Below are 55,925 nucleotides of genomic sequence, written 5' to 3'. Positions count from 1 at the left end.
GCTGGCGCGAGATGGACGAGTACATGCGCGAGAACAAGCTCGAGGGCATCGTGCCGGTCGTCCCGCGCGAGACGCCCAAGCCGCCGCCCGCACCCGCCTCGGCCCCCGCGGCGGACGCTGCCGATGCCCATGGCGCCGAGGCCGACTCGGCCCATGCCGACAAGGCCGAAGCCGACGCCGAGGAGACGCCCCGCAAGGGCAAGAGCAAGGCCAAGGCCGCCGCGGCCGACGACGAGGCACCGCCCGTCAAGCGCCAGGCCACCACCCACTGAGCCCCGCGCCCCCGCCCGAACCGGGTGGAATGCGCTGCCCGCGAGGCTGCGCGGGCCCGCCACGGGTAGGCGCCGTCCGGTGCCGATGTGACAATCGCGGGATGCCCACGCCTGCCCCCTCCATCCGCCAGCGCTGGCAGCGTCTGCGTCGTGATCCGCAGTTCCTGCGCGGCATGCGCGAGATGCTGCCCATGCTGCCGGGCATCACCGCCTGGGGCCTGGTGACCGGCGTGGCCATGGTCAAGAGCGGGCTGAGCGTGCCGCTCGCCCTGCTGATGAGCCTGCTGGTCTATGCGGGCAGCTCCCAGCTCGCCTCCCTGCCGCTGATCGCCGCCCAGGCGCCGGCCTGGGTGATCTGGCTCACCGCCTTCGTCGTCAACCTGCGCTTCGTGATCTACAGCGTGCAGTGGCGCCTCTACTTCGGTGGCCTGCCGCGCCAGCGCCGCCTGCTGCTGGGTTATTTCGCCGCCGACATGAACCTGGCGATGTTCACCCGCGCCTGGCCCGAGCCCCGGCCGCAGCCGGGCCAGCAGGCCTACCTGCTGGGCGGGGTCGCGGTGCTGTGGCCGGGCTGGCAGGTGCCGTCGGTGCTGGGCATCGTGCTGGCCGACGCCGTGCCGCCGGCCTGGGGCCTGGGCTTCGCCGGCACGCTCGCGCTGCTGGCGCTGACCTGCTCGCTGCTGATCGGCCGCGCCACCTGGGTCAGCGCCGGCGTCGCGTCGCTGGCCGCCGTCGCGGCCGTGGCCATGCCCTACAAGCTCAACATCGTCGTGGCCGTGGCGGCCGCGGTGGCCGCCGGCCTGATGATGGAGCGCATCGGGGGCGCCGCCCCGGCGCGGGCCGGATCATGAGCGCGCTGGAAATCGTGCTCGTCATCGCCGGCCTGGCGCTGATCTCCCTGCTGACCCGCAGCTTCTTCCTGCTGCCCGACCGCGAACTGCCGCTGCCCGACTGGGTCGGCCGCGCGCTGCGCTACGCCCCGCTGGCCGCGCTGGTGGCCATCGTCGTGCCCGACGTGCTGCTGACCCAGGGCCGCCTGCTGCAGACCGTCGCCGATGCCCGCCTGCTCGGTGCCGTGGCCGCCGCCTCGTACTACTTCTGGCGGCGCGGCATCCTGGGCACCATCGTGGTCGGCATGCTGGTGTTCATGCCGCTGCGCATCGGCCTGGGCTGGTGAGCCCGCCGCCCGGCCCCTCCGATTTTTTTCACTGACCTCGAGCGACTCCCATGAAGATCCTCCGCCTCCAAGACCTCATCGCCTCCGGCCAGATCGCCGGTCAGCGCGTGTTCATCCGTGCCGACCTGAACGTGCCGCAGGACGACGCCGGCCACATCACCGAAGACACCCGCATCCGCGCCTCCATCCCCTGCATCGAGATGGCCCTGAAGGCCGGCGCCGCCGTGATGGTCACCAGCCACCTGGGCCGCCCGACCGAAGGCGAGTTCAAGCCCTCCGACTCGCTGGCCCCGGTCGCCGCCCGCATGGGCGAGCTGATGGGCCGCGAGATCCCCGTCGTCGCCGACTGGGTCGACGGCGTCGAGGTCGCACCCGGCCAGCTCGTCATGCTCGAGAACTGCCGCGTCAACAAGGGCGAGAAGAAGAACAACGCCGAACTGGCGCAGAAGATGGCCGCGCTGTGCGACGTGTTCGTGCACGACGCCTTCGGCACCGCCCACCGCGCCGAAGCCAGCACCTACGGCATCGCCCAGTACGCCAAGATCGCCTGCGCCGGCCCGCTGCTGGCCGCCGAGATCGACGCCATCTCCAAGGCCCTGGCCAACCCCAAGCGCCCGCTGGTCGCCATCGTCGCCGGCTCCAAGGTCAGCACCAAGCTGACCATCCTGAAGGCCCTGTCGGCCAACGTCGACGGCCTGATCGTCGGCGGCGGCATCGCCAACACCTTCCTGCTGGCCGCCGGCCTCTCGATCGGCAAGAGCCTGGCCGAGCCCGACCTGGTCGGTGAAGCCAAGGCCGTGATCGACGCCATGAAGGCCCGCGGCGCCGCCGTGCCCATCCCGGTCGACGTGGTCTGCGCCAAGACCTTCTCGCCCGACGCCGTGGCCACCGTCAAGGCTGCCACCGACGTCGCCGACGACGACCTGATCCTCGACATCGGCCCGCAGACCGCCGCCATCCTGGCCGCCCAGCTCAAGGCCGCCGGCACCATCGTCTGGAACGGCCCGGTCGGCGTGTTCGAGTTCGAGGCCTTCTCGCACGGCACCGAAACCGTCGCCCGCGCCATCGCCGAAAGCGAAGCCTTCAGCATCGCCGGCGGCGGCGACACGCTGGCGGCGATCGCCAAGTACGGCATCGAGGGTGACGTCGGCTACATCTCCACCGGCGGCGGCGCCTTCCTCGAGGTGCTGGAAGGCAAGACGCTGCCGGCCTTCGAGATCCTGAGCAAGCGCGCCGAGGGCTGAAGCCCCGAGCCCCTGGCCGCTCAGGCGGCCAGGCTGAGCGGCTGGCTGAGTTCGAACAGCCGTGCGCCGCTCAGCTCCAGCCCGTTGGGCCAGCAGACCGCGCCCGCCTCGACGAAGCAGCGTCGGAAGTAGCCGGCCTGGCGCAGCGGTTCCAGCAGCGGGCCGTGGCGGGTGCCCAGGTAAGCCGCCCCGTCGAAGCGTCCTCGCGCACCGTTCGAGAAGGACAGGACCAGTTCGAAGTCCTCTGCCTGTTCGAGGCTACGACGCCAACCCTGCCATCTCAAGCCATCGTTCTGCCACGCCGGGGAGAGCCGTCGTCAAACCGAAGCTTGAATTCGAGGAATAAGATGCCTGCAACGCGCTGGCGGACATTTTCGCGCTGGAGTTGTTGCACAACGGCCATGCCCTCTTCCCGAGTGTCAAGACAGTGCTTTACACGCAGGACGTGGGCATGGCCTCGTCATGGGTAGCAACGCAGCCTTGTACAAGGCAGGTCATCCAGGGGCTAAATGGTACGGCGCAAACGACAGTGACCTTCGGGCTTGACCACGGCTTGTTTCCGGCTTTGTCGGGAGATGAGGTCGCGGCGCTGAAAGCGAGGCTTGGCATCTGATGTTCGGCTAACTGGACAACGCCCCAGTCCCAGACCGCGCCCGCAGCGCCTCATACAACCGTGCCGGCCCCAGCAGGATGTCCTTGAGCCCATCGCGCACCCGCTCCGAGCCCAGCGCCTGCGTGCTCATCGTGGTGTGGGCGTCCAGCGCGTCCATGATGGCGTGCATCAGCGCATCCTTCAGGTCGGGCGAGTTGGCGAACTGCTCCTTGGTGTTGCTCGCGGCCTGCTGCATCAGCATCTGGTTCTCCAGCAGCTTGCCCCGGAGCACGCCGTTGACGTAGACGAGCTGGTCGCCGTCGGTCAGCTCGCCTTCGAACAGGCCGTTCACCTTCTGGATGATCTCGTCCAGGTAGGTCTTTTCCTTTTCCTGCACCGCGCCACTGCCCACCGCGTCGATGGGCGGCAGCGTGTAGCGGCCGTCGACGTCGAGCCCCATGGCTTGTCGGCCGTGGTTCTTCAGGGTGTGGTGGGTCAGCACCACCTTGCTGAGGTCCACCGTGTCGCGCTCCCGGCCGAATTCCAGCAGCGGGATCAGCCGCTTGAAGAACAGGAAACGCTTCTCGATGTCGGTGTTGCCGTAGTCGAAGATCTGGCTGAGGAAGCTGTACAGCCGCACGAAGGCGCCCATGTCGTTCTTGAACAGCACCAGGGCGTCCAGCGTGTCCTTCGCCTGCGCGGCGGTCTTGTCGTCACCCCGCTCCAGCGCGGCGATCCGCTCCAACTGCGCGGCCTTGTAGCGCCGCAGCAGGCGGTCGGCCACCGGGGCAATGGCCGCGTCGAGCTGCTTTTGCGTGCCCAGCGGGTCCAGGTCCACCTTGGCGACGCGGTTCACCTCGAAGTCGTCGTAGTGGCCGGCGGCGTCCAGCTTCGCCCGCAGGTCGTAGACCAGGTGCGGGTCGGTGGCGGCTTCCAGCTCGGCTGTCTGGTAGTAGGTCTTGAAAGCCTTGAGGATCTCGGCCGGCTCGTTGACGAAGTCGAGGATGTAGGTTGTGTCCTTGCCCGGATGCGACCGGTTCAGCCGTGACAGCGTCTGCACCGCCTGGATGCCGCCGAGCACCTTGTCGACATACATGCCGCACAGCAGCGGCTGGTCAAACCCGGTCTGGAACTTGTTGGCGACCAGCAGCAGGTGGAACTCAGGCGCGGCGAACGCATCCCGGATGTCGCGCCCCTTGAGGCCCGGGTTCAGCTCCTTGGACGCCTCGGTGACCGCGTCCGGGTAGCTGTCCGGGTCGTCCACCTCGCCCGAGAACGCGGTCAGCACGCCCAGCGGGTAGTGCTGGCGGCTGATGTAGGCGCGGATGGCCTTCTGCCAGCGCACCGCCTCCTTGCGCGAACCGACCACCACCATCGCCTTGGCCCGCCCCTGCAGCAGCGGCTGCACGTTCTCGCGGTAGTGCTCGACGACGACCTGCACCTTCTGGGCGATGTTGTACGGGTGCAGCCGGACCCACTGCATGATCCCTTTCATCGCCGCGCTGCGCTCGACCTGCGCCTCGTCGCAGGTCTTGCCGTCGTGGGCGAGCTTGAAGGCGAGCTGGTAGCTGGTGTAGTTCTTCAGCACGTCGAGGATGAAGCCTTCCTCGATCGCCTGGCGCATGGAGTAGACGTGGAACGGCTGCGGCAGGCCGTCGGCGCCCTTGCGGCCGAACAGCTCCAGCGTCTTGGCCTTGGGCGTGGCGGTGAAGGCGACATACGTCAGCCCGCTGTCCCCGGCGCGGGCGGCCATGTTGGCGGCGGCGATGTCGTTGGCGTCCACGGCGCCGCCGTCCTGCAGGTCCGCCCATTCCTCCGCCGACAGCAGCGTCTTGAGCTTCGCCGCGGCCTCGCCGGTCTGCGAGCTGTGCGCCTCGTCGGCGATCACGGCGAAGCGCTTGCCCTCGGTGGCCGCGAGTTCCTGCACGGCCTTCAAGGCGAATGGGAAGGTCTGGATGGTGCAGACGATGATCTTCTTGCCGTCCTTCAGCGCCTGCGAGAGCTGCGCGCTCTTGGCGCCGTGTTCGTTCGTGATGCTCGCCACCACGCCGGCGTTGCGCTCGAAGTCGAACAGGGCTTCCTGCAACTGCACGTCCAGCACGTTGCGGTCGCTCACCACCAGCACGCTGTCGAACAGCTTGCGGTGCTCGGCGTCGTGCAGGTCCGCGAGGAAGTGGGCGGTCCAGGCGATGGAGTTGGTCTTGCCGGAGCCGGCCGAGTGCTGGATCAGGTAGCGCTGCCCCGGCCCCTGCGTCAGCACGTCGGCCACGAGTCGGCGCGTGGCGTCGAGCTGGTGGTAGCGCGGGAAGACCACGCTCTTGAGCTGCTTCTTGTCGTCGCGCTTGCCGATCAGGTAGCGGTGCAGGATGTCGAGCCAGCTTTCCCGCGCCCAGACCTCTTCCCACAGGTAGGCGGTGGCGAAGCCCTCGGGGTTGGGCGCGTTGCCGGCGCCGCCGTCGTGGCCTCGGTTGAACGGCAGGAACACCGTGGCCGGGCCCGCCAGCCGTGTGGCCATCATCACCTCGGACTGGCTGACCGCGAAATGCACGAGCGCCCCGCCCGGGAAGCCGAGCAGCGGCTCCAGCAAACCGCCCTTCGGCTGCGGGTGGCGGTCGTAGCGGTACTGGTCCACCGCGTCGTGGACGGATTGCGTGAAGTCGGACTTCAGCTCCACCGTGGCCACCGCGAGGCCGTTGAGGAACAGCACCAGGTCCAGCTCGGCTTTCGGGTTGTTGGGCGAGTGCGTGACCTGCCGCACCACGCGCAGGCGGTTGGCCTCGTAGTGGGCGCGCGTCGTGGCGTTCAGCGCCAGCGCCGGCTTGAACTGGGCCAGCATCAGCGGCTCGCGCAGGCCTAGCATCTCCACGCCCCGGCGCAGCACGTCCAGCGTGCCGCGCTCGTTCAGGCTCTTGCGCACCCGCTCGGCCAGCACCCGGGGCAGCGCGGGGCCGTGCGTCTTGGTGAGGCGCGTCCAGGCGTCGGGCTGGGTGGCTTCGATCCAGGCGAGCAGGTCGGGCGGGAACAGGCCGTGGGTGCGGTCGAACTGTGCGGCGTCACCTGCGGCGTGGAGCCAGCCGTTGGTCGCCAGATGCGCGCAGATCTCGGACTCGAAGTGATGTTCTCGGTGCAGTGACATGTGTTCGTTCCCCCTGGTGCCACGCGGTGAAGGGTCCGCTGAATGCAAGCCGCCTTTCATCACGCGCCCAGCAATTAAAGCATGCTTTAATTTGCGCTTCAGCCATTCAAATCGGCTTTCATCATGAAGCGCATCACGGGGCGTCACGCCCGCACCACCACCCTCGGCGAAGAGGTCAAGGCCTTTGTGCCGCACCCCTTGCCTCCGGACTCCCCTGCACTGGCGATGGAAGCCGTACAAGCAGCCAACCATCTGGCCGAGCTGGCGCTGGCCCGGCTGGCCGGTGTGTCGGGGCTTGTGCCGTCGGTCGATTGGCTGCTGTACGGCGCGGTGCGCAAGGAGGCCCTGCTCACCTCGCAAATCGAAGGCACGCAGGCCACGCTGACCGACGTGTTCGACCAGGAAGCCGGCTTTGCCGTGCACAACGCCGACGATGTCGAGGAAGTCACCAACTACCTGCGCGCGTTTCGCCACGTGCAGTCCGAGATGCGCTCTCCCACCGGGCTTCCACTGAGTGTGCGCCTGCTGTGCAATGCACACCGCCTGCTGCTGGACGGCACACGGGGGGCAGGCAAGCAGCCGGGCGAACTGCGCCGGTCGCAGAACTGGATCGGTGGTACCCGCCCCGGCAACGCTGCGTTCGTTCCCCCTCCGGCCGAACAAGTGCCCGAGCTGTTGACCGCCCTGGAACACTTCATCCACCAGACCCCGGCCACTCTGCCACCGCTGGTGCGCGTGGCACTGGTACATGCACAGTTCGAGACCATCCACCCCTTCCTGGACGGCAACGGGCGCCTGGGCCGGCTGCTGATCGGTGCCCTGATGGAGCAATGGGGTCTGTTGTCCGAACCGCTGCTTTATCTCAGCGGCTATTTGAAGCAGCACCAATCCGAGTACTACCGGCGCTTGTCGAACATCCGCACCGAGGGCGACTGGGAGGGCTGGGTCGGTTTCTTCCTGGAAGGCGTGAGTCGAGCGGCCGAGGAAGCCGAGCGCAGCATCATCGCCGTGGCGAGTCTGGTCAACACCGACCGCCGCCGATTGCTAGCCCACCCGAAAGCAGGTCCAGCCAGCTACCGCCTGTTCGAGTTGCTGCCGCTGATGCCGCGCTTCACGGTCGAGCAGGCGCGGCAAAAACTCGACACCAGCTTTCCCACCGCCAACGCGGCCGTCCAGTTGCTGGAGCAGTTGACCATCGTGACCGAGCAAACAGGCCAGAAAAAAAACCGGATCTACAGCTACGGTACCTACATCGAGTTGTTGACGCGGTGAGGCCAGGCGTACAGCCAGTCGGTCGCAGATCTAGGGTCAGAACGCGAGTCTGGCGACCCGCGTCCGCATGGCCCGGTCCATCCGGACCATGGCGTCGATCATGCGGGCCTGGATCTGCGGCCACTGCTCGGCGGGCGAGTGATACCCGCCATCCGGCAGGACATAACGGATGCGGCAGCCCTCGCCTTCGGGCAGTTCCTGCCACTCCAGCGTCGCACCAAAATCGGCCTCGATGGCGGCCTGCTGGGCCTTCAGTCCATGGAAGGCGGCCTTGTTGAGCGCAGCCTTGCCGGTGCCCAGGGCGATCCAGAGTTCGACCTGCGCGTCGTCGCGGCGGACCACGTAATTCAGCACGAAACCCGCTCGGCCCACGGAACCCGACAGCCAGCCGTCGGAGGTCGCTGCCCGTCCGGCATGGGTCGCGCATTGGGGTTTCGCTGCCACCAGCAGGGCTTCCCAGAACTGCGCCCGCAGCACCTTGCGGTCGGAACGGTCCTGCCGCTCGGCCTGCTTCTTCACGTCGATGCGGGTCTGGAACTCGGCGGCTTCCGGCAGCGGGATGATCTGCTGCACGTCGAGCAGCACGGTCTCGGCGTTGAGGCGGTAGAGCTTGAGGCGCACGCAGCGGATGTCGAGGTTGCGCTCGTTGAGCCACATGACGGCGGTGGTCAGCTCGCGGCCGAAGTTGGCCGAGGCGAGCACGATGCGCACGTCCTGGGCGAACTGGCTTTCGTCGACTTCGGTCCAGTTGAGGAAGCCGAGGATGGCGGCGCGGGCGGCGTCGGTGTCGGGGGCGGGGCCGGCGGCGAGGCGGTTGAGGTATTTGGCGTGGGTGTCGACGAGTTGCTCGAAGCGCATGGTGGAGACCATGGCAGCGTAGCGCAGGGCCTGCAGCTCCATGTGGCCGCCGCCCTCGGTGCGCTTGAGTTCGACGACGACGAGGTTGGCGTCGGTGTCGAGGCAGAGCAGGTCGATGCGGCGTGCGCTGTCGGCCCAGTCGCCGAACTCTTCGGCGATGACCAGCAGCCGCTCGCCGAGCGCGTCGATCTGCTCGCGCAGCAGGCGTTGTAGATCCTGGCGCTCCAGGATGCCTTCGGCGCCGAAGGTGGTCTCGGCCACGGGTTGCAGGCGGTCGGTGGTGTAGTGGAACAGCGGCATCAGGCGGCCTCGGTGGTGTGCTGGCGCACGTCGATCTTGCCGGTGACGGCGGCGGAAATCAGCGCGCTGCGGCGCTCTTGCAGTAAGGCGATGGTGGTTTGGGCTTCGTCAGTGAGAGCGCCCAAGCGAATGGTTTCTTCTCTGAGAAATGAAGTTATCTGCAATTGTTCACCATATGGAGGTAGAGACAACTGCATTTCCAATATAGCTGACTGTCCAATGTTGACCATAGAGCTACTAGCACCTGTTGCAGACAATTCAATCCGCCCCCGCGCCGATGCAGTTCCAAGGTACATACCGAGAAATTGCGGGTCACAGTCTTGCTGCTTCAACTTGATCCGATAAAGCTTGTCACACAGAAGCAAGTTCGAATAATTCTGATCTGCGACAGCCGCGCTACCGACAAGTTCTCTGGTATTTGCACGAGAAATCAGTAAATCTCCGGCACAAATACCAAGCGATGGAATAGGCTCGATATCCATGGGCAAGACTTTATTTTCCTCACGACGAAATTTTCCACCGTTGACACAACCGACTTTCAAGACACCCCATTCAGTGTCCGACTCGACCGGGTAGCCTTCACACTGCGGGCTCCAGCCTTGCTCAAAACTCTCAACCAGATGTTTGATGCGCTTGGTTTCCCAATGCGCTGGCACCTCCCCCAGCCACTCCACCCCCGAATCCTTCATCGGCACCCGCGGATCCAGCCCCTTCGTCACGGCATGGGAGATGACCGCCTGACGCTTTTCCTTGAGGAGGTCTATCAGGGTGCGTTGTTCGGCGATGAGGGCGTCGAGCTTGGTGGTTTCGTGGTCGAGGAAAGTCGCAATGCAATCCTGTTCAATCTCGCTTGGCGGACAAGCCAAATGTGTCGCACAAACATCGCCCATGTAGATTCCAGCTTGGGCCGAACTCTTTGATCGACTCTGAAGCTGTTCTTGGAAAAACTTGGACTGAATGAGATAGAAAAAAAACGTTGGTCGGTACCCTCTCGATAGCCGAACGAAGCAAACACTTCGTTGAAATGCAATCGGGTGGTCGAAGGGATAAACACAGACTCTCCCAATAGTGCCGACGATGGTCAGCAAAATGTCACCCCGAACTGGGAATCCGTTATCGACGATGGCGTCATGGTCAGCCACCGAAATCAAACTTTCCGCCGAAGTTGTCTCGATAAGCCCGTTCGAAACGTTTTTTGCACTGAGCAAAGGGAGACCATCGCTTGTCCGAGCGAAAGTGCCATGCGTACCATCTTTGATGGCAAGAATTGCCCTAGAGAATCTCAAAGAATCCCAATGCGCCGGCACCTCGCCCAGCCACTCGACCCCGGAATCCTTGTAGTGCGCGTATGTGGGAAAGCTCATGGCTTGTTGCCCTCCTGCCAGACCGGCCGTATGCGCCAGTCCTGTGGAAATCCCATGGCAGACAGCCGGTCGGCAGGCAACTCGGTGTCCAGCAGACGCACGAGGCGCGCTGCCCACGTCGTGCCAGGGTTCATCGTGTTCAACATGGCAGCCAGCAGCGCCAGCGGGTTGTAGAGGTAGTTCGCCTGGTGGTGCGGACTCTCAGGCGGCACAAGGTTGCTCGCCTGCCGCTTGATGTGCGGCAGCTTCATCGGCAAGCGCCGGTTCCACAGCCGACTGTGGTGCGCACAGGCATTGCGAATCGGCGTCAGCACGTGCAACACACGCTCCATCACCTCCACCGTCGGCAGACCCAAGCTGTTGGCGATTGCCTGCTTGGCCACGTTGTCGCGCGTGTTCTTCACCCAGTGCGACAGCGCGCCCAGCGACATCGTCTCGACCACCGCCCAGATCGGCGGCAAGACAGGCGAGGTGTATGTGGCGCGGTAGTGGACAACGAAGGTCTCGGTGCTGTTCTCCATGTCCCGCGCAAGGTTGGCCAGATTCTTGGCGTGCCACCCCGGATCCTTGAAGCACGCGCTGTCCATGTGCGCGTGCGCACCGTGGCGCAAGGACATTGCATGGGCCCAGCGGGTGCGCACCGCCACTTCGAGTCGCTCGATGGCTTCGATCACCAGCAGCCGCAGCTTGCGGTCGAAGATGTAGAGCTGGAGCACCTGCTCGAATGTCGTCCCCGGGATGAACTGATGCTGCCGGCGCTCCCCTGGGGCGGGCAGCACCTCGAACGGCAGGCAGTACGCACTCAGGCGGTAGTAGCCAATGTTGTCGAGGTAGCGCCCGGCCCGAGGCACATCCGCTACCTGCAGGCCACGCGACCGCCAGAGGGCGACCTGATCAGCCAGCGAGAGGGGCGGCTTGTCAAAGTGCATGGGCCAGCCCCAAAAAGATAAACCCCCCGGTTTGAGCATCATGACAGCGGGCTGTCCGAGAGGCTTGGGGGGTGTTGTTGCCGCGGATTCTACTCCCGTCCACCATTTTTTCCCCGCCGTCTGCTGCGCTGTGGCAGCGTTTTTTTGTCGATCTGGATGTTGCCGCACATTGTCGTTCAGGGCATGTGCGTCGGCGATCAGCGCAAGCGAGATGCTGCATTGGTGTCAGCACTGCCGACACTTTTCGCGGCGACAACAGCCGCACTCATGCCGACAGCCCCTCGATCATCGCCTTGATCCGATCCGTCGACCGCTTCAGATCCGCATCGATCTCGGCCAGCGAACGCGGCGGCTCGAAGACATAGAAATGCCGGTTGAACGGGATCTCGTACCCCACCTTGGTCTTCTCGGGATCGATCCACGCATCCGGCGCATGCGGCAGCACCTCGCGCTCGAAGTAGGCGCGGACATCGTCGCTCAGCGGCACGTTCTCGGTGTCACGCAGGGCGCTGTCGGGCTGCGGCTTGCCCTTGAGCTTGCCCTTGGCCCCCAGCACCGGCTGACCCTGCGCATCCCGCAGCGGACGCTCGACCGTGATCGTGGTGTAGCCGAAGTCCTCGTTGCGGAAGATGCGCGCCACCGGCACCCGCTTCAGGCGCCCACCGTCCGGCGCCACGGGCGGGATGTCGGCGCCCGTGACCAGCTGCGCCTCGCCCAGCGCTTGCCCGGCCGCGTCCAGCACCGTGACGAGTTCCGCCTCGGCGAAGCCACCGAACAGGCGCGTCACCTGCTCGATGTGCGCCTCGCTCATCTCCTTGCGCTTGGAGCCCAGGCTCTTGCGCATCTTCTGCCAGAAGCTCCCCGCGTCGATGAGCTGCACCAACCCCCGGCGGTCCGCCGGCTTCTTGTTCGACAGGATCCAGACATAGGTGGCGATGCCCGTGTTGTAGAACATGTCGGTCGGCAGACCGACGATGGCCTCCACCAGATCGTTCTCCAGCACGTAGCGGCGGATCTCGCTCTCGCCGCTGCCCGCGCCGCCCGTGAACAGCGGCGAGCCGTTGAGCACGATCCCGAAGCGGCTGCCCCCGTCCTGCGCCGGGCGCATCTTGGCCAGCAGGTGCATCAGGAACAGGAGCGAACCATCCGACACCCGCGGCAGCCCCGGACCGAAGCGGCCGTCAAACCCCCGCTGCTCATGCTCCAGGCGCACCGCCCGCTCGACCTTCTTCCACTCCACCCCGAACGGCGGGTTGGACAGCATGTAGTCGAACTGGCGCCCGCCGTGGCCATCGTCGCTCAGCGTGTTGCCCGCGACGATGTTGCCGACGTCCTGACCCTTGATGAGCATGTCCGCCTTGCAGATGGCGTAGGACTCGTCGTTCAGCTCCTGGCCGAACATCGTCAGGCGGGCCTGCGGGTTGTGTTCCAGCAGGTACTCGCCCGCCACCGACAACATGCCGCCCGTCCCCGCCGTCGGGTCATAGACCGTGCGCACCACCGAGTTGCCGGGTGTCAGCACGTCATCGTCCTCGATGAACAGCAGGTTCACCATCAGCCGGATGACCTCACGCGGCGTGAAGTGCTCCCCGGCCGTCTCGTTGGAGATTTCCGCGAATTTGCGGATCAGCTCCTCGAACACCGCGCCCATGCTGGCGTTGTCCACCCGCTCGGGGTGCAGGTCGATGTTGGCGAACTTCTCGACCACCAGGTACAGCAGGTCGGCCTTGGCCAGCCGCTCCACCTGGGTGTGGAAGTCGAAGCGCTCGAAGATGTCCCGCGCCGCCGGCGAGAAGCCCTGGATGTAGGCGTAGAGGTTCTGCCGGACATGGTCCTGATCGCCCAGCAGCGTGACGAGGTCGAGCGACGAGGTGTTGAAGAAGCTCTGGCCGGCCTTGCGCAGCAGGAAGGGCTCCGGGTTCAGGCCGGCGGCGGTCCGGGCCGCGAACTCGGCCAGCACCGCCGGCTTGGTGGCCGCCAGCACGCAGTCGAGCCGGCGCAGCACGGTGAACGGCAGGATGACGCGGCCGTATTCGCTTTGCTTGAAGTCGCCACGCAACAGGTCGGCGACGGACCAGATGAAGGAAGACAGCGCTTGATGGTTCATTCGGTTCCAGGAGTGGCTTGGCAGTGTTCTGAGCATTTTGACCGCCGAGCACAATCTGTCAGCCCAGAAGCGTCGCCAAGACGGCCCGGCGTGGAAAGGGCCGCACCGACGGACACGATGTCGGGGTTGGGCAGACGCGCCAGCCTTCGTGCGAAGCCCCAGCACGCTTGCCCTTGACGGACAAGAGCTGCACCTGCCCATGCCCAGTGTGTGCCGCGCTTTCACCCAGGGCACAGGGGCACTTCCTGAAACCCACCCGGCCTTCTCGCCGAAGACCTACGGTCATTCCGGTCTGCTGGACATGCTGCGCACCGACGACCTGCTGGCGCTCCAGCAGGAGTCCGGCGGGCATTGGACCGTGCGGCTTCGGTCGAAGGTGGAGGGTGAGGTCGTCTGATGCCGAGCCCCGACTGAAGCCGGTGCCTCAGCGTACCGGTGGGCGGTGCTGCCCCGCTGACTGCCTGCGTCATGCCGCTTCTGCATGACGATTCCACGGGGGTCGCATGACCCGGGTTTTCCTCCGATTTGCCGGTTTCAGGTGGGCGTTGGCGCAGTTACCCTCGCGGACCTTGTCTTTTCCTGACGTCCACGGGACGCATTTCGGAGCCTTGCATGAGTGAACCCCTGTCATCCGCAGAACAGGCGTTGCGTGACGCCGCGCTGGAATACCACCGTGCGCCCGCGCGCGGCAAGATCGCGGTCACGCCGCTGAAGCCGCTGATGAACCAGCGTGATCTGTCGCTGGCGTACTCGCCCGGCGTGGCGTATCCGTGCTTGGCGATCGAGCAGGATCCGACGCTGGCGGCGGAGTACACCTCGCGTGGCAACCTGGTGGGGGTGGTGACGAACGGCACGGCGGTGCTGGGCCTGGGCAACATCGGCCCGCTGGCGTCCAAGCCGGTGATGGAAGGCAAGGGCTGCCTGTTCAAGAAGTTCGCCGGCATCGACGTGTTCGACATCGAGCTGGCCGAGAACGACCCGGACAAGCTGGTCGAGATCATCGCCGCGCTGGAGCCCACGCTCGGGGGCATCAACCTCGAGGACATCAAGGCGCCGGAGTGCTTCTACATCGAGAAGAAGCTGCGCGAGCGCATGAAGATCCCCGTCTTCCATGACGACCAGCACGGCACGGCGATCATCTCGGGTGCGGCGCTGCTCAACGGCCTGGAGCTGGTGGGCAAGCGCATCGGCGAGGTCAAGATGGTGGTGTCGGGCGCGGGCGCGGCGGCCATCGCCTGCCTGGACCTGATGGTCGGCCTGGGCGTGAAGATCGAGAACATCTTCGTCTGCGACTCCAAGGGCGTGATCCGCGAGGGCCGCGCCGACGTCGTCGCCGGCAAGCTCGACGAGTCCAAGCAGCGCTACTGCCAGCGCACCAGCGACGTGACGCTGGCCGACGCGATCCGTGGCGCCGACGTGTTCCTGGGCTGCTCGGCCGCGGGCGTGATGACCGGCGAGATGGTCGCGAGCATGGGCTCGCAGCCGATCATCCTGGCGCTGGCCAACCCGGAGCCGGAGATCCGCCCCGAGATCGCCAAGGCGGCGCGGCCGGACTGCATCATCGCCACCGGCCGGTCGGACTACCCGAACCAGGTCAACAACGTGCTGTGCTTCCCCTACATCTTCCGGGGCGCGCTGGACTGCGGCGCGACCCGCATCACCGAGGAGATGAAGCTGGCCTGCGTGCGCGAGATCGCCGCGCTGGCCAAGGAGGAGACCAGCGACGAGGTCGCGGCCGCCTACGCCGGCCAGGACCTGAAGTTCGGCCCCGACTACCTGATCCCCAAGCCGTTCGACGCGCGCCTGATCCTGCGCATCGCGCCGGCCGTGGCGCAGGCGGCGGTCGATTCGGGGGTCGCGGCCCGCCCGATCACCGATCTGGTGGCCTACCGCGATTCGCTGACCCGCTACGTCTACCAGACCGGCATGTTCATGCGCCCGGTGTTCGCTGCGGCCAAGCGCAGCCCGGCCCGGGTGGTCTACGCCGAGGGCGAGGACGAGCGGGTGCTGCGTGCGGTGCAGGCGGTGCTGGCCGATGGCCTGGCGCAGCCCATCCTGGTGGGTCGCCCGTCGGTGATCCAGATGCGCCTGGAGCGTGCCGGCCTGCGCCTGAAGGCCGGCGTCGACTTCGAGGTGGTGAACCCCGAGGACGATCCGCGCTTCCGCGCCTGCTGGGAGGAATACCACCGGCTGATGAAGCGCGACGGCGTCTCGGTCGAGGCGGCCAAGGCGGCGGTGCGCCGCTCGACGACGCTGATCGCGACCATGCTGCTCAAGCTCGGCCATGCCGACGCGATGCTGTGCGGCCTGCACGGTCGCTACGACACGCACTTCGAGTACGTCAAGCAGGTCATCGGCCAGAAGCCGGGGGCCAAGGTGTTCGCGACGATGAACGCGCTGATGCTCGACGAGCACAACCTGTTCATCACCGACACCTACATCAACGAGCAGCCCAGCGCCGAGGAGCTGGCCGAGATCGCGCTGATGGCGGCCGAGGAGGTGCGCCGCTTCGGCGTGCCGCCGAAGGTGGCCTTCCTGTCGCACTCGATGTACGGCACCTCGTCGCGGGCGTCGGCCCGGCGGGTGCGCGAGGCGCGTGACCTGTTCGTGGCGCGTGCGCCCGAGATCGAGTGCGACGGCGAGATGCACGGCGATGCGGCGCTGTCGGAGACGATCCGCCGCAACATCCTGCCCGACTCGACGCTGACGGGCTCGGCCAACGTGCTGGTGCTGCCCAACATCGACGCGGCCAACATCCTGTTCAACGTGCTGAAGGTGACGGCGGGCAAGGGCGTGACGGTCGGCCCGGTCCTGCTGGGGGCGGCCGCGCCGGTGCACATCCTGTCGCCGTCGGCGTCGATGCGCCGGGTGGTGAACATGACGGCGCTGGCGGTGGCTGACGCTGCTGCCGGTGCGGCTTCCCGCCGCCTGTAACCGGTCTGTTCCGGATCGGGGTCGATAATCCGGCGCACCCCGCATTGCAGGGGGCGCCGGAATGTCCAGCGGCGCCTTGTTGCGAGGGTCAGAACACCTCAATGGAGACCGCCAGATGCCCCGCCAGACCAAGATCGTTGCCACCCTCGGCCCTGCCTCGTCCGACCCGGCGGTGCTGGAACGCATGATCCGCGCCGGGGTCGACGTCGTGCGGCTGAACTTCAGCCACGGCAAGGCCCAGGACCACATCGACCGGGCCACGCTGGTGCGCCAGGTGGCTGCCCGCGTGGGCAAGCCGGTGGCCATCATGGCCGACCTGCAGGGCCCGAAGATCCGCGTGGGCAAGTTCGCCGAAGGCAAGGTCATGCTCGAGCAGGGCCAGGCCTTCGTGCTCGACGCGTCCCGCGTCGAGCCGGGTGACATCGAGGGCGTGGGCCTCGACTACAAGGAACTGCCGCGCGACGTGAAGCCGGGCGACAGCCTGCTGCTCAACGACGGCCTGATCGTGCTGACGGTCGAGGCCGTGCGGGGCGACGAGGTGCACACCCTCGTGCGCATCGGCGGCGAGCTGTCCAACAACAAGGGCATCAACAAGCAGGGCGGCGGCCTGACCGCCCCGGCGCTGACCGCCAAGGACATGGAGGACATCAAGACGGCGATGTCCTTCCAGTGCGAGTACCTGGCGGTGTCCTTCCCGAAGAACGCCACCGACATGGAGATGGCGCGCCAGCTGGCCAACGTGGCCGGCGAGCCGTGGCGCCACAAGCCGGGCATGATCGCCAAGATCGAGCGCACCGAGGCGATCCCGCAGCTCGAGGCCATCCTGCGTGCCTCGGACGGCATCATGGTCGCCCGCGGTGACCTGGCGGTCGAGGTCGGCAACGCCGCCGTGCCGGCGCTGCAGAAGAAGATGATCCGCATGGCCCGCGAGATGGACAAGGTCGCCATCACCGCCACGCAGATGATGGAGTCGATGATCCAGAACCCGGTGCCCACGCGCGCCGAGGTGTCGGACGTGGCCAACGCCGTGCTCGACGGCACCGACGCCGTGATGCTGTCGGCCGAGACCGCCGCGGGCAAGTACCCGGTCGAGACGGTCGAGCAGATGGCGGCCATCGCCTACGCGGCCGAGCGTGCCGACGAGGTCAAGCTCGACGCCGACTTCACCAACAAGACCTTCCGCCGCATCGACCAGTCGATCGCGATGGGCGCGCTGTTCACTGCCCACCACCTGGGCTGCAAGGCCATCGTCGCGCTGACCGAGTCGGGCTCGACCGCGCTGTGGATGAGCCGCCACCGCATCAACGTGCCGATCTTCGGCCTGACGACCCAGCCGCTGTCGGAGCGCAAGATGGTGCTCTATCGCAACGTGCGGCCGATCCTGATGCCGGCGTTCGACGAGCGTGACGCGGCGCTGGCCAAGGCCGAGGCCATCCTGGTGGACCGCGGCGTGCTGCGCCCGGGCGACACCTACGCCATCACCTGCGGCGAGCCGATGGGCCATCCGGGCGGCACCAACATGCTGAAGGTCTGCCTGGTCGCCTGAGGCCGGACGGGCGGGGGGGGTGTCCCGAACCGGCATCGGCAGAAAGCCACGGCGTGGGCGATCGGTGACGGAGTCCCCGGCTCGCAGGGTTCTTTCCCGCGGGTGGGGACCGTAGAATCTGCGGGTTACAGCACGGTTTCATGCTGGCGCGGCAGGACTTGTCCACGGTCGCCGGCGGATCCGGAGCCAGGATTTCTCTTCACTCTCCAAGGATCACCATGGCCCTCGTTTCCATGCGCCAGCTGCTGGACCACGCCGCCGAAAACGGCTACGGCATTCCGGCTTTCAACGTCAACAACCTGGAACAGGTGCAGGCCGTGATGGCCGCGGCGCATGAACTCGGCGCTCCGGTCATCCTGCAGGCCAGCGCGGGTGCACGCAAGTACGCCGGCGAGCATTTCATCAAGCACCTGATCCAGGCGGCCGTCGAGGCCTATCCGCACATCCCGCTGGTGATGCACCAGGATCACGGCCAGACCCCGGCGATCTGCCAGGGCGCCATCGACCTGGGCTTCGGCTCGGTGATGATGGACGGCTCGCTGCAGGCCGACGGCAAGACCCCGGCCTCGTTCGACTACAACGTCGACGTGACCCGCAAGGTGGTCGACATGGCCCACCAGGTCGGTGTCACCGTCGAGGGCGAGCTGGGCTGCCTGGGCAACCTGGAAACCGGTGAGGCCGGCGAGGAAGACGGCATCGGCGCCGAGGGCAAGCTCGACCACAGCCAGATGCTGACCGACCCGGAAGAGGCCGCCCAGTTCGTCAAGGCCACGCAGCTCGACGCGCTGGCGATCGCCATCGGCACCAGCCACGGCGCCTACAAGTTCAGCCGCCCGCCCACCGGTGACATCCTGGCCATCTCGCGCGTCAAGGAAATCCACGCGCGCATCCCCAACACCCACCTGGTGATGCACGGCTCGTCGTCGGTGCCGCAGGACCTGCTGGCCATCATCAACCAGTACGGCGGCAAGATGAAGGAGACCTACGGCGTGCCGGTCGCCGAGATCCAGGAAGCCATCAAGCACGGCGTGCGCAAGATCAACATCGACACCGACATCCGCCTGGCGATGACCGGCGCGGTGCGCAAGTTCATGTTCGAGAACCCCGAGAAGTTCGACGCGCGCGAGTGGCTCAAGCCGGCCCGCGAGGCCGCCACGGCCCTGTGCAAGCAGCGCTACATGGAGTTCGGCTGCGAAGGCCAGGCGGGCAAGATCAAGCCGATCGCGATGAGCCAGATCGCCACGATGTACGCCAGCGGCGCGCTGGCCCAGATGGTGGTCTGAGCCCCGTCCGATCCTTTCGCCGCGGCCGGGCCGCGGCGCACGACGGCCCGCGCAAGCGGGCCGTTCTTGTTGGTGCGCGCCTACAATCCCGTCACCAACCGAACTGCATCACGACCGTGTCCACAGCCCTGCTCGAATCCTCCCTGCACAGCCTTCCTCTGCTCGCCCGCGGCAAAGTCAGAGACAACTACGCCGTCGGCGAGGATCGCATCCTCATGATCGCCAGCGACCGCCTGTCGGCCTTCGACGTGATCATGGGCGAGCCCATTCCCGGCAAGGGCGAGCTGCTGACCCAGGTGGCGCTGTTCTGGTTCGACAAGCTCGGCCACATCGTGCCCAACCACCTGACGGGCGACGAGCCCGCCAGCGTCGTCGCGCCCGACGAGGTCGACCAGGTGCGGGGCCGCTCGATGCTGGTCAAGCGCCTGAAGCCGGTCCCGATCGAGGCCGTGGTGCGTGGTTACCTGGCGGGCAGCGGCTGGAAGGAATACCAGGAGAGCCAGTCGGTCTGCGGCGTGGCGCTGCCGTCCGGGCTGCGCAACGCGGCCAAGCTGCCCGAGCCCATCTTCACGCCGGCCACCAAGGCCGAGATGGGCGACCACGACGAGAACATCAGCTTCGACCGCATGGTCGACCAGATCGGTGCGCCGCTGGCCGCCAAGATCCGCGACGTGTCGATCCACCTGTACCAGGCCGCGGCCAACTTCGCGCTGACCAAGGGCATCATCATCGCCGACACCAAGTTCGAGTTCGGCCTGGACGAGCACGGCGTGCTGACGCTGATGGACGAGGTGCTGACGCCGGACTCCTCGCGCTACTGGCCGGTGGAAAGCTACGAGGCCGCGCTGCAGGCCGGCCAGAATCCGCCCAGTTTCGACAAGCAGTTCGTGCGCGACTGGCTCGAGGCCGTGCGCATCGACGGCCAGCCCTGGAACAAGGAAGCGCCGTCGCCGGCGCTGCCGGCCGAGGTGATCGACGCGACGGCCGCCAAGTACCGCGAAGCCCTGGTCCGCCTGACCGCGATCTGATCCTCGCCCTGCCGCGGGCCCGTGCATGCACCGACAGCTGCTCAATCTGGAGGCTGCCATCGCGCAGGCCCGCATCCCGCGCGAGCTGCCGTTCCTGCGCGCCGAGCGGGCGTCGGTGCTGGCCCGGCTCGGCCAGGTCGACGAGGCCCGGGCCGAGGTGGCCGGCCTGCGTGCGCTGCCGGAGACGCCGTCCAATGCGGTACTCAACGCCTGGCTGTGGCTGACCGAAGGCCTGGTCGACTACTACGAGTGCCTCAACGCCCGGGCGCGTGACCGCCTGAGGCGTGCCCACGCGCTGGCCTGTTCGGTCAAGGCGCCGCACATCCAGGCGCTGTCGGCGGCCTGGATGGCGCACTGTGATTTCCGCGCGCAGGACTACCCGTCGATGGTCGAGCATGCCGATCTGGCCCTGAGCCAGGCCGCACCCGATCACCACAGCGCGAGGGCGCGGGCCTGCCTGGTGCTCGCCTGCGCGACCCATTTCGCCGGCCGCGAGGACCTGGCCCAGCCGTGGTACAGCCGGGCGCGCGTGCATGCGGCCGCGGAGGGGGACGGGGCGACGCTCAGTGCCGTGATCTACAACATCTCGCTGCTGCGGCTGATCGAGGTGCGACTGGCCGACCTGTTCGGCACCCGTGACGAGAGCGCGGTGCGGCGGGTGCAGCTCGGCATGGAGTCGTCGATCTGCCTCGACCAGAGCCTGCGCATCCGGGCGCTCAGCCACCACACGCCGATGCAGCGTGCGCAGGTGCTGACGATCTCCGGCGACTTCGCCACGGCGCTGGCGCTGTACGACGAGCACATGGCCGGTGCGCTGCGCGAGGGCCTGACCGGCACCGAGTGCCTCTACCAGGCCGACCGCGCCTGGTGCCTGCTGCAGCTCGGCCGCAGCGACGAGGCGCTGGCGGCGGCCCGCTCCGCCGACTCGACCCTGATGGCCGTGACCGAGCCGGAAGAGCGCGTGATCACCCATGCGGTGCTGCACAAGGTGCTGTCCCGCCTGGGGCTCGACGCGCTGGCCGCACAGCACCAGCAGCAGGCCGACAGCGGTTACCGGACCTTCCGCGAGGCCAGCCACCGGCTGCAGACGCTGGTGGTGCAGGCCCGGCTGGAGCGCCACCTGCTGCGCGCCTGAGCCGGCGTCAGAACAGCGACATGCTGAGCTTGCGGCGGTACTGGTCGATGACCGGATCGCCCTGCGGGACCGTCGCCTTGCCGGCCAGCTGCACGGCGCCCTTGGCCTCGGCCGCCTGGGCCTTGGGGGCGGGCTTGCTCATCAGCTCGAGGATGGCGACGTAGAGCTTGCGCGGGTTCTCCTCGCCCCAGGCCTTGTCGCGCATGATGATCTCGAGCAGCTCGTCCATCGCCTCGGTGCGGGCGTCGCGTGCCAGCAGCAGCAGGGCGCGCTCGAAGCGGGCGGCGAAGTCGCGCCGGTTGGCGGCGATCGCCGCGTCGAGCTCCGCCAGCGAGCGGGCCTGGCCGGCCTTCTCGCAGGCCAGCAGCCACCAGCCGAGCGCGGCCAGGCGGGTGTCGATGTAGGGCTTGCCGGCCACCGGGGCATACGCCTCGCGGGCGGCGTCGATGCGGCCCAGCTCCAGCAGCAGCTTGACCAGGTCGTGGCGCGCCATCTCGTGGTCGGGCGTCAGGGCGAGCGCCTCGGCCAGCTTGGCCACCGCCGCGTCGTCGTCTCCCTCCTCGACCAGCGCCTCGGCTTCCAGCGTGTCGGCCTCTGCTTCCGCCTCGGCGGCGCTCGGCACATGCTTGTCGAGGAACTCGCGCAGCTTGTCCTCCGGCAGCGCGCCGACGAATCCGTCGACCGGCTGGCCCTGCAGGAACATCACGCAGAAGGGGATCGAGCGCACGCCGAACATCTGGCTGAGCTGGGTCGCGATCTCGGGCACGGCGTCGCTGTCGAGCTTGGCCAGCAGGAAGCGTCCGTCGTAGTCGGTCTCGAGCTTCTCGAGCATCGGACCGAGCGTGCGGCAGGGGCCGCACCACGGCGCCCAGATGTCGAGCAGCACCGGGCGCTGCATCGAGGCCTGGATCAGTTCGGCTTCAAAATTCTCTAGTGTGATATCGATCATCGCGGCACCTTTGTGCGGCTGAGGTGAAGGCGACTGCCCCCAAATGCAAGCCCGGTGCGTCAGGCGCCTAAAATCGCGTCCTTTTCCGCCCGGAGTACGCCGTGAACAGCGCCTCGCCCGTGGTTGGCATCGTCATGGGGTCCAACAGTGACTGGGACACCATGAAGCATGCCGCCGAGATTCTCGCCGAGTTCGGCGTGCCCTATGAAGCCCAGGTGGTGTCCGCGCATCGCATGCCCGACGACATGTTCCGCTACGCCGAGGCGGCGCGCGGCCGGGGCCTGCAGGCCATCATCGCCGGTGCCGGCGGGGCGGCTCACCTGCCCGGCATGCTGGCGGCCAAGACCACCGTGCCGGTGCTGGGCGTGCCCGTGGCCAGCAAGCACCTGCAGGGGGTCGACTCGCTGCACTCCATCGTGCAGATGCCCAAGGGCATCCCGGTGGCGACCTTCGCGATCGGCGTGGCCGGTGCGGCCAATGCGGCGCTGTTCGCGGTGGCCCAGCTGGCCAACCACGACAGCGACCTGGCCGCGCGCCTGCAGGCCTTCCGCGAGCGCCAGACCGAGGTCGCCCGCGCCATGAAGCTGGAGGGCTGATGGACATGGCCGCCTCGATCCGCCTGCTGCCGGGCACCCCGTCCGCCCACGATCCCGCCCGGGCCACCACGCTGGGCGTGATGGGGGGCGGGCAGCTGGGCCGCATGTTCGTGCACGCCGCCCAGCAGCTGGGCTACCGCACGGTCGTGCTGGAGGCCGAGGCGGACAGCCCCGCCGCCCAGGCCGCGCACCACCAGGTGCGCACCGCCTACCTCGATCCGGCCGGCCTGGCCGAGCTGGTGCGTGAATGCGACGCGGTGACCACCGAGTTCGAGAACGTGCCGGCCGACGCGCTGCGCGAGCTGGCCGACCACCGTCCGGTGGCGCCTGCCGCCGCCGCCGTGGCGGTCTGCCAGGACCGCGTGGCCGAGAAGGCCCACTTCGCCGCCAGCGGCGTGCCGTGCGCGCCGTATGCGGTGATCGACTCCGAGACCGCGCTGGCCGCGGTCTCGGACACGCTGCTGCCGGGCATCCTGAAGACCGCCCGCCTGGGCTACGACGGCAAGGGCCAGGTCCGCGTGGCCGACCGTGCCGCGCTGGAAGCGGCCTGGACGGACCTGCAGGGCGTGACCTGCGTGCTCGAGCAGCGCCTGTCGCTGGCCGACGAGCTCAGCGTCATCGTCGCGCGCGGTGCGGCCGGCGAGGTCGTGCACCTGCCGGTGCAGCACAACCTGCACCGCGACGGCATCCTGGCGGTGACCCAGGTGCCCGCGCCGGGCCTGGACGCCGCGCAGGTCGAGCAGGCGGTGGCTTCGGCCGAGCGCATCGCCGCCTCGCTCGACTACGTCGGCGTGCTCTGCGTCGAGTTCTTCCTGCTGACCGACGGCTCGCTGGTGGCCAACGAGATGGCGCCGCGCCCGCACAACTCCGGCCACTACAGCATCGATGCCTGCGACGTGTCGCAGTTCGACCTGCAGGTGCGCTGCATGACCGGGCTGCCGCTGGTGGCCCCGCGCCTGCACTCGCCGGCGGTGATGCTCAACCTGCTCGGTGACTTGTGGTTCGATGCCGAGGGCCGCGAGCGCTCGCCCGACTGGGCCGCCGTACTGGCCCTGCCGGGGGTGCACCTGCACCTCTACGGCAAGGCCCAGGCCCGCCGGGGTCGCAAGATGGGCCACCTGACGCTGACCGGGGCGACCCCCGAGGCGGCCCGCGATGCCGCCTTGAAGGCCGGCGCGCTGCTGGGCCTGGAAGCCTTCTGATGCGTGCCCCCGGAGCTCGGTCATGGCTCGGGTGACGCCCGCCTCCAGCCCCGCGGATCAGGCCGCGGCCCTGCCGGCCGCGGTCGACGCGCTGGTGCGTGGCGAGCTGCTGGCCTTTCCGACCGAGACGGTCTACGGCCTGGGTGCCCGCGCCGATGACGCCGCGGCGGTGGCCCGCATCTTCGCCGCCAAGGGCCGGCCCAGCGACCACCCGCTGATCGTGCACGTGGCCGATGCGGCCGGGGCCGAGGCGTTCGCGGCCGAGTTGCCCCCGTCGGCACGCCGGCTGATGGCCGCCTTCTGGCCCGGCCCGCTGACCGTCATCGTGCCGCGCCGCGAGGGCATCGGTGCCGAGGCGGCCGGCGGCCAGGACAGCGTCGGCCTGCGCTGCCCCTCGCACCCGCTGGCGCTGGCGCTGCTGCGGGCGGCCGCGGCGGCCGGCGTGCCGGGCGTGGCCGCGCCCAGCGCCAACCGCTTCGGGCGCGTCAGCCCGACCCGGGCCGCGCATGTGGCCGACGAGTTCACCGCGCTGCCCGGGCTGATCGTGCTCGACGGTGGCGACTGCGCCGTCGGCATCGAGTCGGCCATCATCGACTGCACCCGCGAGCCGGCGGTGCTGCTGCGCCCCGGCGCGCTCAGCGCGGCACACATCGAGGCCGTGCTGCAGGCCCCGCTGGGCCAGCGTGACGGCCACAGCCCGCGGGCGTCGGGCACGCTGGCCGCCCACTACGCGCCCAGCGCCACCGTGCGCTTGATGGACACCGACACGCTGCGGGCGGCGTTGCAGTCGTCCGCGGCCGCGACACGTCCGGGAGACCCCGTGGCGGTATATTGCCGCTCGGTCCTGCCGGCCGGGGCGCCGGGTATGCTGCACCGCGTGATGCCGAGCGATCCGGATGCCGTGGCGCATGAGCTGTTCGGCGTGCTGCGGGACCTCGATGCGGCCCGGGTCGGACAGATCTGGGTGGAGCAGCCGCCCGCCGATCCGGTCTGGGACGGCGTGCGTGACCGCCTGCAGCGAGCCGCCGCCGCTGCGCCTGATGCTTGATGCCCGATGGCACGTTGCCATCCCTTTGGAGTCTTGATGAGTGCTTTTGAGTCTGTGCAGCCGTCCGCGGATCGGCGTTGGGTCCGCTGGGGCGGTCGGATCGGGTCGATGCTGCTGGGCGCGACCCTGGTGGCCTGCGGCGGTGCGCAGCGGGTCGAGGAATACGCGCCCACCAAGGTGGTCAGCTTCGGCGACGAGCTCAGCGTGATCGTCGCCGGCTCGACCTCCAGCACCGGCCGCAAGTACAGCGTCAACGCCCTGGCCACCGACGGCAGCCTCGACTGCACCAGCAACGCCATCTGGAACCAGGTGCTGGCCGACAACTACAGCCTGCCGTTCGACGTCTGCACCTCGGCGACCAATCCGCCCAGCCGCATCCAGGCGACGGTCGGCGCGACCGTGGACGACGTCGTGGCCCAGGTCACCACCTACCGTGCGGCCAACACCTTCGCCCCGGCCACGCTGGTGACGGTGCTGGCGGGCATGCACGACGTGCTGGCCGCGTTCGAGGCCCGCCGGGCCGGCACGCTGACCCAGGAGGCGGCGCTGGCCCAGGTGGCCGCCGCCGGCACGAAGCTGGGCGCGCTGGTCAACTCGATCACCGACAGCGGCGCCGGCGCGCGGGTGGTCTATTCCACCGTGCCCAGCCTGATCTACTCGCCTTACGTGCGCGGCCTGGCGTCGGCCGACGACTCGGCGGTGCTGACCGCCCTGACCGAACGCTTCAACACCGAGTTCCGCGCCAACGTGACGAACGAGGGCCGCTACGCCGGCCTGGTGCAGGCCCACTCGATCCTCAGCGCGATCATCACCACGCCGAGCACCTACAGCGTCACCAACGTGGCCGATGCCGCCTGCAGCACCGCGCTGCCCGACTGCACCACCTCCACGCTGATCACCGACGCGACGGCCTCGACCTATCTGTGGGCCGATGCCAAGCGGCCGGGCCTGCCCTTCCACAGCCAGCTCGGGCTGGCGGCGGTCAATCGCGCCCGCAACAACCCGTTCTGATCCGGGCCGGGCTCAGGCCCGGTCACCCGGGCACATCGGGCCGCTGCGGGCCAGGGCCGGCAGGGCCGTGCGGCCGAACCACAGCTTCATGCCCAGGATGCTGGCCGCCAGCGTCAGCGTCAGCAGGTTGGCGATGATGACCGGCCAGGCGCCCAGCAGGCAGCCGTAGATCAGCCACAGCGCCACGCCGACGGTGAAGGCGCTGTACATCGACAGCGAGATGCCGCTGACGTCGCGGGTGCGCAGCGTCAGCCAGGCCTGCGGCACGAAGGACATCGTCGTGAGCACGGCGGCCACCGTGCCGATGGTGTCGACGGCGCGGCCGTCCGCGAGGTCCTGGAGGGTGTCCACGTTCATGGGGTATCCGTTCTGAGGGAGGCTGACCACCGCAGCACGCCGTCGAGCACCGCGCGGGTGTCGGTGCTGCTGCTGCCGTGGTCGTTGAGGATGGCCACCAGCATCGTGCGGGTGCCGTCGGGCTGGTCGATGTAGCCGGCGATGCCGGACACGTTCTGGAGCGAACCGGTCTTCAGGTGCGCCTGGGCCGTGGCGCCGGTCAGTCGCCGTGCGGTGGTCTCCACCCCGGCGATCGGCAGCGAGCCGATCAGCTCGGGCATCCACGGCCGCTGCCAGGCCCACTGCAGCAGCCGGCCCAGGCAGCTGGCGCTCAGCCGCTCCTGGCGCGACAGGCCCGATCCGTTGTCCACCACGACCTCGTCGGCCGCGCAGCCGGCCTGGCGGACCGCCACGTCGCGCGCGACCTCGCGGCCGGCCTCGACCGTGGCCGGCCGCTGCGGTGCCAGCGCCAGCATCACGTGCCGGGCGATCGTGTTGTTGCTGTGCTTGTTCATGTCGCGCAGCACCTCGGCCAGCGGTGGCGAGGGCAGGGCGCTGTACAGGGCGGGGTCCTTGCCGGCGCGGGCCTCGACCTCGGCGGGCAGGTTGCCGTCGCGCACCCGGCCCTGCAGCTGGCCGCCGAGCAGCTGCCACATCGACCCGATCGCACGGGCGGCATAGGTCGCCGGGTCGGCATGGGCCACCGGCCAGGCCTTCTCGCCACATTCGGCCGGGAAACGGCCGGCGAAGCTCAGCCGGTCGGCGCGGCCGAGGTCGGCGGCCAGCGTGCCGCGCCAGTCGCCGCAGGGGCCCGAGGCCAGCGGCACGGTCGCCGGCAGCTCGACCCCGCTCAGGCCCGGCACCATGCTGACGCGCGCGACCCCCAGCGCCGGCACCGGCGTGAAGGTCAGCATCAGGCTGTTCTGGTTGATCAGCAGCGCATCGGGCTGCACGTTGTAGGGCTTGCCGGGCTCGCCGTCGAAGTCGCCCGGGTGGCGGGCCTCGACCCGGAAGGCGCTGCGGTCGAGCACGATGTCCCCGCGGATCTGCTGCACGCCCATCTGCTGGCGCAGTTGCTGCAGCACCAGCATCAGCCGTTCGGGCGTCAGGCGGGGGTCGCCGCCGCCGACGACGTAGACCGAGCCGTCGAGCACGCCGGCCATCGGCAGCCGCTCCAGCACCAGCGTGGTCGTCCATTGCCAGGTCGGCCCGAGCCGCTCCAGCGCGGCGGCCGAGGTCAGCAGCTTCATCAGCGAGGCCGACAGCACGGGCGTGTCGGCGCGCCAGGCCAGCAGCGGTTCGGTGCGGTTCGTGCGGCCGACCCACAGGCTCAGCGCCCGGGGGTCAATGCGCTGGGCGGCCAGCACCCGGGTGATGGCGGCGGGCAGCGTGGTCTCGACCGGGGCGGTCGGCACGGCCTGGGCGCTCGTCCCTGCAGGCAGCAGGGTCAGAGCGCCCCACCACAGCAGGCCGACCGAGCGCATCAGGGATTTCATGGGGCTCCATCATACGGAGCTGTCTTGAAGGTTGCCGGGCCGCTGGTGAGCATTCCTGCATTCCCGGGGGGCTCCCGCTACACTGCGGGCCCCGGAATGCCTGTGGCGCGCCGAACTTTCCTCTTGCTGTCCATGCCCCGACTCCTGGCCCTCGACGCTTCCACGTCCACCATCCACCTGGCGCTGGTGCAGGGCGATCAGGTCCTCACCCAGGCTGTGGCCGGTGGGGCGCAGTCCTCGGCCCTGCTGCTGCCGGCGGTGCAGGCGCTGCTGGCCCAGGCCGGCCTGACGGTGCGCGGGCTCGACGCGATCGGCTTCGGCCGTGGTCCCGGTGCGTTCACCGGCCTGCGCACGGCCTGCTCCATCACCCAGGGACTGGCGCTGGGCGCCGGCCTGCCGGTGATCCCGCTGGACACGCTGGCCCTGGTGGCCGAGTCCGCCGTGGCGCAGGGCGCCCCGCACGCGCTGTGGGCCGCGCTCGATGCCCGGATGGGCGAGATCTACGCCGCCCGCTGCGTCCGCCAGCCCGATGGCCGCTGGCTGCAGCCGGTGCCGGTGGCGCTGTGGTCGCCGGCGGCGCTGTGCGAGGCCATGCGCCATGATCCGGCCCCGCTGGCCGGCAATGCCGGCCTGGTGCACCCCGAACTGCTGCTGCCCGGAGCGCCGCCGGCCTGGACCGGCGCGCAGCCCGACGGTGCGGCCCTGGCCATCGCGGTGCGCCAGGCCTTTGCCGCGGGCGCGGCGGTCGACCCGGCGCTGGCGCTGCCGCTGTACGTGCGCGACAAGGTCGCCCAGACCACCGCCGAGCGGCTGGCCCTGCGCCAGGCCACGATCGAGGGCGCACCATGAACCGCGCGCCGCTGGCGGCCCTGGCCGCGGTGGAGCCGACGCCGTCGCTGCTGCCGATGGAGGTGCGCTCGCTTGACCAGGTCATGACGCTCGAGCTGCAGGCCTACCCCTTCCCGTGGAGCCGCGGCAACTTCGTCGATGCACTGGCTTCGGGCTACCTGGCCCAGTGCCTGTGGGCGCCGGAGGGGCAGCTGCTGGGCTATCACGTCTCGATGGCCGGTGTCGACGAGTGGCACCTGCTGAACCTGAGCGTGGCGCCCGCCCTGCAGGGCCGCGGCCACGGCCTGATGCTGCTGCGGGCCCTCGAGCAGGAGGCGATCCGCACCCGTGCCGAGGCCCTGTGGCTCGAGGTGCGGCCGAGCAACGAGCGGGCGCTGCGCCTGTACCGGCGCTTCGGTTTCGAGGAGGTCGGGCGCCGCAAGGCCTATTACCCCGACCATGGCGGGGGACGCGAGGACGCGCTGGTGCTGCGCTGTCCCGTGCCGGCCCCGGGAGCGGTCGCACCATGAGCTGGACCCGGCGTCAGCACGCGCTGCTGCGCGAGATCGGCGTGCCGCTGTGGCCCGGTGCGGGTGGCGTGCCGGCCGAGACCGTCGTGGCCGCTGTGCCGATGGCTCCGGTGGCAGCGCCGGTGTCGCCGCCCGCGCCAGTCACGGCCCGCGTCGAGTCAGCTCCACCGGCCATGGCCGCTGCTGCGGTCGAGCCGGTGTCGGCGCCTGAACCGGCTCCGGCCGGGCGTGCCGTTCCCCTGCTGCCGGCGCGCCGGGCGGCGGCCCCGGCAGGGCTGACGCCCCATCCGCAGGCGGCCGAGATCGCCTCGATGTCCTGGGATGCCCTGCGCGAGGCCGTGTCCGGCTGCCGGGCCTGCCCGCTGTGCGAGAGCCGCCGCCAGACCGTCTTCGGTGCCGGTCATCCGCAAGCGCACTGGATGCTGGTGGGCGAAGCCCCGGGCGAGCAGGAAGACCTGCGGGGCGAGCCTTTTGTCGGCAAGGCCGGGCAGCTGCTCGACAACATGCTGCGTGCGGTCGGACTCGGCCGTGGCGAGGCGTCACCCGAGCAGCAGGTCTGCATCGCCAACGTGCTGAAGTGCCGCCCGCCCGGCAACCGCAACCCGGGCCCCGAGGAGGTGCTGCGCTGCGAGCCCTTCCTGATGCGCCAGGTCGAGCTGGTCCGCCCGAAGCTGATCCTGGCGATGGGCCGCTTCGCGGTGCAGTCGCTGCTGGGCAGCACCGAGCCGATCGGCCGCCTGCGGGGTCGGATGCACGAATACCACGGCGTGCCGCTGGTGGTCACCTACCACCCGGCCTACCTGCTGCGCAATCCGCTCGACAAGGCCCGCTCCTGGGAAGACCTCTGCCTGGCGGGCGAGGTCTACCGGCAGGCCATGGCGGCCGGCTGACGGCCTGCGGCCGCGCCGCGTTCAGCGGTCGTGGCCGATGTAGCGGCGGCGCCAGAAGACGCTGACCAGGCCGACCACCACCGAGGCCATCAGCACGATCGAGATCCAGAAGCCGTGCGAGTCCTTCAGCAGCGGCATGGACTCGAAGTTCATGCCGAAGATGCCGGTGATCAGGTTCAGCGGCAGGAAGATGGCGGTCAGCACCGTCAGCGTGCGCATGATCTCGTTGGTGCGCTGGCCCATGTCGGAAAAGTGCATCTGCACGGCGCTCTCGACCGAGGACTCCAGCCGCCGCACATGGGTCAGCACCCGCTCGATGTGCTCGAGCACGTCACGCGAGCGCACCCGCAGCAGCTCCTGCTCGGTCTTGGCCGCTGGATCGGCGGCGGCCGGCCATTCGGCCAGCGCGTCCATCCATTCCTGGATCGCGCTGCGCTGGTCTTCGCAGATGTCCTCGAGCTGGTGCAGCGTATTGCGCGACTCCAGCAGCGCCCGCCAGTTGATCGGCTGCGGTCGCTTGCCGAACAGCTCCTGCTGCAGCGTGCCCAGCTGCCGGGTCAGCAGCCGGCGCAGGTCCAGGTAGCTGTCGACCATGTGGTTGACGATGCGCAGCATCAGGTCGGCCGGGTTCGGCGGCAGCCGGGAGACGCCGCTGGCGCTGGCGACCTGCATCTGGCGCAGGCGTTCGACGAAGAAGTCGCGGATCTGGCAGTCGGCCGGGTGCACGGTCAGCAGGCAGCGATCGAACACCGCAAAACCGACCGGACTGGTGTCGATGGTGCGCAGCGCTTCCAGCGCCGAGCGGGCGGTGCCGCGGTCCTCGTCGAGGAAGAGGGCGGAGCTGCCGGCACCGGCGGCCAGCCGCCGGAACACCAGCAGGTCGTAGACCGAGGTGTAGTCGAAGTGCGAGGGCAGCTGGTGGTTCAGCAGGTCCGAGACGTGCAGGTCGATCAGCATCGAGCCGGTCCAGGCCTGCAGCTGGTTCTGCAGGTCCGCCTGGTTGACCTCGAACTCGCGCCGGCCGCTGGTGATCCACAGGTGGCCGGTCTCGGGCAGCTGCGCGGGCAGGCCCGGCAACTCGGTGAAGCTGTCGCTGATCAGGAAGACGCGCATGCGATGCCAGGGACGGCCCGGCCGGCTGGCCGGGCGGGGGTCAGCGACTCGCGCGCAGGACGCGGGCGGCGTCCAGGGCGAAGTAGGTCAGCACACCGTCGGCACCGGCCCGCTTGAAGGCCAGCAGCGACTCCATCATCACCGCATCGTGGTCCAGCCAGCCGTTGAGGGCTGCGGCTTTCAGCATCGCGTACTCGCCGCTGACCTGGTAGGCGAAAGTCGGCACGCGGAACTCGTCCTTGACGCGGCGCACCACGTCCAGGTACGGCATGCCAGGCTTGACCATGACCATGTCGGCCCCTTCGGCGAGGTCCAGCGCGACCTCGCGCAGCGCTTCGTCGGTGTTGGCCGGGTCCATCTGGTAGGCCTTCTTGTCGCTCTTGCCCAGGTTGCCGGCCGAGCCGACCGCGTCGCGGAACGGGCCGTAGAAGGCGCTGGCGTACTTGGCGCTGTAGGCCATGATGCGGGTGTGGATCAGACCGTGCGCCTCGAGCTCGTCGCGGATCGCGCCGATGCGCCCGTCCATCATGTCGCTCGGCGCGACGATGTCGGCGCCGGCTTCGGCCTGCACCCGGGCCTGCTGCCTCAGCACGGCCGTGGTCTCGTCGTTGAGCACGTAACCGCTGTCGTCGATCAGTCCGTCCTGGCCGTGCGACGTGTAGGGGTCGAGTGCCACGTCGGTCATGATGGCGAGCTCCGGGAAGCGCCGCTTCAGCTCACGCACCACACTCGGCAGGAAACCGTCGGGGTTGCAGGCCTCGCGGCCATCGGGGGTCTTGCCGGCGCCGTCCAGCACCGGGAACAGCGCCATCACCGGGATGCCCAGGTCCACGCACTGCTCGGCCACCGGCAGCAGCTGGTCGAGGCTGCGGCGCTCGACGCCGGGCATCGAGGCGACCGGTTGGACCAGCCCCTGACCCTCGAGCACGAAGACGGGGTAGATCAGGTCGCTGGGATGCAGGCGGTGTTCGGCCACCAGCGCCCGGGTCTGGGCATCTCTGCGCAGGCGGCGCGGGCGGGCAGCCGGGAAACGGGCGGAAGCTGTCATGACGGGGAGTGAGGAGGGCGCATCCGTGCGGCGCGCTGGGCACCCTGGCCGGAGGACACCGGGGATTGCATGCAAAGAGCTCATTGCATACGCGTTTCACAACGTTTTCACGTTGGGGAGACCACGAACGCGGCAGTGGTGTCGGCTGCTGCTAAACTTGTCGGTGAATGATACGTCTTTTGACGTGCGTTCCCTGCTTTTCCTCCCTGAGCAGGTGCCTTACCGTGTTGACAGCGTTAAGGCTTTGCAGCCCCAGCCGCCCTGGCTGGGGCTCTTTTTTTGCCCCAGCGCGGGCCACACCCCTCATGCCTTGCCCGGTCGGACGGCGCCCAGGCGCGGGCCTGCCGCCGCGCGGCCATCGACCGATGGTGGCGTCTCGCCGTGGACCACCTCGACCCGGTCCAGCGCATTCGGCCGGGTCGCGTTCAGGTCGTCGAACCACGAGGTCCGTGGCGGATCCCTCTGGTCGTGGCGCTCCGGCCGCTCCAGCGGCCGGGTGTCGGGTCCGGGTTCCTGGAGCGAGGCGGCCGGTTCGGGGGCGAACGAGCGGCGCACGCTGCTCACATCCGGCAGCATGGCCTCGTTCCAGATGTGCAGCGGCACGCCCGCCCGGTTCAGCACCCGCTCGATGCGCTTGCCCCGCTTGCGGGCGCGTTCGGTCTCAGGGCGATCCCCGGTGCGCACCTCGATCACGGCCAGCACGTTGCTGGCGCTGTCGCAGATCATCAGGTCGATGCAGATGTGGCCGACCCGCCGCATCCACTCGGCATAGGAGTGCCGGGTCGGCACCTTGACGAAGTGCGAGATCGGCACCTGCGCGAGCACCAGCCGGTCGGGCAGGGCGCGGTTGACGATGTGCAGCGCCCGCAGATGACCGGGCGTGAGCACCCGGGTGGACTCCGGCGGCCAGCCGCCCACCGTGTCCACGGCGTCCAGCGCCCGGGGACGACCGGGGGCATGGCCCGAGGTGAAAAAAGTCCTGGCGATCCACACCAGAAGCGCGCCGGCCACCCCCAGTGCCAGGAGCAGGCCGCTGTCCGTGAGATCGAGAAATGAGAAATCCATCACGCCAAATTAATGGCGCTTGTGTTAAACGTCAAGCCCGCTGATGGTTGAAATCCTGTAACACCAAAGTGGAACCGATGGGTCCACGCCGTCCGCGGGGGTCAGAGGCCCATGCCGGGCAGGCCCTTGCGACCGCCGCCGAAGCGTTTCATCATCTTCATCAGGCCGCCGCCCTTCATCTTCTTCATCATGCCCTGCATCTGCTCGAACTGGTTGAGCATGCGGTTGACCTCCTGGACATGGACCCCGGCCCCGGCGGCGATGCGGCGCTTGCGGCTGGCCTTGATCAGCTCGGGCTTGCGGCGCTCCAGCGGCGTCATCGAATGGATGATGCCTTCCATGCGGCGCACGTCCTTCTCGGCCTTGCCCATGTCGGCCTGGCCGGCCTTGGCGGCGAATTCGGCCGGCAGCTTGTCGATCAGGCCCGACAGCCCGCCCATCTTCTTCATCTGGCTGATCTGGGCCAGGAAGTCGTTCAGGTCGAAGCCTTCGCCGCTCTTGACCTTGTCGGCCAGTTTCTGCGCGGCCTGGAGGTCGACCCCCTTCTGCACCTCCTCGACCAGCGCGAGGATGTCGCCCATGCCCAGCACCCGGCCGGCGTGGCGGTCGGCGTCGAAGACCTCCAGCCCGTCGATCTTCTCGGACACGCCGGCGAACTTGATCGGCGCGCCGGTGATCTGCCGCACCGACAGCGCCGCACCGCCGCGCGAATCGCCGTCGAGCTTGGTCAGCACGATGCCGGTCAGCGGCAGCGCTTCCTTGAAGGCCTTGGCGGTGTTGATGGCGTCCTGGCCCTGCATCGCGTCGACGACGAACAGCGTCTCGATCGGGTCGAGCGTGGCGTGCAGGTCGCTGATCTCGGCCATCAGTGCCTCGTCGATCGCCAGGCGGCCGGCGGTGTCGACCAGCAGCACGTCGAAGAAGTGCTTCTTCGCGTAGTCGAGCGCGGCCAGCGCGATGTCGCGCGGCTTCTGGTCACCGGTCGACGGGAACCACTCGGCGCCGGCCTGCTTCGTCACGGTCCTGAGCTGCTCGATGGCGGCGGGGCGGTAGACGTCGGCCGAGACGGTCAGCACCTTCTTCTTGCGCTTCTCGATCAGGTGCTTGGCCAGCTTGGCGGTGGTCGTGGTCTTGCCGGCGCCCTGCAGGCCGGCCATCAGGATGATGGCCGGGGGCTGGGTCGCCAGGTTGATGTCGGCCACGCCTTCGCCCATGGTGGCGGCGAGCTCCTTCTGCACGATGCCCACCAGCGCCTGGCCGGGCGACAGCGAGCCGACCACCTCGGTGCCCAGTGCCCGCTCCTTGACCCGGGCGATGAAGTCGCGCACGACGGGCAGCGCCACGTCGGCCTCCAGCAGGGCCATGCGCACTTCGCGCAGCATGTCCTGGACGTTCGCTTCGGTGATGCGGGCCTGGCCACGCATGGTCTTGACCAGGCGTGACAGGCGTTCGGAGAGGGCAGATGCCATGGGTGGCCCCGTGTAGGTTGGATCGCGAAGCGGAAGCGCCGCCCGACGGCGGGCGCCCGAAAGTACACTGTTCGACGTGATTTTATCGACCGCCCTGCCTGTGGGCCTGACACCCTCTTCCGTCCTGCCTGCGCTGATGGCGCTGGCGGCCTATCTGCTGGCTTCCTGGCGTGGCGAGACCCGCTGGCTGAGGCGGGCCCTGGTGACCGGCTGGGGCGCGCATGCCCTGGCCCTGACGGCCCAGGTGCTGGGCTGGGGCCTGCCCGGCGACGGCGCCCGTTTCGGCTTCGCGCCGGCGCTGTCGATCGCCGTCTGGCTGGTGCTGGGGGGCTACGTGATCGAGAGCCGTTTCATGCCGCTGCCCCGGGTGCGGCGCGGGCTGGCGCTGCTGGGCAGCGTGACGGTGCTGCTGGCGCTGGTGTTCCCGGGCGAGCCGGGCGTGCATCCGGCCTCGCCGTGGGCGCCGCTGCACTGGGTGCTGGGCCTGGCCTCCTACGGGCTGTTCGGTGCGGCGGTGCTGCACGCCACCTGGCTCGACCGGGCCGAACGCGCCATGCGCAAGGCCGGCCGCCAGCCGGGCCAGATGCCGGTGCTGCCGCTGCTGACCCTGGAGAAGCTGACCTACCGCTTCGTGCTGGCCGGGTTCGCGGTGCTGTCGCTGGCCCTGCTGCTGGGGGTGTGGTTCACGCCCGTCTGGCACTGGGACCACAAGACGGTGTTCTCGGTGCTGGGCTGGGCGGTCTTCGCCGGCTTGCTGGCCGGGCGCCGGGCGTTCGGCTGGCGGGGGCGGCGGGCCACGCGCTGGCTCTACATCGGCACCGGCCTGCTGCTGCTGGCCTATGTCGGTTCGCGCTTCGTGTTCGAGGTGCTGCTTCATCGCGCTCCGGCGCTGGCGGGTCTGTGATGATCAAGGTGCTCTGGGCCTTCGGCGTGGTGGTGGGGGTGCTCTGGCTGCTGCGCAGCTGGCGCCGGCGCACGGCCGATCCCCGCCCGGTGTCGCCCCCGGCCGAGCCCCGGCCGGCTGATCCGTCGGCCCGCCTGCCGCAGCAGCGCATGGTCAGCTGCGTGCACTGCGGGGTGCACCTGCCCGAGGACGAGGCCGTGCTCGACGGTGATCGGGCCTACTGCAGCACCGCTCACCTCGACGCGGCCCGCCCGCGCCGCTCCTGAGGCGGCCGCCATCCCCGTCGTGATCCCCGCACCGGCCCCGCCGAATCCGGCCGAGGTGCCCGAATCGGGTGGCCCGGCCGACACCCTGCCGGTGCTGCCGTCGCTGGCCCGCACGTTCCGCGCCTTCGCGATCGCCCGCGCGCTGCTCGGCGTGCTGCTGCTGGGGGTGCAGTCGCTGCTCACCCTGTACGCCGCCGCGCCGCCGCCGCTGAGCGTGCTGCTGGTGTGTGCGGTCTACGCGCTGCTCGCGCTGCCGGTGCCGCTGTGGCGTTCTCCGGCGTCGTTCGTCGAGGGGCCGGTGTCCGGGCGACCGCCGCTGCCGCCGGGTCCGATCGGCCGGCGCGGGGCGCTGCGCCCCGCGGCCTGGGGGGCCACGCTGGGGGTGGATCTGCTGGCCTTCACCTGGCTGCTGGCGCTGTCGGGCCAGCAGGCCAATGCGATGGCGCTGTTCATCCTGCCGGTGCTGATGGCGGCGGTGCTGATGCGCCGTCGCCTCGCGCTGGCGGTGGCCTCCGGCGTGGTGCTGGTGCTGTTGGGCCACGCCTGGTGGCTGTCGCTGACCGGTGCGGACGCGGCGCTGCAGCTGACGCAGGCCGGCCTGGTCGGCGCCGGGGTGCTGGCGGTGGCCGTGCTCACCGGCGGGCTGGCCGAGCGCCTGGCTCGGCAGGAGCGCACCACGCAGGCCTCGCTGGAGCTGGCACGCCAGCAGGCGCTGCTGAACCGGCTGATGATCGAGGAGATGCAGGACGGCGTGATGGTGGTCGACCGCAGCGGCACGGTGCGGGCCGCCAACCCGGCGGCGCTGGCGCTCATCGGCCTGCCGCCGCTGGCCGGCTTCGCGACCTTCGGCCTGCAGAGCCAGGCGCAGTGGCTGCCCCTCTACCAGGTGCTGCAGGCCGCCTACGCGACGGGGGTCTGCCACGAGGGTGGCGAGCAGCTGGCGCTGGAGCTGAGCAGCCAGGGCCACGTGCAGAGGCGCCACCTGCGCCTGCGCCTGCGCTTCACCCGCTGGCAGGGCGTGGACGCCAGCGATGAGCTGTGCCTGATGTTCGTCGAGGACGTGCGCACCTGGCGTGCCCGGGCCCGCCAGGAGCAGCTGGCCGCGATGGGGCGGGTGTCGGCGGGCATCGCCCACGAGATCCGCAACCCGCTGGCGGCCATCGCGCAGGCCAATGCGCTGCTCGAGGAAGAGCTGCAGGCGCCGCTGCAGCAGCGCCTGGCCCGCATGGTGGCCGACAACGTCGAGCGGCTGCAGCGCATCGTCGACGACGTGCTGGAGGTGGCGCCCGGGGTGTCCCGGGAGGCTCCGCTGATCGATCTGCGCCAGGCCATCGCGCAGATCGGCGCCGACTGGGCCGGCACCAACGGCTGTGCCACGGGCGAGTCCGGGCCGCTCCATCTGGACCTCGGGCAGGAAACGCTGTGCTCACGCTTCGACCCCGATCACCTGCGCCGGGTGCTGGTCAACCTGCTGGACAACGCCTGGCGCCACTGCAGCGGGCAGTCGCATGCGGTGTGGGTCCGGCTGGCGCCGCGGGGCCGTGCGGCGGTGCTGCTGTCGGTGGCCAGCGACGGCCAGCCGATCGCGCCCGACGTGGAGCCCTACCTCTTCGAGCCCTTCTTCTCGACCCGCAGCCGGGGCAGCGGCCTGGGCTTGTACATTTGCCGGGAGTTGTGCGAGCGTTACGGCGCCGGCATCGAATTCCAGCCGCGTGGTCCCGGTGCCCGGCACCGCAATGTGTTCGTGATCACGCTGTCTCGTGTGTCCTCTCCTGCCTGACGGGCCTGCGCCTGTCGATCCATGAGCACCCCCTCGAATTTCCGTCTGCTGGTCGTCGATGACGAACCGGACCTGCGCACGCTCTACGAGCTGACCCTGCTGCGCGAGGGCTACGAGGTCGAGTCCGCCGGCACCGTCGAGGACGCCTGGGCGCAGCTGGCCGAGTCCGGCTTCCATGCCGTGATCACCGACATGCGCCTGCCCGACGGCACCGGGCTGGAGCTGCTGCGCCGGCTCGAGCAGGCCGGCCGGCCGGAACGCACCATCGTCATCACCGCCTACGGCTCGGCCGAGAACGCGGTGCAGGCGCTCAAGTCCGGCGCCTACGACTACCTCACCAAGCCGGTCGACCTGAAGCGTTTCCGCGCCGTGGTGGCGGCCGCGCTGGGCCGGGGCGAGGCCTCGCCGTCGGCTGTGGCTGCGCCTGCCGCGAACCGCGCGCCACGGTCGGCCGCGCCGTCGTCGGAGGTCGCGGGCAATGCGCTGGCCAGCATGGTCGGGGCCTCGCATCCGGTGGCCGCCGTGCGGCTGCTGGTCGACAAGGTCGCCCGCAGCATGGCCCCGGTGCTGGTGCAGGGTGAGTCGGGCACCGGCAAGGAGCTGGTCGCCCGGTCGATCCACCAGTGCAGCGCCCGTGCGGCCCAGCCCTTCATCGCGGTCAACTGCGGCGCCATCCCCGAGCAGCTGCTGGAGGCCGAGTTCTTCGGCTACCGCAAGGGCGCCTTCACCGGCGCCAACGAGGATCGGGACGGTTTTTTTCAGGCCGCGCGGGGCGGCACGCTCTTCCTCGACGAGATCGGTGACCTGCCGCTGCTGATGCAGTCCAAGCTGCTGCGGGTCATCCAGGAGCGGGCGGTGCGCCCGGTCGGTGCGGTCAGCGAGGTGCCGCTGGACGTGCGCATCGTCAGCGCGACCCACAAGGACCTGTCGCTGGAGGTGCAGGCCGGGCGTTTCCGCCAGGACCTGTTCTACCGCCTGAACGTCATCCAGATCCGGGTGCCGGCGCTGCGCGAGCGCATGGACGACCTGCCGCTGCTGTGCGCCCGGGTGCTCGAGCGCATCTGCATCGAAGGCGGCCTGCGGGCCGGCGAGGTGCAGCTGTCCGCCGCCGCGCTGGAGCGGCTCGGGCGCCACCCCTTCCCGGGCAATGTGCGCGAGCTGGAGAACCTGCTGTACCGCGCGGTCGCGCTGGCCAGCTCGCCGGTGATCGAGGTCGAGGACCTGGGCCTCGACGAGGGTGATCCGTCCGCGGCGATCCCGCTGGCCCTCGATTCGATGGGCGCCGTACCGGTCGGGCTGCCGCCGCCGGTCGAGGCGCCCGGACCGGTGCCGGCGGTCGATGCGGTGCCGGCCGACCTGATGGCTTACCTCGACGGCATCGAGCGCGAGGTGCTGGTGCGTGCGCTGGAACTGCAGCGCAACAACCGCACCGCGGCCGGACTCAGCCTCGGGCTGACGCTGAGGCAGATGCGCTACCGCATGGCCCGGCTGGGCATCCACGTGGCGGGCGAGGGCCCTTCGGCCGACGAGGCCGGCACGGGCCTGGGCGCATGAAGTGCGCCCGTCGCCGGCGGGTGCCGCGCACGCCGTGGCAGCAGGACTGGTGGCGTCCGGCCGTCGCCGTGCCAAGCCCGAACCATGGCCCCCGGCCGGCCGGGGCCGTGCCCACGCTGGTCGTGCTGCATTCGATCAGCCTGCCGCCCGGCCGCTACGGCGGCGAGGCGGTGGAGCGCCTGTTCACCAACCGGCTCGACCCGCGTGCCCACCCGTCGTTCGCGGCGCTCGAGGGACTGGAGGTGTCGGCGCATTTCGTGATCCGCCGCGGCGGCACGGTGCAGCAGTACGTCGGGGTCGAGCGCCGCGCCTGGCACGCCGGCCGTTCGTCCTGGCGCGGGCGCGACAACTGCAACGACTACAGCGTCGGCCTCGAGCTCGAGGGGCTCGAGGGCCGGTGTTTCAGCGCATCCCAGTACCGGGTGCTGGCGCGGCTGCTGCCGCAGCTCGCGCAGCGCTGGACCACGCTGCGCGAGGTGGTCGGCCACGAGCACGTGGCCCCCGGGCGCAAGCGTGATCCCGGCCCCGGCTTCGACTGGCGCCGACTGGCCCGGCGCCTCCGTGGCAGCGGCCTGAAGGTCTGGCCCGAGCCCTGATCCACAACGCTGTGGGCAACTTGTGGGTAAAGTCCTCAACGCCCAATTTGTTCTGTGGACACTACCGCTAGCGCTTGTTGGTTCGGCTGACACTAGATATAGTGCCTCCCGTGCCATCCTTCCCATCGCTCACCGACTTCGGTCGCCGGTTCGCGCAGCACCTGGCTGCCCCCGGCGGCAGGCCGCCGCTGCCGGCGGACCCGGTCGGCCCTGAAGCGCCGCAACCCTGGCCTCGCGGCGTCGGATAACGACGCCAGGCCCCCGGATGTACCCGAGCCTCGGCACCGTGCGGACCACGGTGCGGGGGGTACCCTTTTCCTTTTCCTGATCAGACAGAGGGCTTCCATGCAAGCAGTCACCTCCGCTCCCGTTGCCGCCGCGTCCATCCCCTCGGACGCCAGCATCTCCAGCCCGGCTTCGGCCTCGGTCTACAACGGCTACCAGATCATCCGCCGCAACGGCGCGGTGGTGGCGTTCGAGCCGCACAAGATCGCCGTGGCGCTGATGAAGGCCTTCCTGGCCGTGCACGGCACCCAGGGTGCGGCCTCGGCCTCGGTGCGCGAGACGGTGGACGGCGTGACCGAAGCGGTGGTGCGGGCCCTGCTGCGCTCACGTCCGAGCGGTGGCAGCTTCCACATCGAGGACGTGCAGGATCAGGCCGAACTGGGCCTGATGCGTGGTGGCCACCATGACGTGGCGCGTGCCTACGTGCTCTACCGCGAGCGCCGCACCCAGGAGCGGGCCAGCCAGGGCCGTGCGCCCGCCGTCGCCGAGCCGGCGCTGACCGTGATCGACCGCGGCCAGCGCGTGCCGCTGGACCAGGCTCGCCTGGCCGCGCTGATCGAGGCGGCCTGTGCCGACCTGGGCAGCGACGTGCAGGCCGCCCCGGTGCTGGCCGAGACCCGCCGCAACCTGTACGACGGCGTGGCCATCGACGAGGTCTACAAGGCCGCCATCCTGGCCGCGCGCACGCTGATCGAGAAGGATCCGAGCTACACCCGCGTCACCGCACGCCTGTTGATGCACACCATCCGCCGCGAGGTGCTCGGCGAGGAGGTGAACCAGGGCGAGATGGCGACCCGCTACGCCGAGTACTTCCCGCAGTTCATCCGCAAGGGCGTGGACGCCGAGCTGCTCGACGACAAGCTGATGCAGTACGACCTGGCCCGCCTCGGTGCGGCGCTGAAGGCCGAGCGGGACCTGAACTTCGACTACCTGGGTCTGCAGACGCTGTACGACCGCTATTTCCTGCATGTGCGCAAGGCCCGCATCGAGATGCCGCAGGCCTTCTTCATGCGGGTGGCCATGGGCCTGGCGCTCAACGAGATCGACCGCGAGGCCCGTGCGATCGAGTTCTACGACGTGCTGTCGAGCTTCGACTTCATGTCGAGCACGCCCACGCTGTTCAACGCCGGCACGCGCCGCTCGCAGCTGTCGAGCTGCTACCTGACCACCGTGCCCGACGACCTCGACGGCATCTACGAGGCCATCAAGGACAACGCGCTGCTGAGCAAGTTCGCCGGCGGCCTGGGCAACGACTGGACGCCGGTGCGCGCGCTGGGCAGCCACATCAAGGGCACCAACGGCGAGAGCCAGGGCGTCGTGCCCTTCCTGAAGGTGGTCAACGACACGGCCGTGGCGGTCAACCAGGGCGGCAAGCGCAAGGGGGCGGTCTGCGCCTACCTGGAGAGCTGGCACCTGGACATCGAGGAGTTCCTGGAGCTGCGCAAGAACACCGGCGACGACCGCCGCCGCACCCACGACATGAACACCGCGAACTGGATTCCGGACCTGTTCATGCGCCGCGTGATGGAAGGCGGCGAGTGGACGCTGTTCTCGCCGTCGAACTGCCCGGACCTGCACGACCTGTTCGGCCAGGCCTTCGAGCGGGCCTACACCGCCTACGAGGCCAAGGCCGATCGTGGCGAGATCACGCACTTCAAGCGCATCCGTGCCGTCGACCTGTGGCGCAAGATGCTGTCGATGCTGTTCGAGACCGGCCACCCCTGGATCACCTTCAAGGACGCCTGCAACGTGCGCTCGCCGCAGCAGCACGTGGGCGTGGTGCACTCGTCGAACCTGTGCACCGAGATCACGCTGAACACCAACAGCAGCGAGATCGCCGTCTGCAACCTGGGCTCGGTCAACCTGGCCCAGCACCTGACCGACGGCCCGGACGGCAGCAAGGTGCTCGACACCACGAAGCTCAAGCGCACCGTGTCGACCGCGATGCGCATGCTCGACAACGTCATCGACATCAACTACTACGCCGTCAAGAAGGCGCGTGACTCCAACATGCGTCACCGCCCGGTCGGCCTGGGCCTGATGGGCTTCCAGGACGCGCTCTACCAGCTGCGCGTGCCCTACGCCTCGCCGGCCGCGGTGGAGTTCGCCGACCGTTCGATGGAAGCGATCTGCTACCACGCCTACTGGGCCTCGACCGACCTGGCCGCCGAGCGGGGCCGCTACCACTCCTACCGCGGCTCGCTGTGGGATCAGGGCATCCTGCCGCTGGACTCGCTGCGCCTGCTGGCCGAGCACCGTGGCGGCCATGTCGAGGTCGACACGACCGCGACGCTGGACTGGGACGCGCTGCGCGCGCGCATCGCCGAACACGGCATGCGCAACAGCAACTGCGTGGCCATCGCACCGACGGCGACCATCTCCAACATCATCGGCGTGGACGCCTCGATCGAGCCCTGCTTCGGCAACCTGTCGGTCAAGTCCAACCTGTCGGGCGAGTTCACCGTCATCAACGAATACCTCGTGCGTGACCTGAAGGCGCTGGGCCTGTGGGACGACATCATGGTCATGGACCTCAAGCACTTCGATGGTTCGCTGCGCCGCATCGACCGCGTGCCCGACGAGCTCAAGCGCCTCTACGCCACCGCCTTCGAGGTCGAGCCGGTGTGGCTGGTCGAGGCCGCCGCACGTCGCCAGAAGTGGATCGACCAGGCCCAGAGCCTGAACATCTACATGGCCGGCGCCTCGGGCAAGAAGCTCGACGAGACCTACAAGCTGGCGTGGCTGCGTGGCCTGAAGACCACCTACTACCTGCGCACGATGGGCGCGACCCACGCCGAGAAGTCCACCGTCAAGGCTGGCGCGCTCAACGCGGTGTCCTCGGGTGCGTCCGCCTACGTGGCGGCTGCCCCGGTGGCCGAAGCGGCCGAGCCGGCCACCGACGTGAAGTTCTGCTCCATCGACGACCCGACCTGCGAAGCCTGCCAGTGAAGGCCGGCCGCGGGAACATGTGTTCCAGCATGGGCACGGGCTGCCCCCTGATGGAACATGTGTGATCAAAGGGGTGCGGCAACGTGCCGTACCCCCTTGTTTCGCGTTGAAAAAGAGCAACGAACAACGATAATGATCGATGAACGGTCACAGACCGCGAGAAAAAAATGCTGAGCTTCGAAGACGACCTTCCCCTGCAAGCCGAACCTGCAGTCTCCCCTGTTGCCAAGCCGTCCTCGGCTGCAGCCACGCCAGCTTCGGGATCGGCTCCTCAGCGCCGGGTCAATGCCGCCGACAAGCGCATCATCAACGGCCAGACCGACGTCAACCAGCTGGTGCCGTTCAAGTACAAGTGGGCCTGGGAAAAGTACCTCGCCACCTGCTCGAACCACTGGATGCCGCAGGAGATCAACATGAGCCGCGACATCGCGCTCTGGAAGGATCCCAACGGCCTGACCGACGACGAGCGCCGCATCATCAAGCGCAACCTCGGCTTCTTCACGACCGCCGACTCGCTGGCCGCCAACAACATCGTGCTGGGCACCTACCGCCACATCACGGCGCCCGAATGCCGCCAGTTCCTGCTGCGCCAAGCGTTTGAAGAAGCGATCCACACCCACGCCTACCAGTACATCGTCGAGTCGCTGGGCCTGGACGAGAGCGAGATCTTCAACGCCTACAACGAGGTGAAGTCGATCCGTGACAAGGACGAGTTCCTGATCCCCTTCATCGAGGCGATCATGGACCCGCACTTCCACACCGGCACGCCTGCCAACGACCAGACGCTGCTGAAGTCGCTGATCGTCTTCGCCTGCCTGATGGAAGGCCTGTTCTTCTACGTCGGCTTCACGCAGATCCTGGCGCTGGGCCGCCAGAACAAGATGACCGGTGCCGCCGAGCAGTACCAGTACATCCTGCGTGACGAGTCGATGCACTGCAACTTCGGCATCGACCTGATCAACGCCATCAAGCTCGAGAACCCGCACCTGTGGACGGCCGAGTTCAAGGCCGAGATCAAGGGCCTGTTCGAACGAGCGGTCGAGCTCGAATACCGTTACGCCGAGGACACCATGCCGCGTGGCGTGCTGGGCCTGAATGCCGCGATGTTCAAGGGCTACCTGCGCTACATCGCCAACCGGCGTGCCACGCAGATCGGACTCGACGAGCTGTTCCCGAACGAGGAAAACCCGTTCCCGTGGATGAGCGAGATGATCGACCTGAAGAAGGAGCGCAATTTCTTCGAGACCCGTGTCATCGAATACCAGACCGGTGGGGCGCTGTCCTGGGACTGAGGTCCTGATGGCTGCGGTGTCTCCTGTCGGTTCGATGAGCGGGGTTGTCCCCTGTGCAATGTGGGCTGCAGCGGCGAAAGTCGTTGCAGCCTTTCCCGTGTTCACGGTGCCCGAGCGTTACTCCAGGACAGTCTCGCGGACCGTGATGCATCCCGACCGACGGTGGGCCGGGATGTGTAGTCAACTTGATCAAGGAGAACCGTGATGGCAACTGCAAAGAAGGCTGCGGCCAAGAAGGCCCCCGCCAAGAAGGCGGCAGCACCCAAGTCCGCTGTGAAGGCCGCCGAGAAGGTGGAAGTCGTTGCGGCCAAGAAGGCCCCGGCGAAGAAGGCCGCCACGCCCAAGCCGGCCGTGAAGGCCGCTGAAAAGGCCGCTGCGCCGGTCGTGCCGGCCAAGAAGGTCGTGGCCAAGAAGGCCGCGCCGAAGCCGGTGGTGAAGGCGGTCGCCAAGGAAGAGCCGGTGGCGGTCAAGGCTGCAGCCAAGAAGGCGCCGGCCAAGAAGGCCGTGGCCAAGACCGTCGCCGCGGCGCCGAAGCCGGCCGTGAAGGCGGCTGAAAAGGCCGTCGTGCCGGCCAAGAAGGCCCCCGCGAAGAAGGCTGCCGCACCCAAGCCGGCCGCGAAGGCCGTGGTCAAGGCCGAGCCCGTCGCCGCACCCGCAGCACCCAAGGCCGCAGCACCCAAGGCCGCAGCGAAGAAGGCCCCGGCCAAGAAGGCCGCCACGCCCAAGCCCGCCGCCAAGGGCGCGGTGAAGACGGCGCCGGCCAAGAAGGCGGCAGCGAAGAAGACCGCGGCATCGAGCACCACGGCCAAGACCACGCTGAGCCCGCAGGCCGCCTGGCCCTTCCCGACCGGCGAGAAGCCCTGAGTCCCGGGCTTGCGGGCCCGCGTCACTTTGCAGGTTCAAGGCCCGGCCATGCCGGGCCTTTTCATTGGGGGCTCACAGGTCCTCGATCAGTGCCGGCGGCAGCTGGTGGTTCTGCGGGCCGTGGCAGGCGATCTTGATCGCGCCCAGGCGGTTGCCCAGGCTCACGCAGCGATCCAGTGCCCAGCCGCGTTCCAGGCCGAACAGCAGGCCGGCGCGGAAGGCGTCGCCGCAGCCGGTCGGATCGAGCACGGCCGAGGCCGGCACGCCGTCGATGCGGCGCACCTCGCCCTGGATCCACAGGTCGCAGCCTTCGGCGCCGAGCGTGACGATCACCGCCTTCAGGTGCGAACGCGACAGCGTGGCCAGGTCGGTGCCCATGCGCTCGCACAGCATGCGGGCCTCGTAGTCGTTCACCGTGACCCAGGTGGCCTGGTCGACGAAGGCACGCAGCTCCTCCCCGTCGAACATCGGCAGGCCCTGGCCCGGATCGAAGACGAAAGGCACGCCGGCCTGCTGCAACTGCGCGGCGTGGCGCAGCATCGCGTCGCGGCCGTCGGGGGCGATGATGGCCACGGCCAGGTCCTTGCCGTCCTGCGGCACGTCGATCTGTCCGGCGTGCGACATCGCGCCCGGGTGGAATGCGGTGATCTGGTTGTTGTCCTGGTCGGTGATGATGTGCGCCTGGGCGGTGTAGCTGTCCTCGACCTGCAGCACGTGGCGCACGTCGATGCCCTGCTGCCGCATGCGGGCCAGGTACTTGTCGCCGTCCTCGCCCAGCGCGGCCATCACGCGCGGCTCGCCGCCCAGCGCCTTCAGGGTGTAGGCGATGTTGCCGGCGCAGCCGCCGAACTCGCGGCGCAGCGTGGGCACCAGGAACGAGACGTTCAGGATGTGGATCTGCTCGGGCAGGATCTGCTGGGCAAAACGGCCGTTGAAGTTGGCGATGGTGTCAAAGGCGAGCGAGCCACAGATCAGTGCGGGCATGGTGTTTCCGTTCGAGGGGGGCGCAGGCAACGGGGGTCGATGCTGCTGTCGGCCGTGATTGTGCTTGCGCGCGCGCGCCCGGTGGCGCCGAAGCGGGCCCTGCCGGGCCGGGGCGGGCAAAAAAGAAGGGGAGCGGGACGCTGAGCCGGGTGCTCGCTCTCAAAACCCGGGGCGCCCGCTCCCCTGGGACCTCACCGGATCCCGAAGACCTCTCCTGGAGGAGTCGCCAGAGAAGTTCCTTGCCGCTCCCCGGACCGGTCGATCCGGGGCGTGGGTGAGTGCGGACGCGACCGTCGCGTCCGGGGTCGGCCCGTCGGGTGTCGCCCGGGCCGGCTTGTTCATCGTGGCTGCGTGACCTTCGGCGCGTCGCTCTCGCTGTCCGACGCGGCCATCGCGCTCATCGCCAGCACGACGGCCAGTGCTGCGACCCATTCCGCCAAACCGATCTTCATCGTGTGTCTCCCGTCCAGGTGCCGGGCGGGTGGACCGTCGGATCGATCGGTCCTGCAGCCGGCATGCACCTGTTGCATCATGCAGCGCCCGGACCGGGTCGCCGGGCGCTCAGGTGTGACGGTTGGCAACGGCTGTGTCAGCGCGATGCGATGGCCGCGTGCAGGAAGGCGTCGTTGCCGCTCTGGTCGGCGGCGGCGAAGCTGCCCAGTGCCACCACCACCGCCACCGCGGCCAGCCAATCGCTCCAGCGAGTCTTCATGTCAGGTTCTCCCTCAGGTCATTTGTCGATGGCCTGATGGTGCCGGCGCCGCGGTCGGGTGTTCCGCGGAACAGGACCGTGGCGGTACCCCTGTTCAGATCGGGGCGATCCGACCGTGAATCACGCCACGTTCCTGCGCCAGCCCCGCGGGATCGAGGCCAGCAGCTGGCGGGTGTAGTCTTCACGCGGCTCGCCCAGCAACTGCTGCGTGGCGGCCTGTTCGACGACCCGGCCCTGCTGCATCACCAGCACCTCGTCGGCCATGAAACGCACCACCGCGAGGTCGTGGCTGATGAAGACGTAGGCCAGGCCGAGCTCGTCCTGCAGGTCCTTGAGCAGGTTGAGCACCTGCGCCTGCACCGACACGTCCAGCGCCGAGACCGCCTCGTCGAGCACCAGCACCCGCGGCGACAGCGTCAGCGCCCGGGCGATGGCGATGCGCTGGCGCTGGCCGCCCGAAAACTCGTGCGGATGGCGCGACAGCGCCTGCGCGTCCAGGCCGACCCGTTCGAGCAGGCGCAGCGCGATCTCGCCGCGCGCCGCGTCGTCGGCGCCGATGCGGTGGATGCGCAGCGGCTCCAGCAGCGTCTCGCCGATGGTGTGGCGCGGGTTCAGCGAGGCGTAGGGGTTCTGGAACACGATCTGGATCTGCCGGCGCAGCGCCTGGCGTGCGGCACCGCGCAGCCCGACGACGGGCTGGCCATCGAGCAGCACGTCGCCGGCGGTGGGGGCGTGCAGCCCCAGCAGCATCAGGCCCAGCGTGGTCTTGCCGGAGCCGGATTCACCGACGACACCCAGCGTGTGGCCACGCTGCAGCGTGAAGCCCACCGACTGCACCGCCTGGAACTCGCGCCGCAGCCACAGTCCTTCCCGGAAGGAGAAGGACTTGGCCAGTCCGCGGGCCTCCAGCACCACCGGTGCCTGAGGGTCCTTGGCCGGCGCCAGGCGCAGCGGCGGCGGGTGCTTCGACGCGTCCGCGGCCATCTGGTCGTCGACCACCGGCAGGCGTGCCGGCTGCAGCCGGGTCAGCAGCGGCCGGCACGACAGCAGGGCCCGGGTGTACGGGTCCTGCGGCAGCGTGAACAGGCGCCGCACCGAGCCCTGTTCCCGCACCAGCCCCTGGCGCATCACGACGACCTGGTCGGCGATCTCGCCCACCACGCCCAGGTCGTGGCTGATGAAGATCATGCCCATGCGGTGGCGGGCCTGCAGGCGCTGCAGCAGCTCCAGGATCTGGCGCTGGATGGTCACGTCCAGCGCGGTGGTCGGCTCGTCGGCGATCAGCAGCTTGGGCTTGCAGGCCAGCGCCATCGCGATCATCACGCGCTGCTGCTGGCCGCCCGACAGCTCGTGGGCGTAGGCCGCCAGCCGCCGCCGCGGCTCGGGCATGCCGACCTCCTCGAGCAGCTCCTCGGCCCGGGCCCGGGCGGCCTGGCGGCCCATGCCCAGGTGGCCGGTCAGCGGCTCGCACAGCTGCTCGCCCACCGTCAGCACCGGGTTGAGCGAGCTCATCGGGTCCTGGAAGACGCAGGCGATCTCGCGTCCGCGCAGCGCCCGCATCTCCTGCGGACCCGCGCGCAGCAGGTCGCGGCCCTGGAAGAGGATGTGGCCGCGGCGCCGGGCGTTGTCGGGCAGCAGGTTCAGGATGGACATGGCCGTCACGCTCTTGCCCGAGCCCGACTCGCCCACCAGCGCGACGGTGCTGTTCTCGGCCACGTTGAAGCTCACGCCGCGGTGGCCACGTCCGACGGCCTCGTGGTACCGGGTCTCGCCGTCGATGCGGCCGGTGCGGAAGTCGACCTGCAGGTCCTGGATGCTCAGCAGCATGGCTCAGTGCTCCAGTCCGCGCAGCTTGGGGTCGAGCGCATCACGCAGCGCATCGGTCATCAGCGAGAAGGCGGTGACGAAGACGGCCATCATCGTGGTGGCCGTCGCGAGCTGCCACCAGTGGCCCATGATCAGCTCGCTCTGCGCCTCGGCCAGCATCGTGCCCCAGCTGACCTGGTCGACGCTGACGCCCAGGCCCAGGTAGGACAGGATGACCTCGTACTTGATGAAGCCCACCACGTGGATGGACAGCTGCACCAGCACGACGTGGCTGACGTTGGGCAGGATGTGGCCGAACATGCGCGAGCGCCGGCTCGCCCCGATGGCCTCGGCCGCCCGCACGTAGTCGCGCGAGGCGTGTTTCATGAACTCGGCGCGCACCAGGCGGTAGATGCCGGTCCAGCCCGTCAGGCCCAGGATCAGCACCACGCCGCCCACGCCACGCCCGGTCACCGCGGCAAAGGCGAAGATCAGCAGGATGCCGGGGATGGACGTGAAGACGTTGTAGAGCCACTCGAGCGCATCGCCGACCCGTCCGCCCAGGAAACCCGCACAGGCGCCCAGCACCGTGCCGATCAGCGCGGCCAGCGTGGCGGCCAGCAGGCCGACGGTGATCGAGATCTGCGTGCCCTGGATGGCCTTGGCGAGCACGTCGCGGCCGAGCCGGTCGGCGCCCATCGGCAGGTGGGTGGCCAGCGTGGCCCGGCTGTCGCTGCCGCGCGCTGCCAGCGCCTGCCATTCGGCGTAGCGCGGCGCCAGCGGGTCGACGTCGCTCAGGTCGACCAGCGGGCCGGCCGGGGGGCCGGCGACCGCGGCGGCCGGCCCGGCCGCGCCGCCGATCCAGGTCGGAGGGGCCCAGGACACGGCCTTCTCGGCCTGCCAGTCGCGGCCCAGCAGACCGGCCACGACCGCGAGCAGCAGCAGCACGTAGGCCAGCACGACGACCAGCGCGCCCATGCCCACGCGGTCCTGCCGCAGGCGCATCCAGGCGGTCGACCACACGCCGCGCGATCGGCGGGTCCAGTGGTGGCGCGTGTCCGGTGTCGCGCTCATTTCAGCACCACCCGGGGATCGACCCATTGGTAGAGCAGGTCAGTCAGCAGGTTGATGCCCATCGTCAGCACGGCCAGGTAGATCGTGACGGCCTGGATCACCGGGTAGTCGCTGCGGTTGACCGCCAGCATCACCTCGCGGCCCAGGCCGGGAATGGAGAAGAACACCTCGATCAGGAAGGAGCCGACGAAGACGCCGGGCAGCTGCACGCCGATGTTGGTGAGGATGGGGATGAGCGCGTTGCGCAGCACGTGGCGCAGCAGGATGCGCCGCTCGGTCAGCCCCTTGGCGCGGGCGGTGCGCACGTAGTCGTGGCCGATCTCGTCGAGGAAGAAGCTGCGGTAGAGCCGCGTCTGCGGCGACACGCCCACCAGCACTGCCAGCAGCACCGGCAGCGGGGCGTAGGTCGTCAGGTTGGTCCAGGTGCTCGAGGACCAGCCCTGCACCGGAAACCAGCCGAGCTGGAAGGCGAACAGCCACTGGCCGACGATGACGTAGACGAGGAAGCTGATCGACAGCGCCACCGTGGTCAGCACCATGATCGTGCGGTCGGTCAGGGAGCCGCGCACCGCCGCCACGGCCAGCGCCAGCGGAATGGCCAGCAGCGCATCGAGCACCAGGATGGGCAGCATCACCGTCAGCGTGGCCGGCAGGCGGCTGGCGAACAGGTCGGCGATCGATTCATGCGTCGCCCAGGACTGGCCCCAGTCGAAGGTGACGATGCGCATCACGAACAGGCCCAGCTGCTCCCACACCGGCCGGTTCAGGCCGAGCTGTTCGCGGATCTGCTCGATCTGCCGGTCCGACGCATCCAGGCCGCCCAGGATCTCGGCCGGATCACCGCCGAAGGACTTGAACAGGAAAAAGACCAGCAGCACGACCCCCGACAGGGTCGGGATCATCTGCCAGAGTCGACGGATCAGGTAGGCGGCCATGGAAGCTTGCGTGTCCCGACCGGCAGCCGATGCCAGTCCCGGGAAGTCGGCCACAGTCTAGTGGCCACGGCCGCCGCGGCGGCCCTCGCATCGGTGCCGATCGACGTGACAGCCCTCTGGAGCCGGGTGAGCGTCGGCCGGCCGCGACACCCGGGACGCTTCAGCGCGGATCGGCGGCCGGATCCGTGGCCGGTCCGACCCACAGCTGGCGCCAGCCTTCGGGGCCCAGGCGCTGCAGCGTCTCGATGTTGCGCTCGTAGATCTCGTCCGGATCGGCCAGGCTGTCGATGGCCGCCTCGATGCTGCTTTCGCGCAGCAGGTGCAGCGTCGGGTAGGGCGAGCGGTTGGTGCAGTTGGCGACATCGTCCGGATCGCTGTCGGCGAACTGGTAGTCGGGGTGGAAGCTGGCGACCTGCAGCACCCCCTCCAGGCCGAGCGCCTCGATCGTGCCGTCGGCGATGTCGAGGAAATCGTTGAAGTCGAGGAAGTCGCCCATCACCCGCGGGTGGATCAGCAGCGTGGTCTCGACCACGGCCGGATCGGTGTCGGCCAGGCGCTGCAGCTCGTCCTGCAGCTGGGCCTGCAGGCCTTCGGCGTCGGTGGCGTCGCTGACGACCCAGCGGATCTGGCGCTTGACCTGCACGGCCTTGGCGAAGGGGCACAGGTTCAGGCCGATCACGGCCTGGAGCAGCCATTGTTCGGTGGCGGCGATCACGTCGGCCGCGGCGGGGGTCGAGGAGGGGGCGTTCATGGGCTCGAGTATCCACGCCCGGCGAGCCTGAACCCAAACTGAAACAACTTGTATTTCTTGTGACGCCTGCCGAGGCGCCGAGGGCACCGTGGCATCGACATGTAACCGACCGGTCATATGTCACGGATCGGTCGATGGGAGCGGCTAACCTGATTCCAGACAGGAGATCCGCGGTGGCGGAGGAGAACAGAGATGCCCAGGCAAGATCCCGAATTCCGGCTCGATGCAGATGACCTTGATGGTGATCGCGGCCGACGTTCGCTCAGCTGGCAGCAGGCGCTGCGCAGCCCGAGTGCCTGGGTGCGTGCGCTGCTGGTCTGCCTGACGCTGCCGGCCGTCGTGCTGGCCAGCGTGGCCGTGATGGCCCTGTGGCTGCTCAGCCTGCCGCTGGCCCTGCTCACGGGCGCACGGGTGATGTCCCGTCCGCCCGTGCCGCATCACCTGATGGGCCGCCGCCTCCGGCGTGCCGAGCGCGACACGCTGGAGCGGCCGCGACGCCTCACTGCTTGACGGCTTCGACCTGGATCAGCAGCTTGACGGCATCGGGGATGCCGTAGGTCAGGCCGTAGTTGATGCCCCACTGGCTGCGCTGGATCGTGGTCTCGAAGTCGCCGCCGCACACTTCACGCTTGAGCATCGGGTTCTCGTAGCAGTTGAAGCTGTTGGCCTTCAGCGTGACGGCGTTGGTCTTGCCCAGCATCGTCAGCGAACCCGTGACCTCGCTCACCTTGTCGCCGTCGAACACGAACTTGTCGGCCACGAACTTGGCGGTCGGGAAGGTGGCGGCGTTGAAGAAGTCCGCGCTCTTGAGGTGGGTGTCGAACTGTGCGAGGCCGGTGCTGATCGAGCCCGTTTCCAGCGTCAGGTCCACCTTGCCGGTCTTGGCGGCGCGGTCGAACTCGACGCTGCCGCTCTTCTTGTCGAAACGACCGCGGTTGGTCGAGGTGCCGAAGTGCTTGGCCTCGAAGGTCACGTAGGTGTGCGTCGGGTCGATCGCGTAGGTCGCGGCCTGGGCAGCGCCGGCAGCGGCGAACAGGGTCGGCACGAGGGCCAGCAGGAGGGCTTTTTTCATGGACGGATCCTTGGGTTGGTCAGGGTCGGGAAATCGGAAGGAAACCGGCGTGGTGCTCAGCGAGCGGCCACGCCCTGAAGCTGCAGCTTGAACTTCACCTGCACGTCGTTGGCGACGATGGACGTGTCGGTCCAGTCGCCGTCACCGATCTTGAAATCGAGGCGTTTCATCGCGAAGCCGCCGGTGGCGATGCTCTGCTGGGCGCCGGCCGCGGCCAGCGTCACCGGCACGACCACGTCACGGCTCTGGCCCTTGATGGTCAGCTTGCCGGTGACGTCGAACTTGTTGGGGCCGCTGGCCTTGATGGCCGTGCTCTGGAAGGTGGCACGCGGAAACTTCGCGGTGTTGAACCACTCGGCCTTGACCAGCTCGGCCTCGGTCTCGGCCGAGCCCAGCCTGGCGCTGCCCAGGTCGATCGAGAAGCTCACCTTGCCGGTCTCGGGCTTGGCGGGGTCGAACGCCATCTGGGCGTCGAACTTGCCGAACTGGCCTTGCAGCGGCACGCCCATCTGCTTGGCGGTGAAGCCGATCTCGCTCTTGGCGAGATCGACGGCCTGGCCGGCCGCCGAGGCGGCGAAGGGCAGGGTCGACACGGTCAGGGCGGCCGTGAGGGCCAGGGCGAGGGTGTGCTTGCTCATGCGGTGGACTCCGGTTGGGCGTGGAGGCGGGACGGTTCAGTCGGCACGGCCGATGCCGATGCGTGCCAGCAGCCGGTCCCGGTCGATCAGCTGGTGTTTCAGTGCGGCGCCGATGTGCAGCAGAATCAGCGCGGCCAGGGCCTTGGCGGTGATCTCGTGCAGCGGCTTGATCAGCTCGGCCAGGGCCTTGTCGGCGGGCACGAAGTCAGGCAGCGGCAGCACGCCGAACCAGACGATCGGGAAGCCGGCGGCCGAGCTGTAGGCCCAGCCCGTCAGCGGGATGGCAAAGAACAGCAGGTACATCAGGTGGTGCGTGCCGTGGTGGGCAGCGCGCTGCCAGGCCGGCATCGCCGCGTTGATGGCCGCGGGCAGGGCCGGCGGGCGGTGCGTCAGGCGCCACAGCAGGCGGGCGGCCGACAGCAGCAGGATCGTGACCCCGGCCCACTTGTGCCAGTTGTAGAGCTTCAGGCGCGTCATCGAGAACGGCAGATCGGCCATGTACAGACCCAGCCCCAGCGAGGCGATGATCAGCAGCGCCAGCAGCCAGTGCAGGGCGATGGCCACGGTGTTGTAGCGGCTGGCGGGGATCGGGGCAGGTGAAGTGGTCATGTCGGCCAAGCGTCATTCGGTGAACCGGACTTTAAGAGCCGGTGGGCGGCGGCAGGTTCACCGGGCTTGTCGCCGGCGTTGTAAATCTCTGAACGCTCGACCCGCTCAAGGGCGCGGCGGCTGCCAGCGCAGGGCGTCGAGGCCCTCGAGGTCCTCGGCGCACAGCCCGGCCGCGTCGAGCAGTCGGTGGCGCTGCGCGAAGTCGAGCGTGGCCAGTGCCGCGTCCACGGTCATGCGGCCGTCACGGGCCGCCTCGAGGGCCTCGGCGATCGGCAGCAGGTGGAAGCGGGCGACCTCGCCGTCCTGGTTGACCGGCTGCAGCCCGGCGGGCAGCTCCAGGTCGTGCACATGCAGGTGTTCGCGCTGCAGTCCTTCCGGCCGGTCACGCAGCAGCTCCAGCACGCTGCCAGTGCGGACCCGCTGAAGCTGGGCGGGGTGCAGGCCGGCCTCTTCCCAGGCCTCGCGCAGCAGCGCCTGGGCGGGCGTCTGACCGTCGGGCACGCCGGCGCCGATCAGGTTGTCGAGCCGACCGGGATCGACCGCCTTGTCGGCGGCCCGTTCACCGATCCACAGCGCTACCGGGCGGGCATCGGCATCGGCCACGTAGCCGTTGCAGTGGGCGCCGAAGGTCAGCGTGCCCCAGAAGCGCGCGCTGGCCCGCTCGATCCGGGTCAGTGCCGGGGGACCGCCCGCGTGGGTGGGCAGCGCATCGAGCGCCTGGACCGGGAACAGCTCGTCGCGCCAGCCCTCGATCAGCCCCTGCCGGCGCAGGTCGGCGGCGAGGCGGGCGAGCAGCGCCTGCCGGACATCGGCCTGTGCACCGGCATCGAGCAGCAGGCCGCCGTCATGGACCGAGCACCGGGCACCGAGCCCGGACCAGCCGGCCCAGTGCAGCACCGGCGCCCGGTGCCGGTGTGCCACGCTGCCCACCGGCACGGGTCGGCCCCGGTCCAGCAGGAACAGCGGCTGCCGGGACGTCGGATCATGGGCCCGGGCCGCGTGCAGCAGGTCCCGGATCCGACCTGCGTCCGCCGGCATGGCCATCACCGGTCGCCCTGGCGTTTGCGCCACTCCGCCACGGCCGGGGCGATCTGGTGCATCGACGTCATCAGCCGGATGCCCGGTCCGGCGCGGCGCTGCAGCACGGGCAGGGCGCTGCCAGCCCAGATCTCGATGTGGTCGGGCAACTGCGTGCGCAGTTCCAGCAGGCCTTCCAGCGTCTGGTTGGGGTTGTTCACCGCCGTGAAGCTGAGCACGATGATCTGTGAGCGGAAGGCCTGCGCGGCCATCACCAGGTCGCGCAGCGGGGTCTGGCGGCCCAGGCTCGTGCACCAGCAGCCTTCCACCGACATCAGCGCCTCGGCCATCAGCAGGCCCAGGCCGTGCGGCTCGTCGGGAAAGGTGCTGCTGAGCACCCGGGGCGTGCTGGATTCGTCGGCCTCCGGGGCGCCGGCGATGGCCGCACGCAGCACCGTCTCCAGCGTGTCGCTGCACAGGTGCTCCTCGAAGATGTCCATCTGGCCACGTGACCAGGCCGTGCCGATCTCGTGCACCAGCGGCAGGGCCACGTCGGTGACAAAACGGCCGAGGCCGCGCCGCAGCAGGCACTGCGTCAGATGGCGCCTGAATCCAAGCAGCTCGTGTCTGCGTAGAAGGTCCACGAGCAGGGTGACGTCCGAACCCGGCTCGGGGTAGGCCGCGGAGGTGCGGGCGGGTGAGGGGGCCAGGTCGCCAAAGCCCTTCAGCACGTCGAGGCCCAGGCTGACGATGCGACCGGGGCGGTGACCGGCGTCCAGCAGCCGCTTGACGTGTCGCAGCCGCTCCACCTGATCGGCCGGGTAGAGGCGCTCCCCGTTGCTGTCGCGGTCGGGGTTGGGAAAGCCGTAACGCCGCTCCCACACCCGCAGGGTGTCCTTGCCGATGCGGGTGTCGCGCTCGACGGCGGCGATGGTCAGCGGCGGAGCGAGGAGGGGGACAAGTTCGGCCATGCGGCAATTATGTCTTGGACAAATGCTTGTACAAAGTTATTTGTCCAACTAGTATTCGATCAATCTTGCCATTTGACCTAGACAAAAGATGATCAATCCTGATGTGAG

51 protein-coding genes (1 of these 51 cut by a window edge) are annotated in these 55,925 nt (G+C 69.1%); 27 read left to right on the top strand and 24 right to left on the bottom strand.

Annotated elements, in window-relative coordinates; translation table 11 throughout:
* The 4 genes from C7444_RS10690 to C7444_RS10675 all read left to right on the top strand — a co-directional run.
* Positions 1–272, top strand: the 3' portion of a protein-coding gene (locus C7444_RS10690; RefSeq protein WP_211317523.1) for a hypothetical protein. Its footprint begins 184 nt before the window's first position; 272 of the gene's 456 nt are visible here — the last part of the coding sequence; the start codon falls outside the window, past its left edge; its stop codon occupies positions 270–272.
* Positions 273–373: 101 nt separating this feature from the next.
* Positions 374–1,123 carry an AzlC family ABC transporter permease gene (locus tag C7444_RS10685; protein WP_110400838.1) on the top strand — a complete coding sequence of 250 codons (750 nt, stop codon included), beginning with the start codon at positions 374–376 and terminating at the stop codon, positions 1,121–1,123.
* On the top strand, positions 1,120–1,449 hold the full coding sequence (locus C7444_RS10680; RefSeq protein WP_110400837.1) for an AzlD domain-containing protein: 330 nt from the start codon (positions 1,120–1,122) through the stop codon (positions 1,447–1,449). The genes C7444_RS10685 and C7444_RS10680 overlap by 4 nt, the downstream gene beginning before the upstream one ends.
* A gap of 50 nt (positions 1,450–1,499) precedes the next feature.
* The gene (locus C7444_RS10675; protein WP_110400836.1) at positions 1,500–2,693 is read left to right on the top strand and encodes a phosphoglycerate kinase; all 1,194 of its coding nucleotides are present in this window, start codon (positions 1,500–1,502) and stop codon (positions 2,691–2,693) included.
* Between the two features lie 20 nt (positions 2,694–2,713).
* On the opposite strand, the gene C7444_RS10670 is transcribed toward C7444_RS10675, so the two are convergent.
* Positions 2,714–2,977, bottom strand: coding sequence for a DUF2442 domain-containing protein (locus tag C7444_RS10670; protein WP_110400835.1), 264 nt, complete (start codon positions 2,975–2,977; stop codon positions 2,714–2,716).
* A 336-nt stretch (positions 2,978–3,313) separates the two neighbouring features.
* Positions 3,314–6,421, bottom strand: a complete 3,108-nt coding sequence (locus tag C7444_RS10665; protein ID WP_110400834.1) for a type I restriction endonuclease subunit R — start codon at positions 6,419–6,421, stop codon at positions 3,314–3,316.
* Positions 6,422–6,544: 123 nt separating this feature from the next.
* Between C7444_RS10665 and C7444_RS10660 the strand changes: the two genes are divergently transcribed.
* On the top strand, positions 6,545–7,693 hold the full coding sequence (locus C7444_RS10660; RefSeq protein ID WP_110400833.1) for a Fic family protein: 1,149 nt from the start codon (positions 6,545–6,547) through the stop codon (positions 7,691–7,693).
* A 36-nt stretch (positions 7,694–7,729) separates the two neighbouring features.
* Here C7444_RS10660 and C7444_RS10655 read toward each other — a convergent pair whose 3' ends face one another.
* The 4 genes from C7444_RS10655 to C7444_RS10640 all read right to left on the bottom strand — a co-directional run bounded on the left by C7444_RS10655 (position 7,730) and on the right by C7444_RS10640 (position 13,251).
* Positions 7,730–8,851, bottom strand: a complete 1,122-nt coding sequence (locus tag C7444_RS10655; RefSeq protein WP_110400832.1) for a DUF4268 domain-containing protein — start codon at positions 8,849–8,851, stop codon at positions 7,730–7,732.
* A complete protein-coding gene (locus C7444_RS10650) occupies positions 8,851–10,215 on the bottom strand; it encodes a restriction endonuclease subunit S (RefSeq protein ID WP_110400831.1) in 1,365 nt (454 codons plus the stop codon). Before C7444_RS10650 ends, C7444_RS10655 begins: the two co-directional genes overlap by 1 nt.
* Positions 10,212–11,144, bottom strand: a complete 933-nt coding sequence (locus C7444_RS10645; RefSeq protein WP_170130706.1) for an Abi family protein — start codon at positions 11,142–11,144, stop codon at positions 10,212–10,214. The genes C7444_RS10650 and C7444_RS10645 overlap by 4 nt, the downstream gene beginning before the upstream one ends.
* Positions 11,145–11,409: 265 nt before the next feature.
* The gene (locus C7444_RS10640) at positions 11,410–13,251 is read right to left on the bottom strand and encodes a type I restriction-modification system subunit M (protein WP_110400829.1); all 1,842 of its coding nucleotides are present in this window, start codon (positions 13,249–13,251) and stop codon (positions 11,410–11,412) included.
* Positions 13,252–13,450: 199 nt separating this feature from the next.
* On the opposite strand from C7444_RS10640, the gene C7444_RS10635 reads away from it, so the two are divergent.
* The 6 genes from C7444_RS10635 (at position 13,451) to C7444_RS10610 (ending at position 21,177) form a co-directional block, all read left to right on the top strand.
* Positions 13,451–13,648 (top strand): LOTUS domain-containing protein, encoded by a 198-nt coding sequence (locus C7444_RS10635; protein ID WP_110400828.1) that lies wholly within the window; start codon positions 13,451–13,453, stop codon positions 13,646–13,648.
* Positions 13,649–13,863: 215 nt separating this feature from the next.
* Complete coding sequence (locus C7444_RS10630; RefSeq protein ID WP_110400827.1) at positions 13,864–16,185, top strand: NADP-dependent malic enzyme; 2,322 nt, start codon at positions 13,864–13,866, stop codon at positions 16,183–16,185.
* Between the two features lie 115 nt (positions 16,186–16,300).
* A complete protein-coding gene (gene pyk / locus C7444_RS10625) occupies positions 16,301–17,731 on the top strand; it encodes a pyruvate kinase (protein WP_110400826.1) in 1,431 nt (476 codons plus the stop codon).
* Positions 17,732–17,949: 218 nt separating this feature from the next.
* Entirely contained in the window at positions 17,950–19,014 is a 1,065-nt protein-coding gene (gene fba, locus C7444_RS10620; RefSeq protein WP_110400825.1) for a class II fructose-bisphosphate aldolase, read from the top strand.
* A 116-nt stretch (positions 19,015–19,130) separates the two neighbouring features.
* Positions 19,131–20,042, top strand: coding sequence for a phosphoribosylaminoimidazolesuccinocarboxamide synthase (locus C7444_RS10615; protein WP_375136927.1), 912 nt, complete (start codon positions 19,131–19,133; stop codon positions 20,040–20,042).
* 25 nt (positions 20,043–20,067) lie between these two features.
* Entirely contained in the window at positions 20,068–21,177 is a 1,110-nt protein-coding gene (locus C7444_RS10610; RefSeq protein ID WP_110400824.1) for a hypothetical protein, read from the top strand.
* Between the two features lie 7 nt (positions 21,178–21,184).
* On the opposite strand, the gene C7444_RS10605 is transcribed toward C7444_RS10610, so the two are convergent.
* Positions 21,185–22,126 (bottom strand): tetratricopeptide repeat protein, encoded by a 942-nt coding sequence (locus tag C7444_RS10605; RefSeq protein ID WP_110400823.1) that lies wholly within the window; start codon positions 22,124–22,126, stop codon positions 21,185–21,187.
* 134 nt (positions 22,127–22,260) lie between these two features.
* Here C7444_RS10605 and purE point away from each other — a divergent pair, with 134 nt between their 5' ends.
* The 4 genes from purE to C7444_RS10585 all read left to right on the top strand — a co-directional run bounded on the left by purE (position 22,261) and on the right by C7444_RS10585 (position 25,983).
* The gene (purE, locus tag C7444_RS10600) at positions 22,261–22,722 is read left to right on the top strand and encodes a 5-(carboxyamino)imidazole ribonucleotide mutase (protein WP_110400873.1); all 462 of its coding nucleotides are present in this window, start codon (positions 22,261–22,263) and stop codon (positions 22,720–22,722) included.
* A 5-nt stretch (positions 22,723–22,727) separates the two neighbouring features.
* A complete protein-coding gene (locus tag C7444_RS10595; protein ID WP_375136928.1) occupies positions 22,728–23,924 on the top strand; it encodes a 5-(carboxyamino)imidazole ribonucleotide synthase in 1,197 nt (398 codons plus the stop codon).
* A gap of 22 nt (positions 23,925–23,946) precedes the next feature.
* Positions 23,947–24,972: an L-threonylcarbamoyladenylate synthase gene (locus C7444_RS10590; RefSeq protein ID WP_110400821.1), complete on the top strand. Its 1,026-nt coding sequence runs from the start codon at positions 23,947–23,949 to the stop codon at positions 24,970–24,972.
* Between the two features lie 108 nt (positions 24,973–25,080).
* Positions 25,081–25,983, top strand: coding sequence for an SGNH/GDSL hydrolase family protein (locus tag C7444_RS10585; RefSeq protein WP_110400820.1), 903 nt, complete (start codon positions 25,081–25,083; stop codon positions 25,981–25,983).
* Between the two features lie 12 nt (positions 25,984–25,995).
* Here C7444_RS10585 and C7444_RS10580 read toward each other — a convergent pair whose 3' ends face one another.
* Complete coding sequence (locus C7444_RS10580) at positions 25,996–26,340, bottom strand: SemiSWEET transporter (protein WP_110400819.1); 345 nt, start codon at positions 26,338–26,340, stop codon at positions 25,996–25,998.
* On the bottom strand, positions 26,337–27,815 hold the full coding sequence (dacB, locus tag C7444_RS10575) for a D-alanyl-D-alanine carboxypeptidase/D-alanyl-D-alanine endopeptidase (protein WP_110400818.1): 1,479 nt from the start codon (positions 27,813–27,815) through the stop codon (positions 26,337–26,339). The genes C7444_RS10580 and dacB overlap by 4 nt, the downstream gene beginning before the upstream one ends.
* A gap of 132 nt (positions 27,816–27,947) precedes the next feature.
* Here dacB and tsaB point away from each other — a divergent pair, with 132 nt between their 5' ends.
* The 3 genes from tsaB to C7444_RS10560 are packed head-to-tail and all read left to right on the top strand — an operon-like array spanning position 27,948 to position 30,063.
* Entirely contained in the window at positions 27,948–28,664 is a 717-nt protein-coding gene (gene tsaB, locus C7444_RS10570; RefSeq protein ID WP_110400872.1) for a tRNA (adenosine(37)-N6)-threonylcarbamoyltransferase complex dimerization subunit type 1 TsaB, read from the top strand.
* Positions 28,661–29,173, top strand: a complete 513-nt coding sequence (gene rimI / locus C7444_RS10565; protein ID WP_170130705.1) for a ribosomal protein S18-alanine N-acetyltransferase — start codon at positions 28,661–28,663, stop codon at positions 29,171–29,173. Before tsaB ends, rimI begins: the two co-directional genes overlap by 4 nt.
* Positions 29,170–30,063 carry a uracil-DNA glycosylase gene (locus C7444_RS10560; RefSeq protein ID WP_110400817.1) on the top strand — a complete coding sequence of 298 codons (894 nt, stop codon included), beginning with the start codon at positions 29,170–29,172 and terminating at the stop codon, positions 30,061–30,063. Before rimI ends, C7444_RS10560 begins: the two co-directional genes overlap by 4 nt.
* 21 nt (positions 30,064–30,084) lie before the next feature.
* On the opposite strand, the gene C7444_RS10555 is transcribed toward C7444_RS10560, so the two are convergent.
* The 4 genes from C7444_RS10555 to ffh all read right to left on the bottom strand — a co-directional run bounded on the left by C7444_RS10555 (position 30,085) and on the right by ffh (position 34,758).
* Positions 30,085–31,176, bottom strand: a complete 1,092-nt coding sequence (locus C7444_RS10555; RefSeq protein WP_110400816.1) for a magnesium transporter CorA family protein — start codon at positions 31,174–31,176, stop codon at positions 30,085–30,087.
* Positions 31,177–31,216: 40 nt separating this feature from the next.
* The gene (gene hemB, locus C7444_RS10550; RefSeq protein ID WP_110400815.1) at positions 31,217–32,224 is read right to left on the bottom strand and encodes a porphobilinogen synthase; all 1,008 of its coding nucleotides are present in this window, start codon (positions 32,222–32,224) and stop codon (positions 31,217–31,219) included.
* 303 nt (positions 32,225–32,527) lie between these two features.
* Complete coding sequence (locus C7444_RS10545) at positions 32,528–33,289, bottom strand: DUF2726 domain-containing protein (RefSeq protein WP_110400814.1); 762 nt, start codon at positions 33,287–33,289, stop codon at positions 32,528–32,530.
* Positions 33,290–33,390: 101 nt separating this feature from the next.
* The gene (ffh, locus tag C7444_RS10540; RefSeq protein ID WP_110400813.1) at positions 33,391–34,758 is read right to left on the bottom strand and encodes a signal recognition particle protein; all 1,368 of its coding nucleotides are present in this window, start codon (positions 34,756–34,758) and stop codon (positions 33,391–33,393) included.
* Between the two features lie 76 nt (positions 34,759–34,834).
* Between ffh and C7444_RS10535 the strand changes: the two genes are divergently transcribed.
* The 8 genes from C7444_RS10535 (at position 34,835) to C7444_RS10500 (ending at position 45,248) form a co-directional block, all read left to right on the top strand.
* Positions 34,835–35,662, top strand: a complete 828-nt coding sequence (locus C7444_RS10535) for a cytochrome C assembly family protein (RefSeq protein WP_245909506.1) — start codon at positions 34,835–34,837, stop codon at positions 35,660–35,662.
* Positions 35,662–35,928 carry a PP0621 family protein gene (locus C7444_RS10530; RefSeq protein WP_110400811.1) on the top strand — a complete coding sequence of 89 codons (267 nt, stop codon included), beginning with the start codon at positions 35,662–35,664 and terminating at the stop codon, positions 35,926–35,928. Before C7444_RS10535 ends, C7444_RS10530 begins: the two co-directional genes overlap by 1 nt.
* 55 nt (positions 35,929–35,983) lie before the next feature.
* Positions 35,984–37,708, top strand: a complete 1,725-nt coding sequence (locus C7444_RS10525) for an ATP-binding protein (protein WP_170130704.1) — start codon at positions 35,984–35,986, stop codon at positions 37,706–37,708.
* A 21-nt stretch (positions 37,709–37,729) separates the two neighbouring features.
* A complete protein-coding gene (locus tag C7444_RS10520) occupies positions 37,730–39,262 on the top strand; it encodes a sigma-54-dependent transcriptional regulator (protein WP_110400809.1) in 1,533 nt (510 codons plus the stop codon).
* On the top strand, positions 39,259–39,858 hold the full coding sequence (gene ampD, locus C7444_RS10515; RefSeq protein WP_110400808.1) for a 1,6-anhydro-N-acetylmuramyl-L-alanine amidase AmpD: 600 nt from the start codon (positions 39,259–39,261) through the stop codon (positions 39,856–39,858). Before C7444_RS10520 ends, ampD begins: the two co-directional genes overlap by 4 nt.
* Before the next feature lie 345 nt (positions 39,859–40,203).
* The gene (locus C7444_RS10510; protein WP_110400807.1) at positions 40,204–43,092 is read left to right on the top strand and encodes a ribonucleoside-diphosphate reductase subunit alpha; all 2,889 of its coding nucleotides are present in this window, start codon (positions 40,204–40,206) and stop codon (positions 43,090–43,092) included.
* A 167-nt stretch (positions 43,093–43,259) separates the two neighbouring features.
* Positions 43,260–44,384: a ribonucleotide-diphosphate reductase subunit beta gene (locus C7444_RS10505; protein WP_110400806.1), complete on the top strand. Its 1,125-nt coding sequence runs from the start codon at positions 43,260–43,262 to the stop codon at positions 44,382–44,384.
* 204 nt (positions 44,385–44,588) lie between these two features.
* Positions 44,589–45,248, top strand: a complete 660-nt coding sequence (locus C7444_RS10500; protein ID WP_110400805.1) for a histone — start codon at positions 44,589–44,591, stop codon at positions 45,246–45,248.
* A 72-nt stretch (positions 45,249–45,320) separates the two neighbouring features.
* Here the strand turns inward: C7444_RS10500 and C7444_RS10495 are convergent, their stop codons facing one another.
* From C7444_RS10495 to C7444_RS10475, 6 genes are all read right to left on the bottom strand, one after another.
* A complete protein-coding gene (locus C7444_RS10495) occupies positions 45,321–46,232 on the bottom strand; it encodes a carbohydrate kinase family protein (protein ID WP_110400804.1) in 912 nt (303 codons plus the stop codon).
* A 589-nt stretch (positions 46,233–46,821) separates the two neighbouring features.
* Positions 46,822–46,944: a hypothetical protein gene (locus tag C7444_RS20785; protein ID WP_259372555.1), complete on the bottom strand. Its 123-nt coding sequence runs from the start codon at positions 46,942–46,944 to the stop codon at positions 46,822–46,824.
* 120 nt (positions 46,945–47,064) lie between these two features.
* The gene (locus C7444_RS10490; RefSeq protein WP_110400803.1) at positions 47,065–48,771 is read right to left on the bottom strand and encodes an ABC transporter ATP-binding protein; all 1,707 of its coding nucleotides are present in this window, start codon (positions 48,769–48,771) and stop codon (positions 47,065–47,067) included.
* Positions 48,772–48,774: 3 nt separating this feature from the next.
* Positions 48,775–49,824 carry an ABC transporter permease gene (locus C7444_RS10485; RefSeq protein WP_110400802.1) on the bottom strand — a complete coding sequence of 350 codons (1,050 nt, stop codon included), beginning with the start codon at positions 49,822–49,824 and terminating at the stop codon, positions 48,775–48,777.
* Complete coding sequence (locus C7444_RS10480; protein ID WP_110400801.1) at positions 49,821–50,759, bottom strand: ABC transporter permease; 939 nt, start codon at positions 50,757–50,759, stop codon at positions 49,821–49,823. Before C7444_RS10480 ends, C7444_RS10485 begins: the two co-directional genes overlap by 4 nt.
* Before the next feature lie 160 nt (positions 50,760–50,919).
* On the bottom strand, positions 50,920–51,510 hold the full coding sequence (locus C7444_RS10475; RefSeq protein ID WP_110400800.1) for a DUF1415 domain-containing protein: 591 nt from the start codon (positions 51,508–51,510) through the stop codon (positions 50,920–50,922).
* Positions 51,511–51,702: 192 nt separating this feature from the next.
* On the opposite strand from C7444_RS10475, the gene C7444_RS10470 reads away from it, so the two are divergent.
* A complete protein-coding gene (locus C7444_RS10470) occupies positions 51,703–52,020 on the top strand; it encodes a hypothetical protein (RefSeq protein ID WP_110400799.1) in 318 nt (105 codons plus the stop codon).
* Here C7444_RS10470 and C7444_RS10465 read toward each other — a convergent pair.
* The 5 genes from C7444_RS10465 to C7444_RS10445 all read right to left on the bottom strand — a co-directional run bounded on the left by C7444_RS10465 (position 52,010) and on the right by C7444_RS10445 (position 55,817).
* Entirely contained in the window at positions 52,010–52,582 is a 573-nt protein-coding gene (locus tag C7444_RS10465; protein WP_110400798.1) for a YceI family protein, read from the bottom strand. The genes C7444_RS10470 and C7444_RS10465 overlap by 11 nt on opposite strands.
* A gap of 56 nt (positions 52,583–52,638) precedes the next feature.
* On the bottom strand, positions 52,639–53,220 hold the full coding sequence (locus tag C7444_RS10460) for a YceI family protein (RefSeq protein ID WP_110400797.1): 582 nt from the start codon (positions 53,218–53,220) through the stop codon (positions 52,639–52,641).
* A 36-nt stretch (positions 53,221–53,256) separates the two neighbouring features.
* Positions 53,257–53,829 carry a cytochrome b gene (locus C7444_RS10455; protein WP_110400796.1) on the bottom strand — a complete coding sequence of 191 codons (573 nt, stop codon included), beginning with the start codon at positions 53,827–53,829 and terminating at the stop codon, positions 53,257–53,259.
* A 105-nt stretch (positions 53,830–53,934) separates the two neighbouring features.
* A complete protein-coding gene (locus C7444_RS10450; RefSeq protein WP_110400870.1) occupies positions 53,935–54,867 on the bottom strand; it encodes an NUDIX hydrolase in 933 nt (310 codons plus the stop codon).
* 5 nt (positions 54,868–54,872) lie between these two features.
* The gene (locus C7444_RS10445) at positions 54,873–55,817 is read right to left on the bottom strand and encodes a MerR family transcriptional regulator (protein ID WP_110400795.1); all 945 of its coding nucleotides are present in this window, start codon (positions 55,815–55,817) and stop codon (positions 54,873–54,875) included.
* Positions 55,818–55,925: the final 108 nt, after the last annotated feature.

It is taken from the genome of Sphaerotilus hippei (assembly GCF_003201595.1).
Taxonomy (GTDB): domain Bacteria; phylum Pseudomonadota; class Gammaproteobacteria; order Burkholderiales; family Burkholderiaceae_C; genus Sphaerotilus; species Sphaerotilus hippei.
This window is presented reverse-complemented; position numbering and strand designations above follow the sequence as displayed.

Coding starts and splice junctions, on each gene's coding strand:
- C7444_RS10685 (WP_110400838.1), top strand. CDS start 374: ATGCCCACGCCTGCCCCCTCCATCCGCCAGCGCTGGCAGCGTCTGCGT.
- C7444_RS10680 (WP_110400837.1), top strand. CDS start 1,120: ATGAGCGCGCTGGAAATCGTGCTCGTCATCGCCGGCCTGGCGCTGATC.
- C7444_RS10675 (WP_110400836.1), top strand. CDS start 1,500: ATGAAGATCCTCCGCCTCCAAGACCTCATCGCCTCCGGCCAGATCGCC.
- C7444_RS10665 (WP_110400834.1), bottom strand. CDS start 6,421: ATGTCACTGCACCGAGAACATCACTTCGAGTCCGAGATCTGCGCGCAT.
- C7444_RS10660 (WP_110400833.1), top strand. CDS start 6,545: ATGAAGCGCATCACGGGGCGTCACGCCCGCACCACCACCCTCGGCGAA.
- C7444_RS10655 (WP_110400832.1), bottom strand. CDS start 8,851: ATGCCGCTGTTCCACTACACCACCGACCGCCTGCAACCCGTGGCCGAG.
- C7444_RS10650 (WP_110400831.1), bottom strand. CDS start 10,215: ATGAGCTTTCCCACATACGCGCACTACAAGGATTCCGGGGTCGAGTGG.
- C7444_RS10645 (WP_170130706.1), bottom strand. CDS start 11,144: ATGCACTTTGACAAGCCGCCCCTCTCGCTGGCTGATCAGGTCGCCCTC.
- C7444_RS10640 (WP_110400829.1), bottom strand. CDS start 13,251: ATGAACCATCAAGCGCTGTCTTCCTTCATCTGGTCCGTCGCCGACCTG.
- C7444_RS10635 (WP_110400828.1), top strand. CDS start 13,451: ATGCCCAGTGTGTGCCGCGCTTTCACCCAGGGCACAGGGGCACTTCCT.
- C7444_RS10630 (WP_110400827.1), top strand. CDS start 13,864: ATGAGTGAACCCCTGTCATCCGCAGAACAGGCGTTGCGTGACGCCGCG.
- pyk (WP_110400826.1), top strand. CDS start 16,301: ATGCCCCGCCAGACCAAGATCGTTGCCACCCTCGGCCCTGCCTCGTCC.
- fba (WP_110400825.1), top strand. CDS start 17,950: ATGGCCCTCGTTTCCATGCGCCAGCTGCTGGACCACGCCGCCGAAAAC.
- C7444_RS10610 (WP_110400824.1), top strand. CDS start 20,068: ATGCACCGACAGCTGCTCAATCTGGAGGCTGCCATCGCGCAGGCCCGC.
- C7444_RS10605 (WP_110400823.1), bottom strand. CDS start 22,126: ATGATCGATATCACACTAGAGAATTTTGAAGCCGAACTGATCCAGGCC.
- purE (WP_110400873.1), top strand. CDS start 22,261: ATGGGGTCCAACAGTGACTGGGACACCATGAAGCATGCCGCCGAGATT.
- C7444_RS10595 (WP_375136928.1), top strand. CDS start 22,728: ATGGCCGCCTCGATCCGCCTGCTGCCGGGCACCCCGTCCGCCCACGAT.
- C7444_RS10590 (WP_110400821.1), top strand. CDS start 23,947: ATGGCTCGGGTGACGCCCGCCTCCAGCCCCGCGGATCAGGCCGCGGCC.
- C7444_RS10585 (WP_110400820.1), top strand. CDS start 25,081: ATGCTGCTGGGCGCGACCCTGGTGGCCTGCGGCGGTGCGCAGCGGGTC.
- C7444_RS10580 (WP_110400819.1), bottom strand. CDS start 26,340: ATGAACGTGGACACCCTCCAGGACCTCGCGGACGGCCGCGCCGTCGAC.
- dacB (WP_110400818.1), bottom strand. CDS start 27,815: ATGAAATCCCTGATGCGCTCGGTCGGCCTGCTGTGGTGGGGCGCTCTG.
- tsaB (WP_110400872.1), top strand. CDS start 27,948: ATGCCCCGACTCCTGGCCCTCGACGCTTCCACGTCCACCATCCACCTG.
- rimI (WP_170130705.1), top strand. CDS start 28,661: ATGAACCGCGCGCCGCTGGCGGCCCTGGCCGCGGTGGAGCCGACGCCG.
- C7444_RS10560 (WP_110400817.1), top strand. CDS start 29,170: ATGAGCTGGACCCGGCGTCAGCACGCGCTGCTGCGCGAGATCGGCGTG.
- C7444_RS10555 (WP_110400816.1), bottom strand. CDS start 31,176: ATGCGCGTCTTCCTGATCAGCGACAGCTTCACCGAGTTGCCGGGCCTG.
- hemB (WP_110400815.1), bottom strand. CDS start 32,224: ATGACAGCTTCCGCCCGTTTCCCGGCTGCCCGCCCGCGCCGCCTGCGC.
- C7444_RS10545 (WP_110400814.1), bottom strand. CDS start 33,289: ATGGATTTCTCATTTCTCGATCTCACGGACAGCGGCCTGCTCCTGGCA.
- ffh (WP_110400813.1), bottom strand. CDS start 34,758: ATGGCATCTGCCCTCTCCGAACGCCTGTCACGCCTGGTCAAGACCATG.
- C7444_RS10530 (WP_110400811.1), top strand. CDS start 35,662: ATGATCAAGGTGCTCTGGGCCTTCGGCGTGGTGGTGGGGGTGCTCTGG.
- C7444_RS10520 (WP_110400809.1), top strand. CDS start 37,730: ATGAGCACCCCCTCGAATTTCCGTCTGCTGGTCGTCGATGACGAACCG.
- ampD (WP_110400808.1), top strand. CDS start 39,259: ATGAAGTGCGCCCGTCGCCGGCGGGTGCCGCGCACGCCGTGGCAGCAG.
- C7444_RS10510 (WP_110400807.1), top strand. CDS start 40,204: ATGCAAGCAGTCACCTCCGCTCCCGTTGCCGCCGCGTCCATCCCCTCG.
- C7444_RS10505 (WP_110400806.1), top strand. CDS start 43,260: ATGCTGAGCTTCGAAGACGACCTTCCCCTGCAAGCCGAACCTGCAGTC.
- C7444_RS10500 (WP_110400805.1), top strand. CDS start 44,589: ATGGCAACTGCAAAGAAGGCTGCGGCCAAGAAGGCCCCCGCCAAGAAG.
- C7444_RS10495 (WP_110400804.1), bottom strand. CDS start 46,232: ATGCCCGCACTGATCTGTGGCTCGCTCGCCTTTGACACCATCGCCAAC.
- C7444_RS20785 (WP_259372555.1), bottom strand. CDS start 46,944: ATGAAGACTCGCTGGAGCGATTGGCTGGCCGCGGTGGCGGTGGTGGTG.
- C7444_RS10490 (WP_110400803.1), bottom strand. CDS start 48,771: ATGCTGCTGAGCATCCAGGACCTGCAGGTCGACTTCCGCACCGGCCGC.
- C7444_RS10485 (WP_110400802.1), bottom strand. CDS start 49,824: ATGAGCGCGACACCGGACACGCGCCACCACTGGACCCGCCGATCGCGC.
- C7444_RS10480 (WP_110400801.1), bottom strand. CDS start 50,759: ATGGCCGCCTACCTGATCCGTCGACTCTGGCAGATGATCCCGACCCTG.
- C7444_RS10475 (WP_110400800.1), bottom strand. CDS start 51,510: ATGAACGCCCCCTCCTCGACCCCCGCCGCGGCCGACGTGATCGCCGCC.
- C7444_RS10470 (WP_110400799.1), top strand. CDS start 51,703: ATGCCCAGGCAAGATCCCGAATTCCGGCTCGATGCAGATGACCTTGAT.
- C7444_RS10465 (WP_110400798.1), bottom strand. CDS start 52,582: ATGAAAAAAGCCCTCCTGCTGGCCCTCGTGCCGACCCTGTTCGCCGCT.
- C7444_RS10460 (WP_110400797.1), bottom strand. CDS start 53,220: ATGAGCAAGCACACCCTCGCCCTGGCCCTCACGGCCGCCCTGACCGTG.
- C7444_RS10455 (WP_110400796.1), bottom strand. CDS start 53,829: ATGACCACTTCACCTGCCCCGATCCCCGCCAGCCGCTACAACACCGTG.
- C7444_RS10450 (WP_110400870.1), bottom strand. CDS start 54,867: ATGCCGGCGGACGCAGGTCGGATCCGGGACCTGCTGCACGCGGCCCGG.
- C7444_RS10445 (WP_110400795.1), bottom strand. CDS start 55,817: ATGGCCGAACTTGTCCCCCTCCTCGCTCCGCCGCTGACCATCGCCGCC.